The following is a 55,980-nucleotide window of genomic DNA, read 5'->3' as shown; positions in this document are numbered from 1 at the left end:
CGACCCCTGATGATCATTGGAGGGCGTCTCCGGGGAAGCCGTGGCACGGGTGCACCTCGCAGCGCATCATCCCGGCTCGAACGCAGGGGTCCCCGGCCATGATCTCCGCGGCCTCTTCGGCCGGCACGGTCATGATCGCGACGCCGGCCACGGTGTCGGAGCCGACCGGGCACAGGATCGCGATCACTCCCTCGGCGCGCAGCGATACCATGCGTCGCTGGTGTTCGAGTTCGATTGCGTCCGCGCCGTCCATGGTCCGCTCCGGCCCCCACTGAAGGAGCGCCAGGCTGTAGGGCTTCGCGGTCGCGGCCAGAGCCCGAATCTGTTCGTCGGTCACGGTCGTGCTCATGATGTCTCCTTACTTCTCGATGCGCTCGGCCAACGAGACGATGATTCCTTCGGGCCCGCGGACGTAGGCCATCCGCCACACGCCTTCGTATTCGCCGATGCCTCCCACCAGGCCGTAGCCGTCGGCTGCGGCGTGGTCGACTGCGGCGTGGAGGTCGTGCACCTCGAAGGCGACGTTGCGGAGGCCCAGCTCGTTGGCCGGCGCGGCAGGCGAACCCGGGAGGTGGTCCGGCCGCGTGAAGCTCGAGAGCTCCAGCGTCGTACCTCCGCCGGGCGCTCGCAGCATGACGATCTCGGTGCGGGCGCCGGTCATGCCGATCACCGTGTCCAGGAACTCGCCTTCGACGGCCATCTTCCGATCGGCCTCCATACCGAGGCTGACGAAGAACGCCGTCACGGCATCGAGGTCGGCGACGGTGATGCCGACGTGGTCGAAGCGCCTAATGAATGTCATCGGATCCCTTTCGAGGTTTCTTTAAGAGACTCTGAGAAAGGTAGCATCCGAGGTTCCGTAAGGGAACCCCATTTGCTGGATTGCTCCCATGCCGCGAACGCGGTTCGGGGAGATGGCGTGTTCCATCGCGCGTACCTCGGACGTGATCGGCGAGCTCTGGTCGCCGCTGATCCTGCGCGACGTGTGGGCCGGGGTGTGCCGCTTCGACCACATCCAGGCCGACCTGGGGATCTCCCGCAAGGTGCTCACCGAGCGGCTCGACCACCTGGTCGAACAGGGTGTGCTCGAGCGGCCGCCCTGCGACGCCCGCCCCTGCTACGAGTACCACCTCACCGCCAAGGGCGCCGATCTCGTCGAGATGCTCATGGTGATGGCCCGGACGCCGTCACCAGCCTCCCGCCGGGGCCCCGCCTGATCGGCTGGACCGACATCGCCGCCGCCACCGACCGCTACAGCCGCCATCCCGACGATGGACTCCGGCGACTCGGTCTCACGACAATCGCCAAGGGAATCACTAGCGGCGGCGGTTATTGAGGCCCTATATATACGCTCAACTAGAGCGATATCCTGGACGCTCGCCGAGCATTCGGCGGCGACGTCATGAAACGCCGACAGGACAGGCTCTGAATCCATGATTATGTCCGCCCGCAAGAAAACGACCTTCGCCCTCCTCGTGGGATTTACCGCTTTGGCTGCAACGGCCTGCGGTGGGCCTGGATGGCAGGACATACCGTCAGCGATGCTGTCTGAAGGCGGGCGGGCATTAACCGTGGATTTGACCTTCAAAAGGCCGGAGAGTGATAAGGAGCAATGCCAGCGAATCGTCGAAAGGGAAATAGAGGAGTCGGCGTCGCAGGTAATCATCGGCGTTCGGGTGCAAGATGACTGTCCGCGCCCATCCAAGTCAACCATCGCTATAGGTTACGTGCGGCGCGTCAAACTTCATTTGAAGCAGCCGCTTGATGGGCGGACTGTTCTGGAGAACGTGCGTCATCAGCGTGTTCGGCTTTACCGATCACCCGATGGGTCGTAACCGCTGCTTGTTGTAGATGCCCTCCGGTCGGTAAGCCGCAACTACGCCATCAAGGCACCTCAGGAAGGCCTGGTAGCTCGCACAGGATTACGGGCCTTCCGTCACATTCCGTGATCTTCCTGTCCTGCTGCCGTCCCCCAGATGGCGCTCGCTGCCAGTAAGGCTCGTCATGCCCTCGATCATGCGCAAGAAGCCCGGTATCGTGGCTCTGTCTGCTGCCTTGCTGTTATTCGCGGCGCTCGCCATGACGGCGAATGTCCGCAAAGCACACTGGCAGACGATCGCCTGGGTAACGCCGTCCCCCGATGGGCAGACGCTGACCGCGACGTTCATCGTCTACAAGTCCGAGGATGACGACGGCCGCTTCTGCTGGGAAGTGACGGACACGGAAGTGCGGGAGTCGCCCTCTCAAGTGACAATCGGCGTCCAGTTGAGAAATCCGTGCGCGCCCCTCGTGTCCTGGGGGACGATGAACCTGCCAGACAATGGACGCCGCTTCGATGTGCGGCTACATCTTCGTGCACCCTTGAACGGGCGGACCGTCATCGAGAGAGAAAGCGGGCAGAAGATCGAGGTCGCCCAGCGGTAGCTGCCGGTGCCGGCTGGGTTCGGGCTGATTTGATGGGGTCCTCGGCGTTCCACGGGGAGGCGGCATGGAGACGGCGGAGTGGTACCGGTACTTCGCGGAGCGGGAGGTCAGAGGGCACAGCCTCGCCTACGAGGCACTCGCTCTCGGGATCGCCGCCGACCCGGGGCTGCTCGAACTGATCGACGGCCTGCCGGAGCCGAAGCGGCAGCCGAACCTGCTGCTGGCCGCCGTGCGCTTCCTCGGCGGGCCGTACGACGAGTTCGGCCGCTTCCGGGAGTGGACCGTGAGCCACTGGGCCGAGGTGCGGGAGACGATGCTCGCCCGGCGGACCCAGACCAACGAGGCGGGCCGGTGCGCGAGCCTGCTGCCGGTGCTGGCGACGCTGCCGCAGCCGCTGGCCCTGGTGGAGGTGGGCGCCTCGGCGGGGCTGTGCCTCTACCCGGACCGCTACCGCTACCGCTACGACGACGGGCCCGAGATCGGGCCGGCCGAAAGCCCGGTCCTGCTCACCTGCCGGACGAACGGGAAGGTGCCGGTGCCGCAGCGCCTCCCCGAGGTCGTGTGGCGGGCCGGGCTGGACCCCGATCCCATCGACGTACGCGACGACGAGGCGGTGCGCTGGCTGGAGTGCCTCGTCTGGCCGGAACAGCGGGACCGGCTCGCGCGGCTGCGCGGGGCCGTGCGGATGGCGAGGCAGGACCCGCCGCGTCTGGTGCGCGGGGACGCCGCGGCGGCTCTGTCCGATCTCGTCGCGGCCGCGCCCGCCGGGGCGACGGTCGTCGTCTTCCACAGCGCGGTCATGCCCTACCTCGACGCCGAGGCGCGGGACCGCTTCGTGGCGCTCGTACGCAACCTGCCGGTGCGGTGGATCTCCAACGAGGGCTCGCCCCGGCTGCCCTCCCTGCTCCCGAAGCTGACGGCCGACCTGCCGGAAAGACGGCTGGCGTTCCTGCCCGCGCTCGACGGGGAGCCGCTCGCGATGGCCGGGCCGCACGGCGAGTGGCTGGACTGGCTCGCCTGAGGAGCATCACCAGGTGAGCCACAGCTCCTCCGGGCCCCTGTGGATGAGCGTGGGGGCCATGACGACCGGCCGGTCCTCGGCGAGCCGCAGCCCGGGCAACCGCCGGGTGAGGATCTCCAGCGTGATCCGCACCTGTTCGCGGGCGAGCTGCGCCCCCGGGCAGGAGTGCACGCCGTGCCCGAAGGCGAGATGGCGCCGGGCGCGCCGGGTGACGTCGAAGTCGCCGGGCCGGTCGTGCCTGGCCTCGTCCCTGTTGGCGGAGCCGTACGCGACCAGCACGGTGGCGCCTTCGGGCAGGTCGGTGCCGGCGAGCGTCACGGGCCGGGTGGTGACGCGGCGGAACGCCTGGACGGGGGCGTCGTGCCGGGCGGCCTCCTCGACCGCGTCGGGGATCAGTTCGGGCCGGGCGCACAGCAGCTCCCACTGCTCCGGTCGCCGCAGTAGATGCAGCACCGCGGTGCAGATCAGAGCCGTCGTGGTCAGGTGGCCGGCGATCAGCAGGTTCTGCAGGTTCGACACCAGCTCCGCCCGCTGCTCCCGCGTCAGCGGCCCGGCGCCCGGCGCGAGCGCCTGGACCATCTCGGTGCACAGGTCGTCGCGGGGGTCCTCCCGGCGGCTCCGTGCGTACTCGTCGAGCAGATGCTGCAGGGCGACGACCTCGCGGGCCGCGGCGATCCGCCCCTCCTCCCCGACCGGGAGGAAGAACAGCTCCTCGGCGCGGTAGCCGGCCTCCACCGCCTGAGGCACGTGCTCGGGGTCGAGGCCCAGCAGGCGCCCGATCACCTCCCCGGGCAGCCTTCTGGCGTACGCGCCGGCCAGCTCGATCCGGCCCACCGGGGCGAAGGCGTCCACGAGCGACTCGGCGCGTTCGCGGATGAACGGCACGACCGAGGCGATCCGGGCGGGTGACAGCCCCCGGACGAGCGGGGCCCGGTAGCGCTGGTGCGCCGCCCCGTCGGAGGTGACCACGACGGGCGCGCCGCCGACGCCCTTGCCGAGCTCGGCGAGCACGGACGGCTCGGGGACGAAGTCGCCGCGCAGCGCGTTGGCCGAGGAGAAGACCTCCGGACCGCGCAGCACCTCGCGCACGTCGGCGTCCCTGGAGACCAGCCAGGCGTTCATCTCGGGGAGGAAGGTCAGCCCGGGGGTCTCGCGGGCCTTCGCGTAGACGGGGTAGGGGTCGCGAAGCAGCGCGTCGGACATGCCGGGCCTCCCGTGATCGGAATCGGGTTACTCCCGCCATACTGATCGGCTCCGGCCGGTACGTGAACGGTTCGCGCGGACCGCTTCTCCAAGGTGCTCACACCAAGATCGCGCCCCCGTCGACCGTGATGACGGTGCCGGTGGCGAACGGCTGGGTCATGGCGAACAGGTAGGCATGGGCGACCTCGTCGGTCTCGCCGACGCGGCCGGTGGGGACGGCGGCGGCGGTCTCCCGGTACATCCGCTCGCGGTCGGCCTCGTCCATCCGGTCCCACAGCGGGGACCGCACCACGCCGGGCGAGATCGCGTTGACCCGGATCGGAGCGAGTTCGACCGCGAGCGCCCTGATGAGGGACTCCACCGCGCCGCAGACCGCGGCCGCGACCGCCCAGCCGGGGCCCGGCCGGTCCTTGGCGATCCCGGTGGTCAACGTCACCGAGCCGCCCGGGCGCAGGTGCGGGGCCGCCGCCTGCACGGCCGCGAGCGCGCCGAAGAAACGCACGGTGAAGAACGACTTCGCCTGCTCGGGGTCGAGCGTCGCGAGCGGGGTCAGATCCAGCGGTTCGCCCGCCGTGTAGACGAGGTGGTGGATCTCGCCGAGGTCCTCGAACAGGGAGCGGATGCGTCCGGTCCGGGAGAGGTCGGCGACCCGGCCCTGGGCGCCGGTCGGCAGTGCCGCCAGCGCGCGGTCGACGCCCGCCGAAGTGCTGGAGGCCACGAGGACCTCGGCCCCCTCCTCTGCCGCGGCGCGTGCCGTGGCCAGTCCGATGCCCGAGGTGCCGCCGAGGACGACGACGCGCTGCCCGTGAAGCTTCATGGTGGTGACCTTTCGCCAAATCGGAGGTGTCTCCACTTTGCGATCGCACGTGGGCGGGCGTCCAAGACCTGTCCGGGCGCCTGTAATACCCTCAGGGCATCAGCCCTGCGAGGAGGCGCCGGTGGACGTGGACCTGCGCAAGCTGCGTTACTTCGTGGCGGTCGCAGAGCGGCTGCACTTCGGGCGGGCGGCCGAGGCGCTGCACATCGCGCAGCCCGTGCTGTCCCGGCAGATCAGGGCGTTGGAGGGCGAGCTCAGGGCCCAGCTGTTCGTCCGCACCAGGCGGGGCACCGAGCTGACGCCCGCCGGCGAGCAACTCCTGGAGGACGCCCGGCCGCTGCTCGCCGCCGCCGAGGCGTTGCGGCGGCGGGTCGGCAGGGCCGCCCGCGGCCCCCGGACCTTCACCGTGGCCTTCATGCCCGGCCTGATCGTCACCCCGGCCGTGCGCGCCCTGTCCGCCCGGCACCCCGAACTCACCGTCGAGGTGCTCCGTACGAGCTGGGACGACCAGATCGACGTCATCCGGGACGGGCGGGCCGACGTCGGCTACGTCCGGCTGCCGGTGGACCGGCGCGGGCTGCGGCTGCGGCCGCTGTTCGCCGAGCCGCGCGTCGTGGTCCTGCCGGCCGGCCATCCGCTGGCGGGCAAGGACGCCGTCGACGTCGCCGACCTGGCGGGCGAGTGCCTGCTGCAGAACCCCGCCGCGGTGCCGGAGTGGCCCGGCGACGCTCCCCGGACGGAACCCGCGGTGCGCACGGTCGAGGAGAAGCTGGAACACGTGGCGGCGGAGCGTGGCGTCGTGATTCTCCCGCTGTCCGCCGCGACCTTCTACACCCGTTCCGACGTGGCGCATGTGCCCGTCCGGGACTTCCCGCCCAACGAGGTCTGCCTCGCGTGGGACGCCGACCGCCGCGGCCGGCTCATCCAGGAGTTCGTCGACCTCGCCGCCGATCTGCAAGGGGAAGGGCCGTGAGGGCGTGGGATCCGCACCGCGGGGGGTAAGGAGAGAGCGGAAGGAGAAGGCATGCCTGACCCTGCGGAGACGGAGCGGCTGCGCCAGGTCGTGGACGAGGTGTTCCACGACCGCCTCCGCGTGACGCGCCGCGACCTCTACTCCGCCGCCGCCGCGGACATCCACGTGTCGGCCGAGACCCTCGCCCTCCTGAACGAGATCCCCGAGGGCTCCTACAGCCGGCGGGAGATGCTGGAGGCCATCGAGGAGGCCGTACGGGCCCGGGACGAGGCGGAGCGGGAGGCGCGGCGACCGGAGCGGATCACCGCGCTGGAGGACACACCCGAGTTCGAGCACGCCATCGCCGACGACACCACGTTGAACGCGCTGATCCAGGAGTCCTCCGGCCCTCCGCCGGACGCGCCGCGGTTCCGGGAGCCGGGCGAGTGAGACAACCGGCGCACGAGAAGGAGGAGGGGTGACGCGATGCGATCTGGCCCGGTGACGATGCGGGTGCGACGCTACCTGCCCGACGGCAATCCCTTACGGCGCGGAACCGACCGCGTCGAGTCCGCGGCCGTTCTCGCCTTCCTGATCCTGGCCGTGCTGAGCCTGGTCGCGGCGTTCGCCGTGGGCGCCGCCGTGTATCGCGGCGGCGTGGCCGAGGAGCATTCCGGGCGCTGGGTGACGGCCACCGTCACGCGGGACGCGCCGGCGGCCACCTGGGTCGCGGTGGAGGGCACCGCCGCGCGGCTGCGCACGGGTGTCGCCTGGACGGCCGCCGACGGCCGTACGGTGACCGGGCAGGCGCCGGTTCCCTCGGCGGCCACGGCCGGCACGCCCGTGCGGATCTGGCTGGACCGCGACGGCAGGCCGGGCGACGGCCCGCGGAGCCGGATCGACACGGTCGCGGACGGCGTCGCGTCCGGAACGGCCACGGCGGCGCTGTCGCTGACGGCCCTGCTGGCGTGCCTCTCCCTCGTCCGCCGCCGTCTCGATCACCGCAGGTACGCCGCCTGGGACGCCGGATGGCTCGCGATGAACCGGCGGCGCAAGCCCGAGGACGCGTGAGCAGACACCTAGGAGGCGCGTCGTGCTGACAGTCACCGACCACGCCGTTCAGGCGATCCGCGATCTGATGGTGGGGGAGTACCTCCCCGAGGAGGCGGGCCTGCGCATCGCGGCCAAGCCGGGCGAGCCCGCCTCGCTGGAGCTCTCGCTGGTGAGCGCGCCCTTCTCGGGCGACGAGGTGATCAAGAGAGCGGACGTGCGCGTCTTCCTCGACGCACAGGTCGCCCAGGCCGTCGGCGGCAAGACGCTGGACGCCGAAACCGGTCCGGGCGGCCGCCCGACCTTCCGCCTGAGCTGAGATCTACTGGTCGCCCTCGTCCTCCTCGTCGTCGGGCGGCAGGCCGGTGCCCGCCACCGTGTCGGCGAGCTGGTCGTCGTCGAGCCGTCCGGTCGGCGGCTGCCCGAACGTTCCACCTCCGGAGGCCCCGCCGCCCGACACGCCGGTCCCGCCGACGATGCCGGCGGCGTCCTGGTCCGCCTTCTCCACCGACCCCTGCCGGGTGGCCCGGATGCCGGGCGTCCGGTTCTTGAACCGCGGGTCGTCCTGCGCGTTGGTCGCCAGCTCCTCTGCGAGCTGCTTCGGGTTCATCTTCTTCTCGTCCATACGGGCCGCCGTACCCGGCGGCCCGTAGGCCATTCATCCGTCAGAGCACCTCAGAGCTCGGCCGGGACCCGCTGCGCCGGAACGCTCGCCTCCTCCTGGCGGCTGCGCAGCGCCTCCAGACCGACCAGGTCGTCGGGCTCGGCGTCCGGGGTCTCCTGGTCGAACCGCGCCAGGGCCGGGTGACGCAGGGCCAGCGTGATCGTGAACGCGATGGCCAGGCCGCACACCACGTACAGCAGGCCGATGCCGCGGCCCTCGCCGACCCCGATCACCGTGCCGACCGTGTCGGCCAGCGGGCCGTCCGGCCGCATCAGCGGCTCGAAGACCAGCCCCACCAGCCAGGCCTGTACGGCCAGGCCGACCGGCTGGGTCGACAGCGCGAGCATCCGGTTGATCGCGATGACCCGGGCGTGGTAGCGCTGGGGCACCTTCGAGTGGATGATCGTCAGCCAGATGCCGTCGCTGATCGTCATCATCAGCGACATGCCGAAGGCGCCGACCGTGATGAGGACGAGCGACGAGCGCAGACCGGCGATCGCGCAGAAGATCCCGAGCACGCCGGCGGCCGACAGCATGCCGAACATCCGGCGGTCGCGCGGGCCGCCCCACAGCGTGATGATCACGCCGCCGCAGACCGCCCCGATCCCGGCGAGCAGCGCCACCCGCCCGGTGTCGGCCAGCTCGCCGACCGACAGCACCAGCGGCGAGATCATGATGAACCCGGTGAACAGGAAGAAGTTCACGATGAACATCGTGAAGGCCATGGCCCGCAGGCCCCGCCGTCGCAGCAGGTAGCGGAAGCCGTTGCGGATCTCGGCGGAGACCGTCTCCCTGCGCCGCCAGGCCATCGTGGCCGGGAAGCGCACGAGCAGGGTCACGGCGAACGCGATCGCGTAGCAGATCACGTTGGCGGTCAGGATGCCCTCGATGCCGATCAACGCCAGCACGGCGACGGAGAACAGCGGGACCATGAGCTGGGCCACGGCGTTGCCGAGCTGGACGACGCCGCCGACGTGATGCAGATAGTGCTTGGGCGCGAGCTGCGGACCCGCCGACTGCCAGGCCACCCGTTGGAGGGTCACCGATATCGACAGCACCACCAGCAGGGCGTACAGCACGGGCATGCTCAACCCGTCGCTCGCCATCAGCGCGAGCAGCGCGGCCTGCACGGCCAGCGACATGCCGTCGGCCGCCAGCATCGCCCGCTTGCGGTCGTACCGGTCGACGAGCGCGCCGATCAGCGGCGCGAGGACGAGCCCCGGCACCAGCCCGATGATGGCGAACAGCCCGAACTGCACCAGCGAGCCGCTCTTCAGGTACGCCCAGATCGGCACGGCGAACTCGGTCATCACGGCGCCGATCATGGAGACGATCTGACCGGTCGCCACCGTGAAGAACCGGCCAAGGCTGGGCTGCGGCCCGGCGACGTCGGCCCGCCGGTCGGCGGACAGCGCCTGTCGCCACCACGTCGCCGGGTCGTCGGGCGGGCGCGGCCGCCACTCGCCGGGACTCTCCACGGCGGTGTGGGTGGTCGTGACGATCGCGGCCAGTTCCTCGGTGCGGTATCGGAGGAAGTAGTGGCCGGCCTCGGCCATCACGACCAGCGCCGTGGTCTCGGAGACGCAGTGCCAGTCGCGGTAGCGCTCCTGGTAGAAGTCGGTCAGCGCGTCGCGGTCGCCGACGATCGAGATCACCGGGGCGCGCAGCTGCGGGCTCTGCTGCTCCACGAGTTCGCTGAAGTAGTCCTCGCCGGCCCGCGCGTCCACCCGCATCGTGCGGATGATGTGGTCGACCTGATCGGGGTCGAGGTCCTGCAGGTCGGCGCCCATCGCGCGCAGCCAGTTGGCGTGCGCGTTGGCGTTGTCCAGCGCCTTGCTGCGGAAGATCCGTCCGAGCAGGCCGTTCAGGCCCTTGGTGGGGGTGGCGAACGGGAAGCTGCCGCCCACGTAGACGGCCTCGACCCGGCGTCCCGCCGCCTCGAGCCTCCGCGCGATCTCGGTGGTGAGCGCGCTGCCGACGCAGTGGCCGTACAGCGCGACCGGGCCGCGCACCCGCTCCATCACCTCGTCGCACACCCGCTGCGCGGCCTCGTGGAACGGGATCGTGCTCTCCTCGACCCCGAGCTCGTGGCCCGGCAGGGCGACCGAGAACAGCGAGTGCCCGGCCGGCAGCACGTCGGCCAGCGGCTGGTAGATCATCGCGCTGGCCCCGCCGTACGGGATGCAGACCAGCGACAGCGTCGGCGTCTTCACCGGCCGGGTCAGCTCGACCAGCAGGCCGCGAGGGCCGTCCTCGGTCTCTTCCGGCGCCTGCCGGGCGGCGTCGATCAGCGCGGCCAGCTCCCGCACGGTGCGGTTGGCGATCGCGTCGAGCACGGTCACCTGGTAGCCGTCGGCGGGCAGCGCCTGGCGCAGCTTGGCGACCATGCGGATGAGCAGCAGCGAGTGGCCGCCGAGCGCGTTGAAGTCGTTGTCGATCGAGACGGCCTCGATGCCGAGGACCTCACGCCAGACCCCGGCCACCACGATCTCGGTCTCGGTCGTCGGCTCGGCCAGGTCCTCGCCCACCCGCACCACCGGATCGGGCAGCGCCTTGCGGTCCACCTTGCCGTTGGCGTTGAGCGGGATGGTCTCCAGCGGCACGAACACCGATGGGATCATGTATTCCGGCAGCCGCGCCGCGCAGTGCTCTGCCAGCTCGGATAACTCCGGACCTGTGGGGACGTAGTAGGCGACGAGCCGTTTGTCCTCGGGCGTGAACGCGTGCACGGTGACGACCGCGTCGCGCACGCCGGGGTGATCGAGGACGGCCGCCCGCACCTCGTCCAGCTCGATGCGGTAGCCGCGGATCTTCACCTGGTCGTCGAACCGGCCGAGGAAGGCCACGTTCCCGTCGCGCGTCCAGGTCACCCGGTCGCCGGTGCGGTACATCCGCCCGCCCTCGTTCCCGGAGACAGGGTGGAAGGGGTCGGGGAGGAACCGCTCCTCGGTGAGGTCCAGCCGGTTCATGTAGCCGCGGGTCACGCCCACGCCGCCGACGTACAGCTCGCCCGGCACGCCGACCGGCTGCAGCCGCCGGTTGGCGTCCAGGACGTACATCCGCATGTTGGGCAGCGGACGCCCGATCGGGACGACCTCCACGAGCTGGGCGTCCCGCACGGGATAGATACACGTCCCGACAGAGGCCTCGGTGGGGCCGTACTCGTTGATCAGTCGGCCCGGGCCGAGCATCTCCAGCCACCGGTTGGCCATCGAGCCGGGCAGCGCCTCGCCCGCCACGACGATCTTCCCGGCGAGCGCCGCGGCCTGCCGGGCGTCGATCTGGTGACCGAGCACCTCCAGGTGGCCGGGGGTGCACTTGATGAAGCCGTACGGCCCGCCCGCCACCAGCAGCGCGCCCAGCTCGCCCATGTCGAAGTCCTGGGCCAGCACGGTGACCCGCTGTCCCACGACGAGCGGCGCCCACAGGTTGGGCACCACGAGGTCGAACGCCACCGAACCGAACAGCGGCGCGCCGCCGTCGCCCTGGGACGCCAGGTCCTCGACGGCCCACCACACGTGGTTCACCAGACCGCGGTGGGTGACCTGCACGCCCTTCGGCTTGCCGGTGGACCCCGACGTGAAGATCACATAGGCCAGCCGGTCGATGTCGTACGGCACGCCGGCCGGGTCGCGCGGCTGCTCGTCGAGCAGGCCGCCGTCCACGTCCACGACGTCGACGCGGACGCCGTCGAAGAGATGAGCGTAGCCCGCCGAGGTCAGGACCAGCGGGGTCGCGGCGATCGACAGCATGTCGCGGACGCGCTGCGCGGGGAACTTGGGATCCATCGGCAGGTAGGCCGCGCCCGCCTTCCACACGCCCAGCAGGCAGGCGATGAGGTCCGGGCTCCGGTCGAGCAGCACGCCCACCGTGTCCTCCGGGCCGATGCCCCGCTCGCGCAGCAGGTGGGCGACCTGGTTGGCGCGGGCGTGCAGCTCGGCGTACGTGGTCGTGCGGCCCTCGAAGGAGGCCGCGACCGCGTCGGAGCCCGCGTGGCGCTCCAGCAGCTCGGGCAGGGCCACGTCCGGGTACGGCCGGGCCGAGTCGTTCCAGGCGCCCAGCACCACGTCGCGCTCGGCGTCGGTGAGCATCTCCAGGTCGGCCAGCGGGGTGTCCGGGGCGGCGGCGATCCGCTCGGCCAGCGCCCGGTAGTGCCCGGCCATCCGGACGACGGAGTCCGCGTCGAACCGGTCCTTCTGGTAGGTCAGATAGAGCTCGGGGTCGCCGGTGCCGTTCAGGTGCACGAGCAGCGCGAGGTCGTAGGTGAAGTCGTCGACCTCGTGCTCCCAGACCGACGCCTCCAGTCCGGGCCAGCGCCCGCGCTGGTCGCGGAAGACGCGCAGCGAGAAGCCGACGGTCGACAGCGAGAAGTTGCGGGCGTCCCGGTCGCTCAGCGCCCCGGCCAGTTCCGAGAACGGCAGGTGGTTGGCGAGCGCCTCGCCGAGCCTGCGCCGCACCCCGGCCGCCGCCTCCCTGAACGAGGGGTTGTCCGACAGGTCGGCGCGCAGCGGCAGGGCGTTGACGAAGCAGCCCAGCACGGGCTCCAGCTCCACCCGGCGCCGGCCGCCGTCCACCGTGGCGATCGTCAGGTCGCCCTGCCCGGTGTAGCGCGCGAGCAGCATCGAGAAGACCGTGAGCAGGGCCACGAACGGGGTGGTTCCCGGGCCGCCGACCTCCCGCAGCGCCCGCAGGACCTCGTCCGGCAGCGTGAACAGGTGGCAGTCGCTCCGGTTGCCCTCGGTGGCGGCATGACCGTCCCGCGCGATGGGAAGCTCCACCGCGCTCGCGCCGTCGAGCCGGTCGCGCCAGTAGGCGAGCCGCCGCTCGCGCCGCTCGCCGGTCAGCTCACGCCGCGACCAGGCCGCGTAGTCGGCGTACTGAAGCGGGGGCGTGGCCACCTCGGCGGGACGGCCCTCGTGGGCGGCCGCGTACACGCCGGTGAGCTCGTCCACGATGATGCCGACCGACCACCCGTCGCATGCGATGTGGTGGCAGACGAACATCAGCACGTGGTCCTCGTCGGCCAGCCGGACCAGCGTCGTGCGGTGGACCGGCCCGGTCTCCAGGTCGAAGCGTTCGACGGCGGCCCTGCACGTGATCTCCCGGGCCCGGGCCTCCCGCTCGGGCTCCGGCAGGTCCCGCAGGTCGACGACGTCGAGCGGCGCCGGCCCGGGGTCGAGGACGATCTGGCGGGGCTCGTGCCCGTCGCCCTCGTAGACCGTACGCAGGATCTCGTGGCGTTCGACCAGGCTGTCCAGGGCGACGGTCAGCGCCCGGGTGTCGAGCGGGCCGGTGAGCCGCAGGCCGATCGTGGCGTTCGGCGCCGGAGCGCCCTCGGCGAAGCGGGCGCCGAGCCACATCTGGGTCTGCTCGTAGGAGCAGGGGGCGGGTCCCTCGCCGCGTGGGGTGATCGCGTCCGCGGCGGCGGCCCTGGCGGCTCTGGCGGCGAGGAGCCGGCGCAGGGCCTCCTGCCTGCGTGGGGAAAGCGACGCTATTAGATGCTCGTTGTCAGTCGTCGGCGATATCGTCACCGAGCGTTCTCCTCTCTGCGCAAATTATGCGCAGGACCAGCTGACCACGCAGAAAAGTGGTTGAACCAGAAAACGCTTGATCGTCGATTTCGCAGGATCTCGCCGCGTATCTCGCCGCGTTTCGAGTCGAGATGCGTGGGAGCGCTCCCACGAAAGTGGTTATTTTACGATACGGGATGCACGTTGGGTAACGCAAGCCTCACTTCTACCTGCGATCAGGTGCGAAGAGTATTGGGAAATCGACCTTCCGTCATCGCCTGCCGACCGCAGAACATGAGTGGTCGTCGGCATTGCCGATGGACACAGGCGAATGTCGGATAATTTGACTGACGTCGTCGAGTTGAACCGGATGAAACATGTTTCTTGCGCGTGACCCGATCCGGGTTCTATGTTGGCCGCCGGAATCTCTTTCCGCAGGGGCGCCGCCTATTCGAGGGCCCGCCTGCCTCCTTAATTCAACTTTTCCCCGTGCTCGGCCGCGGCCCGATCCCGTGCAGAAGGAGGACGCATGGACGACTTCTGGAAGCCCCTGGAAATAACCCCGGACGGCTCCGCCGCCACGCCCGAGGGGCTGATGGAACGGCTGCGCGGATTGAACCTGGGCGACTTGCTGGTCCGCGAGAAGGCGCTCGTCTTCCGGGGGTTCGGCGTCACGCCCGAGACCCTCGATCCCGTCATGGACATGCTGCTGCCCAACCGGCTGGCGTACGTCCACGGCAACTCGCCCCGCACCAAGGTGGGCGGCAACGTCTACACCTCGACCGAGTACCCGCCCGAGTACACGATCTCCATGCACAACGAGCTGTCGTACTCCGCCACCTGGCCCTCGCGGCTGCTGTTCTACTGCGAGAAGGCGGCCGAGACCGGCGGGGCCACCCCCGTCGTGGACGGCGTGCGCTGGCTGGAGTCGCTCGAGGACGAGGTCAGGGAGGCCTTCGCCAAGGGCGTGCGCTACACCCAGAACCTGCACGCCGGTCGGGGGCTCGGCAAGAGCTGGCAGGAGACGTTCGAGACCGAGGACCGCGACGAGGTGGCCGGCTTCCTCGACCGCATCGAGGCGGACTGGCAGTGGCGGCCCGACGGCGGCGTGCGGATCTCCCAGATCAGGCCCGCCACCACTCGGCACCCCGTGACCGGGGCCGAGGTGTGGTTCAACCAGGCCGACCAGTGGCACCCCGCCTCGCTCGGCGACGAGGCCGCCGCCATGCTCGCCGAACTCATGCCGCCGGAGGAGCTGCCGCAGTCGGTGACGTTCCCCGACGGCGCCCCGATCCCCGGCGAGTACGTGATCCAGGTGCGCGACCGGGGGCTGGACAACGCGGTGGACGTCGACTGGCGGAAGGGCGACCTGCTGCTGATCGACAACGTGCTGGTCGGGCACGGCCGCAGGCCCTTCACCGGCTCCCGCCGCATCCTCGTCGCCATGTCCGACTGATCGCGCTCTCGAAAGGGAAAACGCAGTGAACAAGATCGGACTTGGGGTCGCCGCGACCTTCACCGCCGAGCCGCTCGGGGACGCCCTGCGGTTCTGGCTCGCCGAACTCGGCGTCGAGGGGGAGGTGGCCTTCGCTCCGTACGACCAGGTCTTCCCCTCGCTCCTCGACTCGGGCAGCGTGCTCGGCCGGGCCGGCGCCGCCGTCGTGCTGGTCCGGGCGGAAGATCTGGTCGCCGGGGATTTGGCCGCCGAGCAGGACGGGCTCGACGAGGTGGAGGCCGTGGCCACCGACCTCGCCGCCGCGCTGCGAACCTCGGCACGCGCGTCCGGCACGCCCCACGTGCTCGTCGTCTGCCCTCCCTCGCCCGAGCACGGCTCACCCGAGGCCCACGCGCGCCTCGCCTCCAGTCTGGCCCGGGCGTTCGAGGGCGACCGGGCCGTCTCCGTGCTCACCTCCGCCGAGCCGTACGAGCCCGCGCCGGAGGCCGTCCACGACGCCTTCGCCGACCGGACCGGCAACGTCCCCTACACCGACCGCTACTTCGCCGCGCTGGCCGCCGCGGCCGCCCGCCGCCTGCACGCCATGACCACCCCGCGTCCCAAGGTCGTCGCCGTGGACTGCGACGGCACGCTCTGGGACGGCGTGGTCGGCGAGGACGGTCCCGACGGCGTGGTCATCGGCCCGGAGCGGATGGAGATCTGGCGGGAGCTGGCGCGCCAGGTCGCCGCAGGCAGGCTGCTGTGCCTGTGCAGCAAGAACGAGGAGAAGGACGTCCGCGAGGTGTTCGCCCGGCATCCGGAGCTGCCGGTCGGCCTGGACGACGTCGCCGCGATGCGTGTCGGGTGGGAGGCCAAGTCTCAGTCGCTGCGCTCGCTCGCCGCCGAGCTCGACCTCGGGCTCGACTCGTTCGTCTTCCTCGACGACAGCCCGGTCGAGTGCGCCGAGGTCCGGGCCGGCTGCCCCGAGGTGCTGACCCTCCGGCTCCCGGCAGGTGCCGCGGAGGCGGCGGCCTTCCTCCGGCACTGCTGGCCCCTCGACCTGACCGCGGTCACCGAGGCCGACCGCGAGCGCACCCGCCGCTACCAGGAGGAACGGCAGCGAGAGCAGGCCAGGGACGAGATGTCCCTCGCCGACTTCTTCGCCACGCTCGACCTGCGGGTGACCATCACCCCCGCCGGTCCCGAGCACGAGGCCCGGGCCGCTCAGCTCGCCGAGCGGACCAACCAGTTCAACCTCTCGGGGGTGCGTCGCCTGGACGGCGACGAGAAGTTCGTCGTGGACGTGCGCGACCGCTTCGGGGACTACGGCGTCGTCGGCCTCACCGACGTGCGGACGGAGGGGGACACGCTGCGCGCCGGTGCGTTCCTGCTCAGCTGCCGGGCGCTCGGGCGCGGGGTGGAGCACCGCATGCTCGCGCACCTGGGGGTGCTCGCGCGGGAGCGCGGGCTGGCCCGGGTGGCCCTGGCCTTCCGGGCGACCGAGCGCAACCAACCGGCCAGGGACTTCCTGGCCGCCCTGCCGGCGACGGTGGAGCCGTACGGCGAGGAGGCGGCCTGGTACGTCCTCGACGCGGGCGCCGCGGCGGCCGTCGTCCACGCGCCGGGCCCTGCTGAGGAGAGGGCAGCGGGGCCCGACCAGGCCGTACAGGCCATCCGGATCGCGGAACCCGCCGCTCCCGCCGGCTGGGCGGCCGTCGAACGGATCGCGACCCGGCTGACCGGCGCCGACGCGATCCTCGACGCCATGCGAGCCGCCCGTCCGGTGGCGGAGGTGGCCGGAGCGAGTCCCGTCGAGGTGACCGTGATGCGGATGTGGGCCGAACTGCTCGACGTGGCGCCGGCCTCGGTGAGCGACGGCTTCTTCCAACTGGGCGGCCACTCGCTGCGGCTGGTGCAGTTCATGGCGCGGGTGCGTGCCGAGTTCGGCGTCGAGCTGCCCTTCGACACGCTCTACACCACCTCGTTCACCGTCGCCGAGGTCGCCAAGGCGATCGAGGAGCGGCAGCTCGCCGACACCGACGACGAGGAGCTGGCCGGGCTGCTCGACGAGCTCGCGGGCCTGTCGGACGAGGAGATCGACGCCCTGCTCGACTCGGGGAACGGCTGATCCGCATGGCCACGATGCTGCTGAGCACCCACGGCACCAACGGCGACGTGCTCCCGTTCGTACGGATCGGGCGCGAGCTGGCGGAGCGCGGCCACGACGTCGTCGTGATGACGCACTCCTGGTTCGCCGACCGGATCGCGGCCGCGGGTCTCCGGCACCTGCCGATCGACACGGCGGAGGGCTACGACCGGCACCTGGACGACGCCCGGCGCTACATGCTCGATCCCCTGAAAGACCCCGACGGCGTGCTCGCGCTCTACCGGCGCAACGGCCTGTTCGAGCTGCTCGCCGACGAGGTCCGCATGATCGAGGAGCATTATCGGCCGGGGGAGACCGTGGTGGTCGCCCGGCACACCTCGGGCATCGCCGCGCTGATGGCCGCCGAGCGTCGCGGGGTGCCGGTGGCGCTGGTGTCCGTCACGCCCCATCAGTACGTCTCGTTGCCGGTGCTCGGGAACCTCTTCAGGCGCGTGCTCGGGCAGGGGTACGACGACGTCTTCCAGGCGTTCGGCCTGCGGCCGGTCCGCGACTGGGTCGCCTACCTGACGAGCGCCAAGACCCAGCTCGCGCTGTGGCCGGAATGGTTCGACGCCGCGGGCCAGCCGGCGCCGGAGGGCGTCGTCCGCTGCGGGTTCGTGCTCGGCGACACGGCGGAGGGCCCGATCCCTGACTGGGCCGAGCCGCCCGTGCTGATCACCGGCGGCACCGGGCAGGTGCTGCACGACCGGTTCTACGACGTGGCGGCGCGGGCGTGCCGGCGGATCGGGAGGAAGGCCCTGCTGGTGAACCGGCACCCGTCGTTCCAGCCCGAGTCGCTGCCCGACGGGGTGGAGTGGGTGCCCTCGGCGCCGTTCGCCACGGTCATGCCCCATGTCGCCGCGGTCGTCCACCACGGCGGGATCGGCACACTCGCCCGGGCGCTGTCGTCGGCGACCCCGCAGGTGCTCCTCGCGCACGGCGTCGACCGCCCGGACAACGCCGAGCGGCTGGAACGCGCCGGGGTGGCGACCTGGCTGCCCGTGTCGCACTGGACCGAGGACCGGACGGCCGACCTGCTGGCCCGGGCCCTGGACTCCGCGGCCGACGGCGGATACCGGGAGCGGATCGCGCCGCTCGCGGCCGACGCCGCGTCGGAGGACTCCGTGCGTGTCGCGGCCGAGCACGCCGAGGCGCTCATCGGGACCGACGCGGTCATGACGCGGCCGGATCCGCGCGAGCGGCTGGCGCGTCTCACCCCGGAGCAGCGCACGCGCCTGGCCGCCATGGCGCGCGCCCGCCGGGGCGTGTGAAGGAGGGTCTCCCGGGTACGCCGAGGTGCCGTAAACCGACGGAGGGGGATCCATGGGCGGCACGGTGGCGCCGATCTCGCGCTTCGACTACGACAAGGTGGCGATCGTCACCGGCGCCGACTCGGGGATCGGGCGGGCGACCGCGGTGATGCTCGCCGCGCACGGCTTCGACGTCGGCGTCACCTATCACCAGGACGAGAAGGGCGCGCGGGAGACCGCGGAGCAGGTCGAGGTGCGGGGGCGCCGGGCCGCGGTGCGGCAGCACGACCTGACCGACCCGGTGGCCGCGGCGGCCGTGATCGACGAGCTCGCCGACGAGCTGGGCGGCCTCGGCGTGCTGGTGAACAACGCGGGCACCGGCACGGCCGAGCCGCTTCTGGAGATCGGCTACGACCGGTGGCGGTCGGTCCTCGCGGTCGACCTCGACGGGCCGTTCCTGTGCTCGCAGCGGGCCGCCCGCCGGATGATCGCGCGCGGCGCGGGCGGCCGGATCGTCAACGTGACCAGCGTCCACGAGGAGTACCCCCGCCTCGGGGCCGGGCCCTACTGCGCGGCCAAGGGCGGTCTGCGGATGCTCAGCCGCACACTCGCGATGGAGCTGGCCAGGCACGGCATCACGGTCAACACCGTGGCACCCGGGGAGATCGCGACTCCCATGACCGGGCAGGAGGACCAGCCGCCCCGGCCGGACACCCGGCCCGGCTATCCGCTCGGCCGTCCCGGCGACGCCCGCGAGGTCGCCGCGGTGATCGCCTTCCTGGCCGGGCCGACCGCGTCGTACGTCACCGGCGCGTCGCTGTTCGTGGACGGAGGGCTCGGCCTGATGGGCCCGCAGGCCGCCGGCGACATCGACAAGGACATCTGGGCGTCCGCCTGACCCGTCATCCGCCGGGGAGCGCGGCGGGCGTGAGGGCTGAACGGGCCCTTGTCGCACGACCCGGCCGTGGGTGACGATGGCGCCTGAAGACGCGGAGAGTGAGGGCGCCGTGACCAATCCATGGCTCGCGCTTGAATCCGGGGCCGACGCGGCGGAGCGTACCGGTGAGCTGCGCCGCGCCCATGAGCGCTTCCTGTCGGCCGGGGCGATCGACGGGCCGGTGCGTTCCCTGGTCGCCGACTCGTGGCGGCGATCGGCCCGGGCGGTCGATCCGGACGCGCTCGCGCCGCTGGAGCTCACCGACGCCGAGCTCGAGGAGTATCGCAGCGCGCACCCGCTGGCCAGGGTGCTGCCGCTGTTCCGCGATCTGCTGGGCGGCATCGCCGACGACGGGCGGCACCTGCTCGCGGTGTGCGACGCCGCCGGCCGGCTGCTGTGGGTCGAGGGACATCGCGGGGCGCGGGCGCGGGCCGAGCGGATGAACTTCGTCGCCGGGGCCCGGTGGGACGAGTCCCACGCGGGCACCAACGCCCCCGGCGTCGCGATCACGGTCGGCCATCCGGTGCAGATCTTCGCGGCCGAGCACTTCGCCGTACCGGTGCAGCCGTGGACCTGCGCCGCCGCGCCGATCCACGACCCGCACACCGGCCGCCTGCTCGGCGCGGTCGACGTCACCGGCGGCGACAACCTGGCCAGCCCGTACAGCCTGGCCCTCGTGCAGGCGGCGGCCCGCGCGGCGGAGGCGCACCTTGCTTCCAACCACGGGGCCACGCTTCCCGCTCCGGCTCTTGCGCCCGCCGTGACGCTCACGGCCCTGGGCCGGGACGACGCCGTGCTCACCGAGGGCCCGCGCCGGATCAGGCTGGGTCCCCGGCACAGCGAGATCGTCGTGCTGCTGGCCTGCCATCCCGAGGGGCTGAGCAGCGACCAGCTCAGCGCGGAGCTGTACGGCGACCGCATGCTGAACCCCGTCACGCTCCGCGCGGAGCTGTCCCGGCTGCGCCACCGGCTCGGCCCGCTGCTCGACTCCCGTCCGTACCGGCTGCGGGTGCCGGTGCGGGCCGACTTCCAGGCGCTCGCCGAGCACCTGGCCGCCGCGGACGCCGACGCCGCGCTGCGGGCCTACCGAGGGCAGCTCCTGCCCGGCTCGGACGCGCCCGGCGTCGTATGGCAGCGCCGCCTGCTGGACGACGGCGTACGCGACCTGCTGGTGGCCCGGCGCGACCCCGCGCTGCTCGAACGATGGACGCGCGCGCCGTGGGGAAGGGACGACATCGTCGCCTGGCAGGCGCTGCTGGCCGCGCTGCCCGCCGGATCCCCGGCCCGGGCGCGGGCCGCCCGGCGGGTGCGCGACCTCGACGCGGAGTACGGCCTGCCGTTCAGGTGAGATTCTTGAGCCAGCGGAGGGCGACGGCCGCCGCCAGGCGGGGCGGCACGGTGCCCGCCCCGAGCCCGACGTCTACGAGTAGGTCGAACACCTCGGTGCGGTGGGCGGCGACGGTGATCGCCGCGTCGATGAAGCCGGGGGAGCGGGCGGCCAGGGCGAGCACGTCGGTGGTGCGCAGGTGCCGCCCGAGCGCCCCGCGCAGCCCGCGCCGGTAGGCCCGCAGCGGGTCGTCCGGCGAACCGATCGCCGCCTCGGCGGCCAGCCGCCCCGACAGCAGCGCGTAGTAGATGCCCTCGCCGGTCAGCGGGTTGACGAGGCTCGCCGCGTCGCCGGCCAGCAGCACGCGGCCCGCGCCCGGCACCGGCCGCCCGCTCGACAGCGGCAGGTGATGCGCCCGCAGGTCGCGGACGGGGGACCTGATCTCACCCAGCAGGGGCAGGAGCCGGGCCAGCCGCCCGTGCAGGATCTCGCGCCCGGGCCGGCCGGTCTGTCTCAGCGTCGGCAGCAGCAGGCCGTAGCCGACGTTGGCCGTGCCGTCGCCCACCGGGAACGACCAGGCGTAGGCCGGCCAGCCCTCGCTCTGCATGACGATGACCTGCTCGTCGTCGTCCGGCGGCACGTCGGCGTACCCGCGCACCGCGATGGCGGTGTGCCGGTCCGGGCTCGGCGGGACGCCGATCAGCCGCCGTACGGCCGAGTTGGCGCCGTCGGCGGCGACGACCGCCCGGGCGACCAGGTGGCCGTCGATCACGACGTGCCCGCCGAGGGTGGTCAGCGTACGCACCCGGTGGCGGCGCACCTCCACGCCGCGCGCCCGCGCCGCCTCGACCAGCCGGTTGTCGAAGACCCGGCGGGGGACCACGTGGTTGGGCCGTGCGACGACGGCCGAGACGTGGGCCCCGCCGGGCGACGTCACCGACAGGCGCGGCGTCGGCCGGTGGTCGTCGAGCAGGCCGGGCAGCCCGAGCAGCGCGAGCTCCTGCCGTGCGTGCGCCGCGATGCCGTCGCCGCAGGCCTTGTCACGCGGGAAGGCCGCCCGGTCGAGCAGCAGCACCCGGCAGCCGGGATCGAGCTGCCTGGCCCGCAGCGCGGCGGCCGAGCCCGCCGGCCCGGCGCCGACCACCACCAGGTCCCAGACGTCCTCCACATCTACAGACCGTACGTGGAGAAGAGGTTGGTGGTGGGCCAGGACTTCACCGAGTTCGCGGCGGTGTGGAGAAGGGAGTCGATGGCCCCGTAGTTCAGCCCCGAGGCGTCGTCGCGCTGGTCGAACAGCACCACCCAGCTCAGCCCGTCGTAGCGCCGGACCATGAGCGTGGAGGTGCCGGCCAGCGACCCCGTGTGCCAGGTGTTGCGTCCCCCGGTGACCGGGCGGACCTGCCAGCCGAGGCCGTAGTACCAGCCGTCGGAGTTGACTCCGATCGACGGCTTGGCGAACGCCTTGGAGATCGACGCCGAGGTCAGCACGCCGGCCGCGTCGAAGAGGGTGGTGAACTTGGCCAGGTCGACGGCCGTGGCGAGCCAGCCGCCGTGGGCGGCCATGTTCTCGAGGTTGAACCCGCCGTACGGGAAGGGCACCACGGAGTCGGAGGTGTCGATCACGCTCTTGCCGGTGTACTGCGAGAAGTACGGCACCTCGCCCGATTTGCGGAGACTCTTGGCGGTCCTGCCGAGCACCATCCGCTTGATCTTGAGGGGCGTCAGCACCTTGCTCTGGACGTAGCTCGCGTACGAGACTCCGCTCGCCTTCTCGATGATCTTCTGCAGGAGAAGGTATCCGTAGTTCGAGTACGCGTATGTCGTGCCCGGCGCGTGGTCGAGCTTGAGGCCGGACGTGTGTTTGACGATCTGCGCCTGCGTGATCGGCAGCGGGACGCCGAGTGCCGCGGCGATGACCCGGTCCTTGAACATCGGGTCGCCCGAGACCTCGGAATCCCACCCGCCGAGGTGCTGGAGCAGGTGGGTCACGGTGACCGAGGCGAGGCGCGGGTCGGCGGTCGTGCTCAGCCCCAGCAGCGGCGCGACCTTGGCCGAGAGGCTGAGTTTGCCGTCCTGCGCCAGCTTCAGCACGGCGGCGGCGGTGACCGGCTTGCTCAGGCTCGCGATGCGGAACAGCGAGGTGGGCCCGGCTGCGAACGAGGTGTCCGCCGTCCAGTTGTAGCCCCGGGCGAGCACGAGCTTGCCCTTGCGGACCACGGCCAGGGACGCGTGGGGGATCGCCCGGTCCATCATGAAGCGCTTCAGCGTGTCGTCGAACGGCTTGAGCGACGTCGCGCTGCGGCCGGTGACGCTCCACACGCGGGCCGCCGCGTTCGCCGGTGACGCGGGCAGCCCGGCGGCCAGCCCCGCCGCGGCACCGCCCGCCAGCAGGCGCAAAGCGTCCCTGCGAGAGGCGGTAAACGATTCCGAAATCATGACGGCTGATCTTAGGGGAGATTTGACCGGGCATGACCACGGCCCTGACCGCGCCGCGCGGAGGCTGAGTGCGGAAGGACGCCTCCGAACGGCCCGGAACACGGACGCAACGTGTCGGCAACGTGCCCGCGACTAACGTCCGGGGCGTCAGACCCCACACCCTGTCCGGGAGGTCCATCTCATGACCCGTTACGCCGCGCCGGGACAGCCGGACGCCCTCATGGCGTACGAGCAGCGTTACGACCACTGGATCGGCGGCGAGTACGTCCCGCCGCAGCGGGGGCAGTACTTCGAGAACCCCTCGCCGGTGACCGGTCAGACCTTCACCGAGGTCGCGCGCGGCACGGCCGAGGACGTCGAGCGCGCGCTGGACGCCGCGCACGGCGCCGCCCCCGCCTGGGGGCGTACGTCCGCGGCCGAGCGGGCGAACATCCTCAACCGGATCGCCGACCGCATGGAGCAGAACCTGGAGCGGCTCGCCGTCGCGGAGACCTGGGAGAACGGCAAGCCGATCCGGGAGACGCTGGCCGCCGACATCCCGCTGGCCATCGACCACTTCCGCTACTTCGCGGGGGCGATCAGGGCCCAGGAGGGCAGCCTGTCGGAGATCGACGCGGACACCGTCGCCTACCACTTCCACGAGCCGCTCGGCGTCGTCGCGCAGATCATCCCGTGGAACTTCCCGATCCTGATGGCCACCTGGAAGCTCGCGCCGGCGCTGGCCGCGGGCAACGCCGTGGTCCTGAAGCCGGCCGAGCAGACCCCGGCGTCGATCCACTACTGGATGAGCCTGGTCGCCGACCTCCTCCCGCCGGGCGTCCTCAACATCGTCAACGGGTTCGGCGTCGAGGCGGGCAAGCCGCTGGCCTCCAGCGCGCGGGTCGCGAAGGTGGCGTTCACCGGGGAGACCACCACCGGGCGGCTGATCATGCAGTACGCCAGTGAGAACATCAAGCCGGTCACGCTGGAGCTGGGCGGCAAGAGCCCCAACATCTTCTTCGACGACGTGTCCTCCGCCGACGACGAGTTCTTCGACAAGGCGCTGGAAGGCTTCACGATGTTCGCGCTCAACCAGGGAGAGGTGTGCACCTGTCCTTCTCGGGCGCTCATCCAGCAGGGCCACTACCAGCGCTTCCTGGAGGCCGCGGTCGAGCGTACGGAGAAGATCGTCCGCGGGCACCCGCTGGACCAGGCCACCATGGTCGGCGCCCAGGCGTCCAACGACCAGTTGGAGAAGATCCTGTCCTACCTCGACATCGGCCGGCAGGAGGGCGCCAAGGTGCTCACGGGCGGGCACCGCGCCGACCTCGGCGGCGAGCTGTCGGGCGGCTACTACGTCGAGCCGACGATCTTCGAGGGCGCCAACAACATGCGGGTGTTCCAGGAGGAGATCTTCGGGCCGGTCGTCTCGGTGACCTCGTTCACCGACTTCGACGACGCCATCAAGATCGCCAACGACACGTTGTACGGCCTCGGGGCGGGCGTGTGGACCAGGGACGTCAACAAGGCGTACCGGGCCGGCCGGGCCATCCAGGCCGGGCGGGTCTGGACGAACTGTTACCACGCCTATCCCGCCCACGCCGCCTTCGGCGGCTACAAGCAGTCGGGCATCGGCAGGGAGACGCACAAGATGATGCTCGACCACTACCAGCAGACCAAGAACCTGCTGGTCAGCTACTCGCCCTCGAAGCTCGGCTTCTTCTGATGCCCGAGGTGTCCCGCGTGGACCTCACCCCCGCGGCCGCCGGCCTCATCCGGCGGCTGCGGGCGGCCCACGGCCCGCTGATGTTCCACCAGTCCGGCGGCTGCTGCGACGGCAGCGCCCCGATGTGCTACCCGGAGGGCGAGTTCCGCACCGGCTCCTCGGACGTGCTGCTCGCCTCGCTGACCGTGGAGGGCGTCGACGAGCCGGTCACGTTCTGGATGTCGGCGAGCCAGTTCGAGCGCTGGCGGCACACCCACCTGACCGTGGACGTCGTCCCCGGCCGGGGCAGCGGCTTCTCTCTGGAGGCGCCCGAGGGCGTGCGCTTCCTGATCCGTTCCCGCCTGCTCACCGACGCCGAACGCGCCGCCCTCGACGGCTGACCGGCCTCGCGAGAGGAGCCCCTCCCGGTATCGGCCACCTCCGTCACTCATTGACGTGTCAATGTGACGTTAAGTAATGTCTCCGCTGTTGCTGTGCAAGGTGGCGGACGGAGCGGGAGGGGTACGGTGAGCATGCGGCTGAGCCGGGGAGGAGCGGTGATCAGCATGCCCGTCGACTCGCCGAATCCTCTGGCAGGGGCCGTGCTGTCCATACTCGTGGCGGCGCGGGAACTGAATCTGCCGGTGACTGAGGCTCACCTGGTGGGGCTCCTTTATCTCACCGACGTCGCTGCCGTCGAGGCGGGGCATCCGCCTATCACCGGTGCCACCTGGCGCCTCGGGCGCTGCGGCCCCTATGACCCCGCGCTTACGCGGGCCCAGGACTATGTGGTGGAAAGCGAGCTCGCGGAGCGTGGCGCCGACGAATCCGCTGACGCGGAGGCGGGCGTGTTGTCCTTGACCATGGATGTGGACGATCCTCTGGGCCCTGACGCCATGAGATTCGTCCGCACGGTCGTGGCCCTGCATGGGGGGAGGGACACCGCCGTTCTCCGGACCGTTGTGGACGCCACCGTGCCCGTCGTCGAGGCGCAGGCGGGCGGAGAGTCCGGCGTCCTGCTCGACCTGAACCGGGCACGGCGGCGCAGGCAGGCCACGGCGCTGCTCGCGCGAGCGAAGGCGAGGCGCGCGTCGATGCCTCCCGAGCACGACGACCCCGGTGTCGGTGCGATTGTCAAGGAAGAGTTCCTGCAGACGCGAGACGCTCTCCGCCGCGCTAACGCGAAGGCCCTGGACGATCGGTGAAGTCGTTCATTCGCAAGGGTGGTGTCTACTACGTCTCCGACAGATCGCTCACGATGCCGCCCAACGACCAGCGCAATCTTCACCCCCGGCGACCGGTCGTCGTCCTGAGCGGTGACGCGAAGAACCAACAGTCGGACTGGGATCTGATCTACGTCGCGCCGTTGTCGACGGCCACGACGCTCAAAGCGGAGTATTGCGTCAAGCTCGCGCAGGGGACCGCCAACCTGCCAAGCAAGTGCTGGGTGCGCACCGTCTGCGCACAGCCCTTTCTCAAGGAGGAGCTCGGCGACTACCTGGGGCAACTTCCACCGCAGTTGGTGGCCCTGATCGAGGACAACCTGTTCGCGTACCTCGGCCTCGTCGACTGACGGGCGCGGGGAGGCCGCGGCGGGTGGCCGCGGCCTCCGGGACTTCACAGGGACGTGCCGGTACCTGTGCGTCTGGAACTAGATCTTGCCGGTGCCCGCGTTGGCGAGGACGTTCGCCTTCACGCCGCTGGGGTTGTCCACCGTGTACGAGTACGGGATGGAGGCGACGCTGCCGGAGGTCTGCGGCGTGCCCGAGTTCACGAAGTAGTTGTTGCGGGCGACGATCGACCCGCCCGGCGACGAGCCTTCGGCGGTGTGGGTGGGCTCGGCGATGTTCTCGAAGTAGTTGCCCTCGACGAGCACTCCGGCGCCGCAGGTGGAGGCGATGCCGTAGCTGTAGTCGGTGTAGGACGGGTCCTTGTAGTAGTAGTTGTTGAACACGTGGACCGGGTTGCCGAAGCGCACCCGGGGGTTGCGCTGGGCGCAGGTCTGGAACGCGTTGTGGTGGTACGTCACGCGCAGGTGCCCGGAGTCCTCGGAGCCGTTGCCGTCGCTGTGGCCGACGAGCGAGCACTTGACGTGGTCGTGCAGCTTGCTCCAGGAGACGGTGACGTAGTCGGAGCCGTGCGTGATGTCCAGCAGGCCGTCGTAGTAGTCCGTGCCGTGGCTGGTGTCGCTCGACAGGTCGTTGTGGTCGAGCCACACGCGCTTGGCGTTGTCGAGGTGGATCGCGTCGCCGTTGCCGTTGCCGGCCGGCACCTTCGAGATCTTCATGTTGCGCACGATGACGTTGCTGACGTCACGGATGTTCACGCCGCAGCCGGTCAGTCCGGAGCCGGAGCCGACGCCGAGGATCGTGGTGTTGGCGCCCACCCGCACGTCGGACGAGCAGGTGAAGTTGCCGCTCACTTGGACGATCTTGGGGCTGTCGCCGCTGACGGCGCTCGTGAGCGCGGTCAGGGAGGTGACCGTCGTCGTGCTGCCGCCCGCGCCGCCGGTCGTGCCGCCGCCCTGGGTCGCCCAGCCGACCAGGCCGGTCGTGGGCGGGGTCGTCGGGCCGCCCGTGGGCGTGGTGGTGGGCGTGGGCGACGGGCTCCTCGTCGGGCTGGCCGTGGGCGTGCCGCTCGGGGTCGAGCCGGTCGGCTGGAGGGTCCACTGCTTGGTGGCCACCGAGTCGCAGGAGTTCTGCTGCACCAGGGCGCCCGAGGACGTGGAGTTGTCCTTGGTGTTCAGGCATTTGTCGCTGTTGGCGTTGACGACGCGGTAGTTCGATCCCGAGGCGGTGAGTTCCCAGGTCTGTGACGAGGCGCCGGTGCAGGACTCCTGCTGGACGGCCTTGCCGGCCGAGGTCGAGGCGTCGATGACGCCGGCGCACTTGCCGCTGTTGCCGGAGGTCAGGCGGAAGCCGCTGCCCTGGGCCGACAGGTTCCAGGTCTGGTTGCTCGCGCCGTTGCAATCGGTGACCGTGAGTTGCACGCCGTCGGAGGTGCTGCCGCCCGGAACGGTGAGGCACAGGCCGCTGGCGCCGTTCACGATCCGGTAGGCGCCCGCGCTCGGCGCCGCGTTGGAGACGCCGGCGAAGACGCCGCCGACCAGGGCGGCGACCCCGACGACGGTGCCGATCACTCCGACTCCGGTTCTGGTTCTGGTTCTCAAAGCCGAGCTCCTTGCATGTCGTGCAGGACCCCTGACCGAGGGGATGTACTCCTGGTCCCACATAGGGGGGCGTTCATGAATGCGAACAACATTCATGAGGAGGAACAACGCGCATCAAATTACGGACCTGTTAAGCGCCGGTCAACGGATTCGTCCGCGCGGGTCTCCGCCCGCCCCGTCGCTCGCCCCGGCTGGGCAGGTGGAGACGGACAGCGGGTCTTTGAGATCATTGTGAAACGTTCACGCCGGATCGTCGGGGAGGGATGGCGGATGAGCGAGCGAAGCGAGCGAATCGATGAGCACAACGAGGAACCGGAGTCGAGAGCGCCGTTCAGCGCGTGGCTGCGGTCGCAGAGCGAGCCCGACTGGACGGCGGTGGTCACGCACCCCTTCGCCGCGGCGATCCACAGCGGCACCGCCGACATGCGCCGCTATCTGGAGCAGGACTTCCAGTTCGTGGACGCCTTCACGGCGCTGCTCGGCGCCGCGGTCGCCGCGGCCGACACCTTCGAGGCGCGGGTGGCCGTGGGCCGCTTCCTCGGGCAGACCGTCGCCGACACCGAGCGCGGCTACTTCCACCGCGCGCTCGCCGAGCTCGGCGGTGAGTTGACCCCGCCCACGCTGGAGCCGGTGACGATCGAGTTCCGCGCCCTGATGGACGACGTGCGCCGCAGCCAGGACTATCCGCTGATCCTGGCGGTGCTGTGCGTGGCCGAGTGGACCTACCTCGGCTGGGCCTCGCGGACCGTCGGGTCCGCCGAGGGTTTCGTCCACCGGGAGTGGATCGACCTGCACAGCGGGCCGGAGTTCGAGGCGTGGGTGGGCTTCCTGCGCGGTGAGCTCGACCGGCTCGGCCCCGGCCTCGACGAGAACGGCCGGGCCCGGGTGCTCGACGTCTTCCGCCGGGCGACCACCCTGGAGCGCCGCTTCTTCGACATGGCCCTCGGCTAGCCGCGCAGGGCGAGGGCGGCGAGGCGGCGCAGGGACAGGCGCAGGAAGACCGCGCTCACCGGCCCGGCGACCCGCCAGCCGATCCGCCCGGCAAGGCCGAAGGGCACGTGGAGCTGCTCCTCCCAGACGATCCTGCTTCCGCCGTCGGGACGGGGCAGCACGTGGAACCGCCCCGTGCCGCGTACGACACGGCCGGTGTGGCGGACCTCCACCTCGTGCGGCGGGCGCCAGCCGGTGACGTCCATCGTGTCCACGAACGACAGCGGGCCGACTCCGGTGGCCGCCGCGAGCCTGCTGCCCCTGCTGCGGCCGTCGCCGGCGACCACCCAGGCCCGGGTCAGCAGCATCCACTCGTGGTGCCGGGGCCAGTCGGTCAGCACGGCGAAGACCCGATCCGGGCTCGCCTGCGCGTCCACCGTGACAGAGAGGGTCTCCACCTCGTAGGTCCTACCCAGGAAAGCGTCCTTACCAGGAAGGTGTCCTACCCCAGGAAGCGGATGTCGCGTGCGGGGGCGTCGCCGGCGGCGAACTCCAGCAGGCGCTCGCCCTCGGCCGCCAGCGCGTCGCGGGTGGCGGGGCCGAGCGGCTCGAACGGCTCGATCGTCAGGACCGCGGTCTCCCCGGCCCGCCTGATCCGCCCCCGCTCGATCCGCCACAGCCCCGCGACGAAACCGTCGACCAGGATCGTCGCGCGGATGATCCCGTTGACTGTGAAGACCCGCGGGCGGTGCTCCTCGGCCATCACCCGCGTCCGGTCGGCGTGTGAGAGCAGCAGGTTGTCGAACTCGGGCAGGAACCGCACCGGCGCCTCGGCGTCCGGCTCGGGCAGCGGCGCTCCGGGCAGGTCGAACAGCTCCACCCCGCTCTCGTCCCGGTAGGTGACCAGGTCGAGGCCCTTGACGACAGAGCGCAGCCCGGTCAGGCCCGACCAGGTCTGCATGTCCTTCACCGACGCCGGTCCGAAGGCACGCAGGTAACGCAGCACCATCTCACCGGCGGCCGAGCCGTCGCCGAGCGGGCGGCCCAGCCACGACTCGGCGGGGACGTGCCGCGCCTGGCCAGAGGCGCCCCACACGCCGCGCGGCGGGACCTGGACCAGCGGCACGACCGCGCGTACGGCCTGGGCCAGCGCGTCGCGGCCCGGCCACCGCTCGCCGAGCAGTTCCTCCAGCTCCGCGAAGGTCAGCGGCCGCTCCTCCATCAGGGCACGGGCGGCGCTCGCCACCTCGCCGAGATCCACCCCGTCCAGCCGCCTGCCGTAAGACGTGCGCAGCCACCGCTCGAGGAGCGGCTGCATGACCGGGCGCAGGGCGAGGCAGTCGTCGGCGCTGACGAGGTGGATGGTGCCGCGCATCAGCGCGATCCGTACGGCCGTGCGGTCGGTCAGCAGCCCGGCCAGGTCTTCGTGCCGGAAGTCCAGCAGGCGGGTCCACAGGCCGACGTAGGCTGGGAGAGGAGCCTGCGACTGCATGCCCACCAGGTGCTCGATCGCGGCCAGAGCCTTGGCGTCGTGGCGGCGCAGCAGCATCTGGCGGTCGAGCAGCGTGCGGTTGAGCATACGTCGGGTCAGCACGCCGCAAACATAACGCCCGGCACCGACAGAACCGGGGGTGCCACTGATGATCACTATTGACGTCCCGCTGTGGGCCGCCCGCCTGCGGGCGCTGCGCCGCGGCCGGCTGTGGAGCCGCCGGGACCTGGAAGAACGGCTGACCGAAGCCGCAGGGGAGACCGAGCCCGGCCTGCCCGCGGACGCGGTGCGCGCATGGGAGGCGGGGGAGCGGCGGCCGGACCCCGGCCACGCGGAGCTGCTGTGCCACGCGTTCGGCGTGGACGAGGCGGACCTGTTCGTCGGGCCCGGGTCGGGCACCACCCTGTGGCACCACGTGACCGGCATTCCGCTGATGCCGGGCCTGTTCCCCGAAGAGGAGGAGGAGCGGGTCGGCCGGGCCATCGAGCGTCCCTGGCGTGCCGACGCCGGCACGGCCGGCTACTTCGAGCGGATGCTCGACGCCTGCGCCGTGCCGCACGCGCGGCCCGCCGATCTCGCGGCGGCGCTGCGGCCCGTCTTCGCGGGCATCGAGGGGTTCCGCCGTGACGCCAGGCCGCCCGCGCGGGGGCCGCTGCTCGCGCTCGCCACCCGGGACGCGGAGCTGATCAGCGGGATGGAGCACGAGGCGGGTGACGCCCGGGGGGCGCGGGCCTGGTCCGACCGGGCGATCCGCGAGGCGCGCGAGACCGGCGACACCCTCACCGAGGTCTTCGCACTGGTCCAGCGGGCCGAGCTGGTCGACGCCGCCGAGCCGGGCGAGATCGTCGAGGCGGCCGTGGCCGCCCGCGAGCGTACGGGCGTGCCGGCGGAGGTCGGGACGCTGTCACGGCGGCACGAGGCCCGGGCACACGCGCTGGCGGGTGAGGTGGAGCTGTGCCACCGCTGCCTTGAGGAGTGCCTGGAGGAGTCGGGCGAGACGGGGGCGGAGCTGTGCGCGGGCTGCCTGGTCGACCTCGGCCGGCCGGGCGGCGCCATCGAGATGCTGGAGAGCGAGCCGGCCCCGTCCGCGCCCGCGTACCTCGCGGCGTATGTGCTGGCCCGCAAGGCGCACGCGTACGCCGAGGCGCACGAGCGGGACCAGGCGGCCGACCTCGCCCGGCAGGCGCTTTCACTGGCCCGCCGTGCCGGGGCCGCCCGGGCCCTGCGGGAGCTGGGCCGCGTCCACCTGTGACGGCCGGCCGAGGAAGCCTCTGGTGCGAATCGCCGGGACAGGGGAGGTCTTGTTAGGTTGTGGGCGTTTCGCCTGATTTCCTCCCGAAGGGGCGCCCATGCCGGCCGGATCCTCCTTGCCGCCCTCCCTGCTCCGGGCGCTGGCCCGGCCGGTCCCGCAGGGAAGCCTGGCCGACGTCGAGCACGTCGTCTTCGTCATGCTGGAGAACCGCTCGTTCGACCATTACTTCGGCCGGATGCGCGGGGTGCGGGGGTTCGGTGACCGCAACGCGGTGTCCACCCGGGCGTGGCGGCCGATCTTCGAACAGGACGGCGTGCTGCCCTTCTCCGTACGGGAGGCGGCCGAGCGGGCGGGGGCGGACCCGATGCTGCTCGACACGCACGACCACACTTGGCTCGGCACCCAGAACGCCTGGGCCATGGGCTGGAACGACGCCTGGGTGCCCAGCAAGGGGCCCGGCTCGATGGCCTACTACGACCGGCGCGACCTGCCCTTCCACTACGAGCTGGCCGACACGTTCACGATCTGCGACGCCTATCACTGCTCGTTGCTGACCTCGACGACCCCCAACCGCAACTACCACGTGTCGGGTTACACGGGCTACGAGCCGGGCACCCGGCAGCGCGCGCTGGACAACGTCGCGTCCGAGGGGGCGGAGGGGCATCCGGGCTACGACTGGGTCACCGTGCCCGAGCTGCTGACGCGGGCCGGGCACACCTGGCAGGTGTACCAGGAGTGGGACAACTACGAGTGCAACAACCTGGAGTTCTTCCGGCCGTTCGCGGCCGTGATGGACCGGATCGGGCTGGGCAGCATGCGCTCGTTCTACGAGAAGGTGCGGGCGGCGGAGGACCCGGCGCCGTTGCTCGCTGAGCTGGCGGAGCGGGTGGCCGCCCTGGAACCGGCCGACCGCGACCTCTACGACCGGGCGCTGCGCCGCGCCCCCGCGGGTGGCCTGGGGGAGTGGTTCGCCGCCGACGTGGCCGCCGGGCGCCTGCCCGCGGTGTCGTACGTCGTGCCCTCGCTGGCCGACTCCGAGCACCCCGAGGGGTCGTCGGCCGTGGAGGGCGGGCGGGTCGTCCACAAGCTGCTCGACGCGCTGGGGTCCCACTCCGAGGTCTGGGCGCGTACCGCTCTGTTCGTCACCTACGACGAGAACGACGGATTCTTCGACCACGTGCCGCCGCCGGTCCCGCCCGACGGCACCCCGGAGGAGTTCGTCGGCGGGCGTCCGATGGGCCTCGGCGTCCGCGTACCCATGATCGTCGTGTCGCCGTGGAGTGTGGGCGGCAACGTCTGCTCCGAGACGTTCGACCACACCTCGACCGTACGGTTCCTGGAGCGCAGGTTCGGGATCACGGCGCCCATCGGCGAGTGGCGGCGCCGGGTGGCGGGCGACCTCACCTCCGCCTTCGACTTCGCCACGCCCACGACGCCCACGACCCCGCCTCCCGTGGAGACCGTCGCCGGCCCGCGGCCGTCTCCGGCCGGAAACCGGTGGTATCCGCAGGTGCCGGCCGAGCAGCGGATGCCGGCGCAGGAGCCGGGGGCCAAGCCCGCCCGCGCCCTGCCCTACCAGCCGGACGCAGAGGCGGTGGTGCGCGGACGGTCCGTGGAGATCGCGATGCGCAACTCCGGCGCGGCCTCCGCCCACTTCATCCTGTACGGCCACCTCGGCGAAGTCGCCAAGCCGATGCACTTCGACGTGCTCGGCGCGGCGGAGGAGGTGGTCTACTTCCCCTGCCCGTCGTACGACCTGGTGCTCGTCGGGCCGAACGGGTTCCGCCGGGAGTTCCGCGGCGGGACGGCCGACCCGGTGGAGGTGACCGGCGCGATCGACGCCGCCGCCCGCACCGTCGTGATCGCCGTGGCGAACCGGGGCGCCTTCCCCGCCGAGGTGTCGGTCACCCCGCTGGCGTACGGAGGCGCGGCGCGTACGGTCCGGATCGCGCCGGGAGACACCGCCCGCCTGGAGTGGCACGCGCCCACGGGGTGGTACGACCTGATGATCGGGGTGGCGGGCCACGACGGGTTCGCCCGGCGGCTGATGGGACACATCGAGAACGGCCGCCCGAGCGTCACGGGGTGACGCCCGGGCTGGGAACGCGGGTCAGGCGCGGACGAGCGGCGTGTCCACGAGGTGCTCGGCGAGGAACCACGCCTGCAGCTCGCCCGTGCGGATGACCTCGGAGACGAGCAGGTCGTTGGTGCCGTCGTCGCCCATCTCGGCCGCCCGGGAGGCGGCGTCGTGCGCGGCGACCAGGATCGTCTCGTGCGCCTCCAGGAGCCTGGAGAGCATGGCGGGCACCTCCTCCACGCCGTCCGGCGGCCGCGGGATCACGGTCATCTCCGCCACCTGGCGCGGATCGCCGACCGCGACGCCGCCGAGGGTCTGGATGCGTTCGGCGACGGCGTCGATGATCGGCAACTGCTCGCTCGCATGCTTGTCGAGCAGCAGGTGAAGCTGGTAAAAGGTCGGCCCCCGCATGAGCCAGTGGTGCTTCTTGTAGAGGTTGTAGAGGATCTGCGTGTCGGCGAGGATCTGGTTGAGCCGCTGACAGGAGTATTCCCGCGTCTCCCTCGGCAGCCCGACCGGGAAGTCCCGCACGGTCCCGAACGCCTGTATCTCGGTGCCCCTCTGGTGGAGCCAGGGCTGGCTGCTCTCACGCATTCTGGAGGAAGGGTTGACGCTCAAGATGTCTCTCCTCACTCAGTCGGTTCATGTCCGATAGGGAGTCTTTCGCCAGGCATGACCTCTAAACGCCTTCTTAGGGCATATATCCCAAGGTGAACCATTTCACACCGCCGACCTGCGTGGCGCTCGCGTTGGTGCTGCTCGTGGCGACCGGCTGCGGGGGCGGTGGAAGGCAGACGCTCACCGTGTTCGCCGACGCCTCGCTCACCGGGACGTTCGGCTCGCTCGGCAAGACGTTCGAGGCCGCCCACCCCGGCGTCGCCGTCCGGTTCGACTTCGGCGGTAGCGGCGCGCTGGCGCAGCGGATCGCGCGGGGTGCGCCGGCCGACCTGTTCGCCGCGGCTGGCACGGCGGCCATGCGAGGGTCGGGGGCGCCCAGCCCGCGGGTCTTCGCGCGCGACAGCCTCCAGGTCGCGGTGCCGAAGGGAAACCCGGCCCACGTCGCGGGCCTGAAGGACCTGACCGCTCCCGGCGTCAGGGTGGCCCTGTGCGCCGAGTCGGCGCCGTGCGGGGCGGGCGCCCGCACGGCGCTCGCCGCAGCCGGAGTCACCGTCACGCCCATCGGCCCGGATCGAAACGGCAAGGCGCCGGACGCCGCCAAGGTGCTGGCCAAGGTGCGGCTCGGCGAGGCGGACGCGGCGCTGGTCTACCGTACGGACGTCAGAGCGGCGGCGGGAGCGGTGGAGGGCGTGGACCTCCCCGAGGCGGCCAGGGCGGTCGAGGACTACCTCATCGCGACCGTTCCCGGGACCGAGCGCCTCGCCCTGACCCGGGAGTTCGTCGACCTCGTCCTGTCCGACGAGGGCCGCAAGGTCCTCGGCGGTGCCGGCTTCACCCCCGTGACAGGGTGACCTGCGGGCTTTCCGTGAGCCGCGCCGCCGTGCGCTCGGCCGTGGCCCTGGCCCAGCGGCCGGTCGTCAGGAGGGCGACCGCCAGCACGATCAGCCCGTACAGGGCGTTGACGCGGTAGGCCGCGTGCGCCGCCGGGACGAACGCCGCGTTGGCGCCGGCGCTCGAGACCACGGACCCCGCGATGGCCACGCCGAGCGACTGGCCGACCTGCCTGCTGGTCGAGGCGACCGCGGCGGCCACGCCCGCCTGCGCGAGCGGCATCCCGGAGACCGCGGTGTTGGTGATCGGGGGGTTGAGCATGCCGAACCCGACACCGAAGACCACGTAGATCCCGAGCAGCAGGGGGAGCGGCGTGGTGAGCGTCACCTGGGACAGCAGCGCCCCGGCGGCGGCCAGGCACACGCCCGCGACGACGGACGGCACGCGCGGGCCGCGGGTGCCGACGAGCCGGCCCGACAGCGGCCCCACGATCGTCGTCGTCACCGCGACCGGCAGCGTGCACAGCCCCGCGGCGAGGGCGGAAAGCCCGCGATGGCTCTGCAGGTAGAGCGTGTTGAGGAACAGGAAGGCCCCCAGTCCGCCGAAGCCCGACACCGCCATGACGGCCGCGCCCGAGAACGGCGCGCTGCGGAAGAACCGCATGTCGATGAGGGGTTCGGGCCTGCGCAGTTCCCAGACGACCAGCGCGGCCAGGGCCGCCGCCGCGACGACGAAGCAGACGGCGCTCACGGCGGGGCCCGCGGCCCGGCCCTCGATGATCCCGTACGTGAGCGTGCCGAGCAGGACGATGACCAGCACCTGCCCGACCGGGTCGATCCTCCGTGCCGAGGGCGCCTTGGACTCCGGGACGAAGCGCCAGGTCAGGAACAGTGCGAGCAGGCCGATGGGCACGTTGATCCAGAAGATGGCCCGCCAGTCGACCGTGTCGGTGAGCAGGCCGCCGACGACCGGTCCGAGCGCCATGCTGACGCCGACCACGCCGCCCCACACGCCGATCGCCTGGGCCCGCTCCCTGCGGTCGGTGAACGTGTTCGTGATGATCGACATGGCCACCGGGTTGAGCATCGACCCGCCTACGGCTTGGACGATCCGGGCGGCCACCAGCCAGCCCAGGCTCGGGGCGAGGCTGCACAGCAGCGACCCGGCCGTGAAGATCACCAGACCGGTCTGGAACGTGCGGCGGCGGCCCACCCGGTCGGCCGTCGAGCCGGCCAGCATCAGCAGGCTCGCGAGCGTCAGCGTGTAGGCGTCCACCGTCCACTGGAGGCCGGAGACCGGCGCGTGCAAATCGTGCCCGAGCGACGGCAGGGCGACGTTGACGATCGTGTTGTCGAGAGACACGATCAGCAGGCTCATGCAGCAGATGAGAAGAACAAGTATCCGCCGTCGGCGGGTCATTTGCGACACCACACCACACAACCGTACAGATCTGGTCATGTGCCGCTTGCGGCAGGGCAAACCGAATGAAATTCTCCTCGCATGCGTGCGACGGCGAACGGCATCGAGATCTGCTACGAGGTGTTCGGCGAGCCCGGGGGACGTCCGGTCCTCCTCATCATGGGGCTCGGAGCACAGATGATCGGCTGGCCGGAGGGGCTGATCGAGCTGCTGGTGGAGTCCGGCCACCGGGTCGTCCGGTTCGACAACCGGGACGCGGGCCTGTCCACCCACTTCACCCCGGCGGACGGCCTCGCGCCCGCCCCGTCGTACACGTTGGACGACATGGCCGACGACACGGCCGGCCTGATGGACGTGCTGGGCTGGGAGAACGCCCACGTGGTGGGCGCGTCGATGGGCGGCATGATCGCGCAGGCCCTCGCCATCCGCCACCCCGCCCGGGTCCGTACGCTCACCTCGATCATGTCCACGCCCGGGCCCCGCGTGGGGCGGGCGACCGAGGCGGCCATGACCGTGCTGATGGCGCCCCCCACGCAGGACCGCGACGAGGCGATCGCCCGCGCCGTCGCGACCGCGCGGGTCGTCGGCTCTCCCGGCTACGAGATGGACGTCGAGCGCGTCACCCGGGTGGCCGCGGAGGCCTACGACCGGGCGTTCGATCCCGCGGGCACCGCCCGGCAGTTCACCGCCATCCGGATATCCGGCGACCGTACGGAGGGACTGCGCGGGCTCTCGGTGCCCGCGCTGGTGATCCACGGCGAGGACGACCCGCTGATCACCCTCGAAGGCGGGACCGCGACCGCGGACGCCATCCCCGGCGCGAAGCTGCTGACCTTCCCGGGGATGGGCCACGACCTGCCCCGCCCGCTCTGGCCGGTCATCGCGGAGGCGGTCACAGAGTTGACCGAGCGGGGTTGACCGGGCGGGGCTGACCGGACGGGATTCAGATCTCGAGCTTGTCCTCGATCGCGCGGAGCTGGTGCCGGGCCATCGCGAGGTTGGCCCGGCTGCGGTCGAGGGCGAGGTAGAGGAACAAGCCCTTGCCGCCGCGGCCGGTCAGCGGCCGGATGATGTGATACTGCGTGCCCAGCGTGATGAGGATGTCCTCGATCCCGTCGTTGAGCTTGAGGGCGTCGATCGCGCGGAGCTTGGCCTTGACCACCTCGGTGTTGGCCGCGGCGGCCACCTGGAGGTCGAGGTCCTTGGAGCCGCCGAGCGTGCCCAGCGCCATCCCGCTCCCGTAGTCGGCCACCGCCGCGCCGACCGCGCCGTCGATGGTCAGCATCTCCTTCAGCGAGACGTCCATGTTCGCCATGTCTCTTCTCCTGTTCTGGTTTGTCATCCGCGTTCGACGATGGCGGCGATCTTGTTCGCCGCCCTGCGTCCCTCGATCCGGAGCAGGCCGAGATTGGCTCCCTGACCCGCGAGAACGGTGAGGACGATCGTGGGGCCCGCGGCGTAGCACGCGGTGTGCCCCTGGGTGCCGGAGATCAGCGTCTCCTCCAGCCGCCCGATCCTGGCGAGATCGGTCATCTTCCGGCTCAGCGACAGCAGCGCCGACGTGAGCGCCGCGGTCTGCTCGGTGTCGGCGGCCAGGTCCGTCGTCACGAGCATGCCGTCGATCGTGCAGGTGAGCGCTCCGGTGATCTCGGGCGCCCGTTGCCGCAGGACGACCAGTTCCTCATGTATGTCGTGGCGCAGATCCACCGAGACACCCTTTCCGGCCCGCTTGAGCCATCCGATCACTACAGCGCCTCCAGCGCGTCACGCAGTCTGAGCAGCAGGTTCACGTCGGTCGCGTCGCCGTTGACCTGGGGGAGTCCCGAGCCGGCAGGCCCGGGCTCCCTCGGCGGTGCGGGCGACTTGGGCGTGCGCTTGGGCAGCGCCGCCGTCTCGCCCGTCATCACCAGGCCGGCCGCCGCGAGCTCCCGTACGGCCAGCAGCGTGGAGTAGGCCGGACGCCCGAGGCGGCGGGCCAGCTCGACCGGCGTGGCGGTGGAGTCCGCGGCGAGCAGCAGCTCCCACTGCAGCCGGGTGAGCAGCGCGTGCGTGCCCGGGATCTGCCGCAGGGGCGTCACCGGCCGCGCGTCCAGCTCCTCCGAGGGCCAGGCCCGCTCCAGCCGGGCCCGGCGCCTGGCGCACTCGCGCAGCAGCCCAGGGACGTCGAAGAACCAGTGGACCCCGAGCCAGTGGGCGTCGCTCTCCCTGAACCTGGTCCGCACCGTTCTCGACGTGAGCAGGAAGAACGCCGCGTCGAGCGTGGCGGACAGCATGCAGAACTCCAGCTCACCCCGGCTGAGCACCCCTCTGTCCACGAGCAGGGCGCCGCCGTCGCCGCCGGAACCGGACTCCTGCCGCGCGTGCCGCATCCCGTTCGCGCTGATCCGGCCCGACGCGCCGAGCAACTCCTCCACACCGGGCGTGGCCGCGCACTCCACGTACGACACCCGGCCGCGGACGTAGTAGACCGTGCCCTCCTTGCCCACCCGCAGTGAGCCGGTGGCCTCGTCCTGGGCGAGGCCGGTGAGCACGGCGTCGAGAGTCGGGGCGGCCACCGGTCAGGCTCCCATCAGGAGGCGACCAGCTCGTCCGTGATGGTGCGCAGCCGCCGCCGTGCCAGGGCGAGGTTCGACCGCTCCACGTCCAGGCGTACGCACAGCAGCAGCGGGCCGTCGAACATCATCTCCATGGGCCGCACCAGGTGGTAGGCCGAACCCGTGGTGACGATCACGTCCTCGATCCGGAAACCCGTCTCCTGGGAGGCCATCGCGATCCCGTCGAGCGTGGCGCGGTACGCCTCGCTGAGCCCCGCGGCCGCCCTTCCGGGATCGGGGATCCCCTTTCCCGCGACGGCCATGCCGCTGGTGTGGTCCACGAGAATGGCGCCGAGCGCGCCCGGGATCGACATGGCCTCGGAGAGGCAGTCCTCTATCCCGATCAACTCGTAACTCCTCGCCTCGCCGGTACAGCGCGGCCAACACTAGAGGAGCAGGTGGACGGGTCACCCGAGCCGGAAACGGCGGGGATAAACGGATTAGTCCCGAGGAATAAGAATTCTTCTTCCCGGAATGGAAATCCCGGTTTTCATGAAATTTCCTCGTATCGGGGGACGGCGCGTGCACCGCCGTACGGCGGCCAGAATGGGAGGCGTGGAGCGGATTCTCGTCAGCGCCTGCCTGCTCGGCAGCCGGGTTCGGTACGACGGCGGGGCCAAGACCAGCGACGACGACCTGCTCGCCCGCTGGCGCGCGGAGGGGCGGCTGGTGCGGTTCTGCCCCGAGGTCGAGGGCGGGCTGCCCGTCCCCCGGCCGCCCGCCGAGATCGAGGGCGGCGCGGGCGGCGCGGCCGTCCTGGCGGGCGCGGCCCGGATCCTGACGCCGGAGGGCGACGACGTGACCGCCGCGTTCCTGTCCGGAGCGCAGCAGACCCTAGCCGTCGCCCGGTCCTTCGGCGTACGGGTCGCGATCCTCAAGGAGGGCAGCCCGTCGTGCGGGTCGCTGCGGATCTACGACGGCAGCCACCGGGGGAGGACCACCCCCGGGCAGGGTGTGACGACGGCGCTGCTGGAGCTGAACGGCATACGCGTCTTCGGCGAGGACCGGATTCCGCAGGCCGCTCAGTATCTGGCGAACCTCGTCACGGAGACAGCGTTTACGGAGACAGAGGATCGGACGTGACGATGACGGCCTTCTCGTCGGGCTTGTGCACCAGGACGTTGTCCACGTAGGACCGCACCGCCGCCTCCAGCCCGACGTCCTTGCCCGCGGCCTCCGACATGTACCAGCGGTGGTCGAGCACCTCGTGGAAGAGCTGGGCCGGCTCCAGCTTGCGCCGCAGGTCGGCCGGGATCCCGTTCACCACCGGCTGGAACACCTCGGCCAGCCAGCGGTGGGCCACGATCGCCTCGTCCTCGTGCCGCAGGCCCGTGGACACCCGGAACGAGTCGAGGTCGTTGAGCAGCCGCCTGGCCTGGTTCTCCTCCACGTCGAGGCCCGTCAGGCGCAGCAGGCGGCGCTGGTGGTGCCCGGCGTCCACGACCTTCGGCCGGACGATCAGGCGGGAGGTGCCGGCCTTGCGCCGCACCATCATCTCCGCGACGTCGAAGCCGAGCGAGTTGAGGCGGCGCACCCGCTGGTCCACACGATGCCAGTCGACCTCCTCGATGATCTCGTCCTCGGTCAGCTCGTCCCACAGCCGGTGGTAGCGCTCGACGAGCTGCTCGGCGAAGGCCAGCGGATCGATGGTCGGGTGGAGCAGCCCGCCCGCCTCCAGGTCGAGCATCTCGCCGTAGATGTTGACGTGCGCCACGTCGATGTCGTGGGCCCGCTGGCCCTCGCTGATCGCCGGGTGGAGCTCACCGGTCTCGGCGTCCACCAGGTAGGCCGCGAACGCCCCGGCGTCCCGCCGGAACAGCGTGTTCGACAGCGAGCAGTCGCCCCAGTAGAAGCCGGTCAGATGGAGCCGTACGAGCAGGACCGCGAGCGCGTCGAGCAGGCGGGTCAGGGTGTCGGGCCGCACCGAGCCCGACAGCACGGCACGGTAGGGCAGCGAGAACTGCAGATGCCGTGTGATCAGGGCGGAGTCCAGTTCGGAGCCGTCCGGGGCGGTCCTGCCGGTGACGATGGCGACCGGCTCGACGGCGGGGGCGTCGTGCCGCGCCAGATCCCACAGGAGCTGATACTCCCGCTTGGCATACCTGGTGCTGATCTCCTTGATCGCGTACACCCGGCCGCTGAGCCGGGCGAAGCGCACCACGTGCCGGGAGATACCGCGGGGCAGCGTCACCAGGTGGTGGACGGGCCACTCTTCGAGGGGGACGTCCCATGGCAGGCGGATCAGGTCGGGGTCGCTGGGGGCGCCGGTGATCTGCAGGGGCACCAATCGCTCCTTATCTGGGGGCTTCCACCCAAGTGTCGCGGATAGAGTCGGGCGCTATGACGCTGGTGGACGAGTTCATCGACTGGTACCTGGCCGAGAACCCGGTCAGGGCGGCCCTCCTGGGGGCCGACGGATACGACCGCACGCTGGGCGATCTCAGCGCGAGCGCCTTCACGGCGCGGGAGCGGGCGGCCGAGGAATGGCTGCGCAAGCTGTCGGAGTCGACGCCCGAGAGTCCCGAGGACGAGATCGACAGGGACCTGGTCGCCGCTCATCTGCGCGGGCAGATCGCGCTGGCCCGCTGGCCGGAGTGGCGGCGCGAACCGGCCGCCTACCTCAGCTGGGTCTTCGCGTCGATGTTCACGCCGTTCCAGCAGCGCCTCAAGCCGGAGGCCGAGCTGGTCGACGCCGCCGTCGCGCGGCTGGCCGAGGTGCCCGCCGCGCTCGCCGCCTGCCAGGCCAACCTGGACCCCGATCTCGCCGCCGACCTGCTCGTCAAGCGCGGCCTCGACCAGGCCCGTACGGGACGCCGCTTCCTGACCGAGACGCTGCCCGCGCTGGTCGGCGATGCGGACCTGCGGGCGCGGCTGGCGCGGGCCGCCGAGCCCGCCGCCGACGCGTTCGACGGACTGGTCGGCTTCCTGGAGGGCTTCGAGGCCCGCGGCACCTGGCGGATGGGCGAGGAGCTCTACTCCGCGCTGCTGCGCGAGCAGGAGATGCTCGGGTATGGCGCCCCCGAGCTGCACGAGAAGGGCCGCCAGGCCTGGGCCGAGCTGGACACGCGGATGACGGAGGTCGCCGCGCGCCTCGGCTCCGGCAGCTGGCGGGAGGCGATGGAGTCGCTCATGGACGACCACCCGCCGACGCTTGAGGCCATGCGCGCCGAGTATGAGGCCGAGACGCTGCGGGCGCGCGAGTTCGTCCGCGAGCGCGGGCTGGTGACCTTCCCCGAGGGGGAGGTGTGCCGGGTCGAGCCCTCGCCGGAGTTCCAGCGGCCCATCATCGCCGTGGCCAGCTACCTCGCCCCGCCGCCGCTGTCGTCCTCGCGGGATGGCGTCTTCTTCGTGCCGTACACGCCGGACGGCTTCACCGAGGAGCAGGTGCGGCAGCGGCTGCGGACCAACTCACGCCCGCAGATGCCCTCGATCAGCGTGCACGAGGGGTACCCCGGCCACCACTGGCACCTGTCCTGGATGGCCGGCAACCCGCACCGCGCCCGCAAGATCTTCCGTACGCCCTACTTCGTGGAGGGCTGGGGACTCTACGTCGAGAAGCTCATGCACGAGCAGGGCTACTTCGACACGCCCCAGACCGAGCTCGCCCACCTCGACTGCCGCATCTGGCGGGCCGCCCGGATCGTGGTGGACACCGCGCTGCACTGCGACGACATGTCGATCGAGCAGGCGGAGGAGTTCCTGACCACGAAGGCGTCGCTGTCGCCGGGCACCGCAGCGGGAGAGGTCAGCCGCTACTGCGCCTGGCCCACGCAGGCGCCCTCCTACCTCACGGGCGCGTTGGAGATCGAGCGCATCAGGGCGGACTACGACGGCGATCTGCGGACCTTCCACGACACGATCGCGGGCTCCGGCGGGCTTCCGCTCGGCCTCGCCCGGAAGGTCGTGCTCGGCTGAGAGTTCAGCCGCTGAGTGCGCGTTCGATGACGGCGGTGAGCTGGTCCTCGGTGAGCACCGTGGGCCGGCCCACGCCGAGAGCGCGGACGTAGACCTCGCACAACCACTCCAGCAGGCGGGTCGCCTCGAACGCCTGCTCCATGCCGCCGCCGATCGTCACCGCGCCGTGGCTGGCCATCAGGGCGGCCTGCCTGCCCTCGATCGCGGCGATGACGTTGCGCGCCAGCTCCGGCGTGCCGTACGTCGCGTACGGGGCCACGCGGACGGCGCCGCCGAGCAGCAGGGCGTTGTAGTGGATCGGCGGCAGCTCGGTCATGGTCGAGGCGACCACGGTCGCGAAGACCGAGTGGGTGTGCACCACCGCCCGGGCTCCGGTCGCCTCGTACAGCGCGAGATGCATCGGCGTCTCCGAGGAGGGCTTGCGCTCCCCCTCCACGACCCGCCCTTCGAGGTCGACCACGGGGCAGTCCTCCGGGCGCAGCCGGTCGAGCGCCACGCCCGAGGGCGTGACGACGACCAGGTCGCCCTTCCGGGCGCTCAGGTTGCCCGAGGTCCCGATCACCAGGCCGAGGGCCGCCGCCCGCCGGCCGTACTCGCACAGCTCACGCCGCAGCTCGTCCAGCTGCTCGTCCACCTGCTCGTTCACCTGCTCGTTCACGCCGGCGAATCTACACAATCGGCGGTGTTTCGTGATGTCCTGATGCCATGTACGAGGCTTCCGAGTGGCGCCGCGACGGAGACACGATCCGCAGGACCGTGGTCGCCCGAGATTTCCGTACGGCCATCGCGATCGTGAACGACATCGCCGAGCAGGCCGAGGCCCTGAACCACCATCCCGACATCGACATCCGATGGCGCACCCTCCACTTGGCGCTGACCACCCACGAGGCCGGTGGCCTGACCGACCTCGACTACAAGCTCGCCGCCCGCATCGACGCCATCGTGGCCGACCACGAGGCCGGATCGCCGCAGTCCTAGGGCGGTCGTCCTAGAGCGCGTTCAGTGCGGCGAGGAGCTGTTCCTCCTCGCGGGCGAAGTGGGCCTCCAGCTCGGCCGACAGGCGCGTGAGCCTGGCTTTGACCGTGGCCGGGTCGACGGAGCCCGCCTCGCCGACCGCCGCGCCCAGGTCCTCCCTGATCCGGGCCAGCCGCACGTGCTCTTCGCGCAGGCGGTCGAGGGTCGGGGCCAGCCTGGGGAAGGCCCGTTCCAGCAGGGGGAAGCCCCGCTCGTTCTCGTTGACGTGGTGCTCGTGGAAGGCCGTGCAGAAGGACAGGCAGCGCTCCCGCAGCGCTCCTTCCAGGCCGCGACCCGGCAGGTTCACCGTCGTGCCCGTGGCGAGCCCGTCCTCGACCGCGGCCAGCAGCGCGGCCATCTCCGCCCGAAGTCCGTCGTGGATCCGCACCAGTTCGTCGCCCATCGCCCGGGCGCGTTCGCGGAGCCGAGGGAGCGGAGCGGAAGGGAGCGAGGACCGGAGCGAAGGCCCAGCGGAGCGGGCCTCGCGAGGACCGGAGGTTCCTTCCGGCGCAGTGACCGACCCGGACCTAGCTTCGTGGACACTTCACTAATCGAACAGGCCTGGCGGAGGGACGGGGGCGAGAATGGCGTCGCCGTCGTGAATGGGCGCGGCCCCCGCGACCAGGCGGGTCAGCTCCTCGTCCGCCAAGCATCGCGCCTGGGTGAGGCCGCCCGCCGCCTTCCTGGTGAGTGCCTCGATCGGCAGGTCGCCGAGCGAGGCCGCCAGGACGACGTTGCCGAACCTGCGCCCGCGCAGGATGCCGGGCTCGGCCAGCAGCGCGGCGTGCGGGAAGACACGGCTCACCGTGGAGGCGACCCGCTTCACGAAGGGCAGGCCCTTGCCGTCCGCCACGTTGATCAGCGCCATGCCGGAGGGGCGCAGGACGCGGGCGATCTCCGTCATGTACTGGACGGTCGCCAGCTCGACCGGCATCGTCGCGCCCGAGAACGCGTCGAGCACGAACAGGTCGGCCGAGTCGTCCCTGAGGTCCGTCGTCGCCGCGCGGCCGTCCATCACCCGGACCTTCAGCCGGGGCACCGACTTGAGGTTGAGTTGGTCGCGTACGAGCTGGACCAGTTCGGCGTCCGGTTCCACGACGATGTGCCGGGAGCCGGCCCGCCGCGCGGAGATGTAGCGCGGGATCGTGCATGCCCCGCCGCCGATGTGGACGGCGTCGAGCGGGCCTTCGGGCAGGCAGTCGATCACGCTCGCCATGAGCTGCGTGTACGAGAAGTCCAGATAGGTGGGATCGGCCAGGTCCACGTACGACTGGGGAACGCCGTCCCTGATCAGCATCCACCCGTCGGGCCGGTCGAGGTCGCGCAGGAGCTCCACCTCGCCGAAGGTCACCGGATAGCGGCCTGGCAACGGTTCTCTGCTCCTTGCCACCTATGGCTCCTTTCGCGTGATATGAGAACCGTATGCGGAACAGGGCCCTGCTCGCCCTCGTCATGGTCGCCGCGGCCATCTTCGTCTTCGGCGTTGCCGGACTCATTGTGTCCGGCAGGCAGGGGCCGGGCGCGGACTTCGTCGCCGCGCCGCGGGGGACGCCCGCACCCGGCGGCCCGCAGACGCTGCAGCTCCGCCCCGACTCATCTCCTGAGCCGTCCCCCGCAAGCTCCCCGGAGGGCTCCCCGGACGAGACGGCCGCCGCCTACTTCCAGGCCTGGGTCAAGAGCGACTACGACGCCATGCGCGAGCGGGTCGACGATCCACCGGACGACTTCGCGGACCAGCACCGCGAGTTCGAGGACGCCGCCCTCTCCAAGTCACTGCGGATCGCGGTCGGCAACCTCGTGCGCACGGGAGACGAGACGGCCGAGATCCCCTTCACCCAGGAGCGGGACGAGCAGGACGCCGGCACCTGGCGCTTCGACTCCAGTCTGCACCTGGCCGTACGCGACCTCACCTGGAAGGTCGTCTGGACGCCGTCCGTCCTGCATCCGGAGATCCAGCCCGGCGGCAGTCTCGTCAGGACCGAGCCGGATGCGGGGCCGCTGCGGCCGGTGACGAGGGAAGGGCGGGAGTTCCCGCAGAACTCGGGCGCCGAGGCGTACCTCGACAACCTGGTGAACCAGGGGGTGGCGCCCACGACGGGCGTCGCCGTGGGATGGGCGCTGGAGGTCGACAACCCGGGTATGCCGGCGAAGACCGTCCTGTCTTACAAGCCCGAGAAGCGGCCGGTGGGCGTACGCACCACGATCGACTACGGGATACAGGCCGCCGCGGCCCGGGCGCTCGACGGCGTGCAGCGGGCCGCCGTCGTGGCCGTACGGCCGTCCACGGGGGAGATCCTCGCGGTCGCCGACCGGCTGGGCGGCCGGGCGGCGTTCGAGCGCAAGTACGCCCCCGGCTCGACGTTCAAGACGGTCACGGCGGCCGCGCTGCTCGCCAACGGGCTGTCCCCCGACAGCACGGTGGAGTGCCCGGCGTCCTACCAGATCCCCTTCAACCGGTCGATCTCGAACTACCACAACGAGGACCACGGGACGGTCACACTGCGCCAGGCGTTCGCCCTGTCGTGCAACACCACGTTCGCCCGGCTGACGGTCGAGCGGCTGAACGGCGACACGCTGGTCGACCAGGCCAGGGCGTTCGGCTTCGTGCAGGGGGAGAGCGCCGGCACGAGCACGTGCGGCAGCCTGCAGCGGCCGGAGAAGCCGGACGCGCTCGCCGAGGACTCCTTCGGACAGGGCACGGTGGAGGCGACCCCGCTGTGCATGGCGCTGGTCGCCGCGGCGGTGGAGAGCGGCGAGTGGCGGCCGGCCCGCCCGCTGGCGGACGAGGCGCCGCAGGGGGAGCTGCCGCAGAGCATGCCCTTGCCGTCCAACGTGGCGGAGGGACTGCGCTCCCTGATGAGCGCGGTCACGATCGACGGGACCGCCGCCGGCGCTGACCTGCCCCAGGGCACCGCGGGCAAGACCGGCACCGCCGAGGACTGGCGGGGCGGGCAGGACCACGCCTGGTTCATCGGCTACCGGGGCGACCTCGCCTTCGCCGTGTTCGTCGAGCACGGCGGCACCGGCCGTGGCGCCGCCGTCCCCATCGCCGCCCGCTTCCTGAAGGCTCTCTGAAGCCCTCAGACGCCGGGCCAGGCGAACCGGTGGGTGTGAATGCCGAAATAGGTGAACGCCTCGGCCCTGGTGACGCCCGGCACCCGCTTGACGTGGTCGTTGAGCACGCTGAGCAGCTCGGCCGGTTCCCGGCACACCACCTCGGCGAACAGGTCGAACGAGCCCGCCGTGAGCACCACGTAGATCACCCCGGACAGCTCGCTGATCCGGTCGGCGACCTCGTGCACGTCGCTGTCGACGCGGACGCCGATCAGCGCCATGACCGGCAGGCCCAGCGCCATCGGGTCGGTGACCCCGACGATCTGTACGACGCCCTCGTCGCGCAGCCGCTGCACCCGTTGCCGTACGGCGGGAGCCGACAGGCCGGTGACCTCGGCGAGTGCGGTGTAGGAGGCCCGGCCGTCCCGCTGCAGCTCGCGCAGCAGGACCCGGTCGACCTCGTCGAGGGTCATGAGACCAGGTCCGCCACGGCCGCGGCGAACACCTCGTGGTGCAGGTCCACGTCGGCCTCGGTGGTGGCGGGGGACATCAGCGCCATGTTGTGGAACGGCGTGAGCAGCACACCCCGGTTGGCCAGGTAGACGTGCAGGTAGTCGTCGAGGTCGGGGTCGCCTGCCGCGTTCGACTCGCCGCCGTTGCGGGGGGCCGGGCTGGTGAAGCGATACTCGGCGCGCGCTCCGAGCTGCGTGACCGACCACGGCAGGCGGTGCGCGTCGATCACCTCCTGGACGCCCTTGGTGAAGCGGGTCGCCAGCTCGGTCATGGCGGCGAACGCGTCGTCGGTGAGCACGTGCTCCAGCGTGGCACGCATCGCGGCGACCGACAGGGCGTTGCCGGCCAGCGTGCCGCCGACACCGCCCATGTCGACCAGGTCGAGTCCGTCCATCGCCTCGACGCGCGCGGCGACCTCGGCGGACAGGCCGTAGCCGCCGCTCGGGATGCCGCCGCCGATCGCCTTGCCGATCGTCACGATGTCGGGGTGCAGGTCCCACGCCTTCGTGCAGCCACCCGGGCCCGCCGAGAAGGTGTGCGTCTCGTCGTTGATCAGCAGGCTGCCGTACCGCCGGGTCAGGTCCCTGACGCCCTCCAGGTAGCCCGGCTCGGGCAGGACGATGCCGATGTTGGTGAGGGCGGGCTCCATGAGGACCGCCGCGACGTCGCCGTGCGCCAGCTCTCGCTCAAGCGAGGGCAGGTCGTTGAACTCCACGACGCGCGAGGTGACGGTGGGATCGACCGGAGCGCCGACGTTGCCCTCGCGGGACACCTGCTCGCCGTCCGGGCCGACCACGAGGAGCACCTCGTCCACGCTGCCGTGGTAGCAGTAGCTGTTCACGAGGATCTTGGGCTTGCCGGTGATCGCCCTGGCCAGCCGGATCGCCCACCGGTTGGCGTCCGTGGCCGTCAGCGAGAAGCTCCAGTAGGGCACGCCGAACCGGCGGCCCAGCTCGGCGCCGACCCAGGCGGCGTCCTCGGTCGGCATCATCACCGTGGCGCCGCCCCGCCGGCCGAACCGGTCGGCGACGGCGTCCACGGTCGCCTGGGGGGAGTGCCCCGCCATCGCACCGGTGTCGCCGAGGCAGAGGTCGACGTACTCGTGGCCGTCCAGGTCGGTGACGCGGGCGCCGCGGGCCTCGGCCAGGTAGAGCGGGAAGCCCGCGGCCGTCTTGTTCATCCAGGTCATCGGCACGCCGCCGAACAGGTGGCCTCTCGCCTGCTCGTACGCGGCGGCCGAGCGCGGGTTGCGCCCCCGGAACGCGTCGCGCTCGCGGTCGAGCAGCCGGGCCAGGCGAGTACGGTCGATCATCATCCCTGCCTCAGAAAAGATCGCTGAACTCCGTGAAAAACCACGGAATCTGAAGCAAAGGTACACAAAGGCTTCTGAATCGTCATCCCATAGCCGCGAGCGTCCGCCGCAGCCCCTCCACGATCGCGGCCAGCCCGACCTCGAAGGACAGGTCCGCCGGCGGACGTCCGCTGGAGGTCGCGGCGTCGTCGCGGGCGCGCACCGTGGCGGCGAAGACCGGGACCTGTGCGGCCAGCGGCCCGGCGTCGAACATGTCGGGCGGCGCCACCAGGTCGAGCGCCGAGCCGAGGATGAACGACTCCACGGCCACCATCACCGGGATGACCATCGCCTCGGGCCAGCCGCCGCGCCGCAGGCCGGCGACCACCTCCTCGTACATCCGCAGCGTCCGCAGGGCTCCGGTGATCGGCAGGGTGGCCAGCAGCGAGATCGCGGGCGGGTGCGCGGCGAACGCGTCGCGGTAGCCGTGGGCCCACCGCACCAGCGCCTCGTCCCAGGGCAGCTCGGCGAACATCGAGGCGTCGATGGCGTCGGAGACGATCTCGCGGACCGCCGCCAGGATGTCGTCCTTGCCGCTCACATGGTTGTAGAGCGAGGACGGCCGCACGCCCAGCCGTTCGGCGAGGGCGGCCATGGAGAAACCCTCGGCTCCGGCGTCGTCGATCAGGGTCAGCGCGGCCCGCGCGATGGCCTCCCTGCTCAACACCGGCTTGACCGGCCGTCCCACCCGCCGCCGCATTCGGCCCGCAGCCCCCTTCCGCTTTGCCCTTCGACAACCTATCCTCATCCCACTAAACGAACGTCATTCGATTTATCGGGACGCCCATGTCGCGCACCCTCTTCCGTCGCACCCTCTTTCACAGCGGCACCGTCTGGACGGGCACCGGCACGACCACCGACGCCCTGTCCGTACGGGACGGCCGGATAGAGGCACTTGGAGCCGCCGCCCTCGCGGGAACCCACGACGACCGCGTGGACCTGCGGGGCGGAATGCTGTTGCCCGCCTTCGGCGACGGCCACTGTCATCCCGACCACGCCGGGTTCGAGGCGACGGGCCCGCACATCAGAGGGCTCGGCACGGTCGAGGAGATCGTCGAGGAGGTTCGCCGCCACGCCGCCGCGCATCCCGGCGACGAATGGATCATCGGCGGCGGCTACGACGCGACGATCGTCCCGGACGGCCTGTTCGACGCCCGATGGCTGGACGAGGCGGTGCCCGACCGTCCGGTGGCGCTGCGGGCCTGGGACTACCACACGTTGTGGTGCAACTCCGAGGCCATGCGGCGAGCCGGCCTGGACGCCTCGACGCCCGACACGCCCCGCGGCCGGTTCGCCCGCCGTCCGGACGGCGCGCTGCTCGGGACCATGATCGAGTGGGACGCGGTGGACGCGGTCCTCACCGCCGCCCCCGCCCGCACGACCGAGGACCTCGTCACCGCGCTCGCCGCCGCCACCGAGGCGTACGCCGCGGCCGGGGTGACCTGGATCCAGGACGCGTGGGTGGAGCACGGCACGGTCGAGGCCTACCTGGAGGCGGCCCGCCGTGGGCTGCTGGCGACCCGGGTCAATCTGGCCTTCCGCGCCGATCCGGCGCGATGGCGCGAGCAGCTCGCCGAGTTCGCCGCCGACCGCGCGCGGGTGCGGGCGCTCGGGCACGACCGGCTCACCACCGCCACCGTCACGGCCGACACGGTCAAGTTCTTCGTTGACGGCATCCTGGAGAACCGCACGGCGTCGCTGCTCGCGCCGTACAGCGACGATCCCTGCACACGGGGCATGCCCGTCTGGCCGTACGGCGACCTGCTGGAGGCCCTGACGGCCGTGGACGCGATGGGCCTGCAGGCGCACCTGCACGCGATCGGCGACGCGGGCATCCGCACCGCGCTGGACGCGATCGAGCACGTGACGCGGGTGAACGGCCCGCGCGACCGCAGGCCGGTGATCGCTCATGTGCAGGTGCTCGCGGAGGAGGACCTGCCGCGGTTCGCCCGGCTCGGCGTGATCGCCAACCTCCAGCCCCTGTGGGCGCGCACCGATCCCCCGATGACGAAGCTGACCTTCCCCAGGATCGGACCGGAGCGGGCCCGGCGGCAGTACCTCATCGGCTCGCTGCTGCGCGCCGGGGTGCAGGTGTCCTTCGGCAGCGACTGGCCGGTGAGCGACCACCGCCCGCTGGCCGGGCTGCCGGTCGCGGTGACGCGGGAGAACGCCGAGCGTGAGCCGTCCGGCGGCTGGCTGCCCGAGGAGCGCATCGGCGTCGAGGAGGCGCTGTCGGCGTACAGCGCGGGGGTCGCCCACCAGGCGTTCGCCGAGGACGAGCGCGGCACCCTGGCCCCCGGCAAGGTGGCCGACCTGGTCTGGCTGAACGGCGACGTGCGGCGGCTGGACCCCCATGACATCGCGGAGACGACGACCGTCCTCGGCACGTGGGCGGCCGGCGTGAGAACCTTCCCCCCAGTCAACAGGAGTGGCGTATGACCGAATCCGCCGGACTGAAGCGCGTCCTCGGCGTCCCCGGACTGACCTTGTTCGGGCTGACCTACCTCGCCCCGGTCGCCGTCTTCACCACCTACGGCGCCGTCACCCAGGTCACCGAGGGTCACCTGCCGGCGGCCTACGTGGTCGCCCTCGTGGTCATGCTGTTCACGGCGTTCAGCTACGGCAGGATGGCCAGGGCGTACCCCACCGCCGGGTCCGCCTACACCTACACCCAGCAGACCTTCGGCGGCCACATCGGCTTCATGACCGGGTGGACGCTGATGCTGGACTACCTGTTCCTCCCGATGATCAACTTCCTGCTCATCGGGATCTACCTGAACAGCCGGTTCCCCGAGGTGCCCCAGTGGATCTTCACCCTGGCGGCGCTGCTGCTGGTGCTCGTGCTCAACGTCGTCGGCATCACGGTGATGAACCGGGTCAACGTCCTGGTCGTCGGGTTGTCGGTGGTGCTGATCGTGGTGTTCGCCGCGCTGTCGCTGAAGCACCTGGCCGGTCACCCCGCGCCGTCGCCCTTCGCCCCCTTCACTCCGGGCTCGGGCGTGTTCGCGGGCGCGGCGATCCTGGCGCTGAGCTTCCTCGGGTTCGACGCCGTCTCGACCCTGTCGGAGGAGGCGAAGGAGCCCCGCCGGGCGATCCCGCGCGCCATCGTGCTCACCACGCTCATCGGCGGCCTGCTGTTCGTCCTGGTCGCGTGGATGGGGAGCCTCGTCCACCCCGGCTACGACGACTTCGCCAACGCGGACACGGCGGGTGTGGACATCATGTCCGCGCTGGGCGGCGCCGCTTTCGAGACCGTCTTCGTCGGGATCTACGTGGTCGGCGCCTTCGGGTCGGCCATGACCACCCAGGCGAGCGTCTCGCGCATCCTCTACTCGATGGGCCGCGACGGCGTGCTGCCCCGCGCGGCCTTCGCCCGGCTGCACCCGCGCTTCCGCACCCCGGTCGTCGCGACGGCCGTGGTGTCGGCGGTCTCGCTCGTCGCGCTGTTCATCAGCCTGGACAACGCCGTGGTCATGGTCAACTTCGGCGCGCTCATCGCGTTCTCCATGGTCAATCTCACGGTCGTCAAGCACTACCTGTTCGACGAGGGACGCCGCTCGGCCGCCGACCTGGTCCGGTATGGCCTGGTCCCGCTGGTGGGCTTCGCGCTGACGATCTGGCTGTGGACCAGCCTCTCGGGTGTCACGTTCACGGTCGGCCTGATCTGGATGGCGGTGGGCTTCGTCTATCTCCTCGCGCTGACGAGGATGTTCACCCGCAGGCCGCCAGTGATGAGCTTCTCGGATGCGGAACCTACCCCTGTGGCCTGAAAAATGTCCTCTTAAGGTGCTATCTGTGCGAAAACCCTTCACATAGATGGCCCGATGTGAGGGAATCATCTCGTTTCCCAGCATGACGCGGAGGCGAAATGGACCCCACCACTGTGCACGACGCCCTCGCACGGCACCTGCTCGTCGACGGCTACCGTCTCGTGCTCGACCTGGACAGGAGCGCGGGCTCCTGGCTGGTCGACGCCCGGGACGGCCGGAGGTACCTCGACTTCTACACGTTCTTCGCGTCGTCGCCGCTCGGGGTGAACCCGTTCGCCGACGACCCGGAGTTCGTCGCTCTGCTCGGCCGGGTGGCCGCCAACAAGCCGGCCAACTCCGACATGTACACCGTCCACCTCGCCGAGTTCGTGGAGACGTTCCGGCGGGTGCTCGGCGACCCGGAACTGCCTCACCTGTTCTTCGTCGAGGGCGGGTCGGCAGCCGTGGAGAACGCGCTCAAGTGCGCCTTCGACTGGAAGAGCCGCTGGAATGAGGCCCACGGCCGCCACCCCGGCCTCGGCACCCGCGTCCTCCACCTCACCCGGGCCTTCCACGGCCGCGGCGGCTACACGCTCTCGCTCACCAACACCGACCCCGTCAAGACCGACAGGTTCCCCCGGTTCTGCTGGCCGCGCGTCGACGTCCCCGCCATCCACTTCGGGGACGTCGAGCGGGCGGAGGAACGGGCGCTGGCGCAGGCCAGGGAGGCGTTCGAGCGGTTCCGCCACGACATCGCCTGCTTCATCGCCGAGCCGATCCAGGGCGAGGGCGGCGACAACCACATGCGTCCCGAGTTCCTGCAGGCGATGCAGGCGCTCTGCCACGAGCACGAGGCCCTGTTCGTCATGGACGAGGTGCAGACCGGCGTCGGCCTGACCGGCACCCCCTGGGCGTACCAGCAGCTCGGCCTGGCTCCCGACATCGTGGCCTTCGCGAAGAAGGTCCAGGTCGGCGGCGTCATGGCGGGCCGCAGGGTGGACCTCGTGCCCGACAACGTGTTCCGCGTCAGCGGCAGGATCAACTCCACCTGGGGCGGTGGCCTGGTCGACATGGTGCGCTCCCGCCGGATGCTGGAGATCATCGAGCGGGACGCCCTGATCCCGAGGGCGGCCATCCTGGGCGAGAAGCTGCTGGGCGCCCTCCAGGGTCTGGAGGCCGAGGGCCTGGTCGCCAACGCGCGCGGACGCGGGCTGATGTGCGCCTTCGACGTCCCCGACCCCGGCGGGCTGGTCGCCCGGCTCCGGGAGGAACGCGCGATCCTCGTCCTGCGCTGCGGCGAGCGGTCCGTACGGCTACGCCCTGCCCTGTCCGTCCAGCCGGACGAGCTTGAGTACGGCCTGGCCGGCCTGCGTGCCGTCCTCGCCGGGGATCTGGCCGGGAGCTGACGGTGCCGGTGGCGCGGGTTCGCCGCGCCAACGGCAGATGGCCGTCATCCTCGAGTCCACGCCCAGCTTGGCGTAGATGCGGTTGACGTGGTTTTTCACGGTCTTTTCGCTCAGGAACAGCAGCCGCGCGATCTCACCGTTGGAGTGACCGGTCGCGATCAGCTCCATGACCTCGGCTTCTCGCTTGCTCAGCCCCATTGCGGTGCGGTCGTCGATTCTCATCCGGCCTCCGTAGAAGACGATCAGAGATCGCCGAGGCCCCCGCACGGCGGTTGTGAGGCAGCATAACCCGCAACGTCCACCTTTGGGGAAAAATGCGCTGACTTGCCCGGGTCAATGCCCCCCGTGGACGGTGACGGTTTCGAGGTGCGGATCGGCGGCGATCTCGGCCGCGGTGAAGCGCTCGGTGACCCACCCGCTGCGCGAGAACAGGGCCGTCTGGTCGGTGTGATGGGGCGATGCGGGGTTGGCGGACAGGGAGTAGGTGAGGACGGTACGCGTGCGGGGGCCGTCCTTGGTGAGCTCGACGGCCATCATGAAGCTGGATCCGGTGTTCACCTCCGGGTAGCGCCCGTCCGCGCCGAGCGGTCCGCCCGTGCGTACCCGGTCGAAGCAGCCCTCCCCTTCCGTGCAGCCGGGGATCGGGATCGAGGAGTAGCTCTGCGCCTGCCCGGGGGTGAGCGTCAGAGGGATGCGGTTGGACTGGAAGTAGCGCACGGCGTCGGCGAGGGCCTGCCGCACGGCCGGGTCGTCGCTCTTCAGCCCGCTCGGGGTGGTGAGCGGGCGCGCGGGGTCGAACGGCACCCGCCACGGACTGAAGACCGGCTCTCCCGGTTTGGTGGGACGGCCCAGCCGGGTGAAGAACTCGCGCCACAGAACGGCGCCCTCGCCGTCCAGGGTGGCTCGCCCGTTCCACTTCCTCAGTGTCCGGCAGGCCTCGCGCACGTCCGCCCCGGGGCCCGAGGAAGAGCGGTGGGTGCGGCACAGCTTCAGCAGGTCGTCGCGCATCAGCTCGAAGGTGAGGTTGCGCTTGCCGTGCACCGTGTCCTGCAGCGTCTCCAGGGTGAAGCCGGGCGCGCCGAGCCCGTCGGCCCCGGACAGCCGCTGGGCGATCATGTCGAGGCTGACCCGGGGGCGCGGCTCCAGGTCGGTGCCCGTCTCGCCGTACGCCTGGGGATAGCCGGTGAGCGGCTTCGCCGGGTTCGTCATCCAGTAGGTGTTGTTGGAGTTGGCCACGTAGTCGGCGCGGATCAATCTCGGCTGGTTGCCCGGCCCGAAGATGCCCGGCACGACGGCGTCGTCGTCCCTGCCCCACAGGCACGAGGAGGTCGAGCCGTCCAGGACGTACGCATCGAGGCCAGGAACGGGCGAGGGCTTGGCACAGCGCTTCGCTTCTTCGTCGGTGACGTGGGGGACGACCGAGGTGTCGGCGAAGTAGGCGGTCCCGCTCACGTCGGTGGCGAGGGTGTGGACGAACGGCATCCCCTGGTAGGTCCCCTGAGCCGTGCGCAGCTCATCGAGGCTGCCCGCCCTGGCCATCGCCAGCCACTCGTCGGCCGCCCGCAGGTTGGCGGCGTTCGCGTCGGCCAGCGCGTACGCCGCCTCGTCGGTCTGGCCGACGGCGAGCACCGGGCCGTAGCGGGAGGTGAGGAGCGTGTGGCCGGAGACGGTGCCGTCCGGCAGGGCGACCTCCACCTCCTGCTCGCCCATCGGCTCCGCCCGGCCGTCCACCAGGTAGCT

54 protein-coding genes (1 of these 54 only partly in view) are annotated in these 55,980 nt (G+C 71.4%); 28 read left to right on the top strand and 26 right to left on the bottom strand.

What is annotated here, in order from left to right:
• Positions 1-13: 13 nt before the first annotated feature.
• Together FH610_RS24130 and FH610_RS24125 are read right to left on the bottom strand one after the other, a co-directional pair.
• Entirely contained in the window at positions 14-349 is a 336-nt protein-coding gene (locus tag FH610_RS24130; protein WP_139577048.1) for a YciI family protein, read from the bottom strand.
• A 9-nt stretch (positions 350-358) separates the two neighbouring features.
• A complete protein-coding gene (locus FH610_RS24125) occupies positions 359-802 on the bottom strand; it encodes a VOC family protein (protein WP_139577043.1) in 444 nt (147 codons plus the stop codon).
• A gap of 88 nt (positions 803-890) precedes the next feature.
• Here FH610_RS24125 and FH610_RS24120 point away from each other — a divergent pair, with 88 nt between their 5' ends.
• The 3 genes from FH610_RS24120 to FH610_RS24110 all read left to right on the top strand — a co-directional run bounded on the left by FH610_RS24120 (position 891) and on the right by FH610_RS24110 (position 3,445).
• Entirely contained in the window at positions 891-1,217 is a 327-nt protein-coding gene (locus tag FH610_RS24120) for a winged helix-turn-helix transcriptional regulator (RefSeq protein WP_139577037.1), read from the top strand.
• 799 nt (positions 1,218-2,016) lie between these two features.
• Entirely contained in the window at positions 2,017-2,424 is a 408-nt protein-coding gene (locus FH610_RS24115; protein WP_139577031.1) for a hypothetical protein, read from the top strand.
• Between the two features lie 64 nt (positions 2,425-2,488).
• The gene (locus FH610_RS24110; protein WP_139577026.1) at positions 2,489-3,445 is read left to right on the top strand and encodes a DUF2332 domain-containing protein; all 957 of its coding nucleotides are present in this window, start codon (positions 2,489-2,491) and stop codon (positions 3,443-3,445) included.
• A gap of 6 nt (positions 3,446-3,451) precedes the next feature.
• On the opposite strand, the gene FH610_RS24105 is transcribed toward FH610_RS24110, so the two are convergent.
• Both FH610_RS24105 and FH610_RS24100 read right to left on the bottom strand, forming a co-directional pair.
• The gene (locus FH610_RS24105) at positions 3,452-4,648 is read right to left on the bottom strand and encodes a cytochrome P450 (protein WP_139577021.1); all 1,197 of its coding nucleotides are present in this window, start codon (positions 4,646-4,648) and stop codon (positions 3,452-3,454) included.
• A 97-nt stretch (positions 4,649-4,745) separates the two neighbouring features.
• On the bottom strand, positions 4,746-5,465 hold the full coding sequence (locus FH610_RS24100; RefSeq protein WP_139577016.1) for an SDR family oxidoreductase: 720 nt from the start codon (positions 5,463-5,465) through the stop codon (positions 4,746-4,748).
• 121 nt (positions 5,466-5,586) lie between these two features.
• Here FH610_RS24100 and FH610_RS24095 point away from each other — a divergent pair, with 121 nt between their 5' ends.
• Genes FH610_RS24095 through FH610_RS24080 form a run of 4 tightly spaced genes read left to right on the top strand, consistent with a single transcriptional unit; the run spans position 5,587 to position 7,786 of the window.
• A complete protein-coding gene (locus tag FH610_RS24095; protein ID WP_139577011.1) occupies positions 5,587-6,438 on the top strand; it encodes a LysR family transcriptional regulator in 852 nt (283 codons plus the stop codon).
• A 51-nt stretch (positions 6,439-6,489) separates the two neighbouring features.
• Positions 6,490-6,867 carry a hypothetical protein gene (locus FH610_RS24090; RefSeq protein WP_139577005.1) on the top strand — a complete coding sequence of 126 codons (378 nt, stop codon included), beginning with the start codon at positions 6,490-6,492 and terminating at the stop codon, positions 6,865-6,867.
• Positions 6,868-6,903: 36 nt separating this feature from the next.
• The gene (locus FH610_RS24085) at positions 6,904-7,488 is read left to right on the top strand and encodes an Rv1733c family protein (RefSeq protein WP_139577001.1); all 585 of its coding nucleotides are present in this window, start codon (positions 6,904-6,906) and stop codon (positions 7,486-7,488) included.
• Positions 7,489-7,510: 22 nt separating this feature from the next.
• Positions 7,511-7,786 carry an iron-sulfur cluster assembly accessory protein gene (locus FH610_RS24080; protein WP_139576997.1) on the top strand — a complete coding sequence of 92 codons (276 nt, stop codon included), beginning with the start codon at positions 7,511-7,513 and terminating at the stop codon, positions 7,784-7,786.
• A gap of 3 nt (positions 7,787-7,789) precedes the next feature.
• Here FH610_RS24080 and FH610_RS24075 read toward each other — a convergent pair whose 3' ends face one another.
• Together FH610_RS24075 and FH610_RS24070 are read right to left on the bottom strand one after the other, a co-directional pair.
• Positions 7,790-8,092, bottom strand: a complete 303-nt coding sequence (locus FH610_RS24075) for a hypothetical protein (protein WP_139576993.1) — start codon at positions 8,090-8,092, stop codon at positions 7,790-7,792.
• A 50-nt stretch (positions 8,093-8,142) separates the two neighbouring features.
• Complete coding sequence (locus FH610_RS24070) at positions 8,143-13,662, bottom strand: non-ribosomal peptide synthetase/MFS transporter (RefSeq protein WP_139576989.1); 5,520 nt, start codon at positions 13,660-13,662, stop codon at positions 8,143-8,145.
• A 508-nt stretch (positions 13,663-14,170) separates the two neighbouring features.
• Here FH610_RS24070 and FH610_RS24065 point away from each other — a divergent pair.
• The 5 genes from FH610_RS24065 (at position 14,171) to FH610_RS24045 (ending at position 20,757) form a co-directional block, all read left to right on the top strand.
• Positions 14,171-15,097 carry a TauD/TfdA family dioxygenase gene (locus FH610_RS24065; RefSeq protein ID WP_139576984.1) on the top strand — a complete coding sequence of 309 codons (927 nt, stop codon included), beginning with the start codon at positions 14,171-14,173 and terminating at the stop codon, positions 15,095-15,097.
• Positions 15,098-15,122: 25 nt separating this feature from the next.
• On the top strand, positions 15,123-17,204 hold the full coding sequence (locus FH610_RS24060; RefSeq protein ID WP_139576980.1) for an HAD-IIIC family phosphatase: 2,082 nt from the start codon (positions 15,123-15,125) through the stop codon (positions 17,202-17,204).
• 5 nt (positions 17,205-17,209) lie between these two features.
• Positions 17,210-18,493 (top strand): glycosyltransferase, encoded by a 1,284-nt coding sequence (locus tag FH610_RS24055; protein WP_139576975.1) that lies wholly within the window; start codon positions 17,210-17,212, stop codon positions 18,491-18,493.
• Between the two features lie 52 nt (positions 18,494-18,545).
• Positions 18,546-19,370, top strand: a complete 825-nt coding sequence (locus FH610_RS24050) for an SDR family oxidoreductase (RefSeq protein ID WP_139576971.1) — start codon at positions 18,546-18,548, stop codon at positions 19,368-19,370.
• 109 nt (positions 19,371-19,479) lie between these two features.
• Positions 19,480-20,757 carry a helix-turn-helix domain-containing protein gene (locus FH610_RS24045; RefSeq protein WP_139576966.1) on the top strand — a complete coding sequence of 426 codons (1,278 nt, stop codon included), beginning with the start codon at positions 19,480-19,482 and terminating at the stop codon, positions 20,755-20,757.
• On the opposite strand, the gene FH610_RS24040 is transcribed toward FH610_RS24045, so the two are convergent.
• Positions 20,750-21,904, bottom strand: coding sequence for an NAD(P)/FAD-dependent oxidoreductase (locus tag FH610_RS24040; protein ID WP_240809159.1), 1,155 nt, complete (start codon positions 21,902-21,904; stop codon positions 20,750-20,752). The genes FH610_RS24045 and FH610_RS24040 overlap by 8 nt on opposite strands.
• Before the next feature lie 2 nt (positions 21,905-21,906).
• The gene (locus FH610_RS24035; protein ID WP_139576961.1) at positions 21,907-23,172 is read right to left on the bottom strand and encodes a serine hydrolase domain-containing protein; all 1,266 of its coding nucleotides are present in this window, start codon (positions 23,170-23,172) and stop codon (positions 21,907-21,909) included.
• 181 nt (positions 23,173-23,353) lie between these two features.
• Here FH610_RS24035 and adh point away from each other — a divergent pair, with 181 nt between their 5' ends.
• The 4 genes from adh to FH610_RS24015 all read left to right on the top strand — a co-directional run bounded on the left by adh (position 23,354) and on the right by FH610_RS24015 (position 26,429).
• The gene (gene adh, locus FH610_RS24030) at positions 23,354-24,877 is read left to right on the top strand and encodes an aldehyde dehydrogenase (RefSeq protein WP_139576957.1); all 1,524 of its coding nucleotides are present in this window, start codon (positions 23,354-23,356) and stop codon (positions 24,875-24,877) included.
• Positions 24,877-25,257 carry a DUF779 domain-containing protein gene (locus FH610_RS24025; protein WP_139576952.1) on the top strand — a complete coding sequence of 127 codons (381 nt, stop codon included), beginning with the start codon at positions 24,877-24,879 and terminating at the stop codon, positions 25,255-25,257. Before adh ends, FH610_RS24025 begins: the two co-directional genes overlap by 1 nt.
• Positions 25,258-25,413: 156 nt before the next feature.
• Positions 25,414-26,061, top strand: a complete 648-nt coding sequence (locus FH610_RS24020) for a hypothetical protein (RefSeq protein WP_139576947.1) — start codon at positions 25,414-25,416, stop codon at positions 26,059-26,061.
• Positions 26,058-26,429, top strand: a complete 372-nt coding sequence (locus FH610_RS24015) for a type II toxin-antitoxin system PemK/MazF family toxin (protein WP_139576940.1) — start codon at positions 26,058-26,060, stop codon at positions 26,427-26,429. Before FH610_RS24020 ends, FH610_RS24015 begins: the two co-directional genes overlap by 4 nt.
• A gap of 78 nt (positions 26,430-26,507) precedes the next feature.
• Here FH610_RS24015 and FH610_RS24010 read toward each other — a convergent pair whose 3' ends face one another.
• Complete coding sequence (locus FH610_RS24010; RefSeq protein ID WP_240809158.1) at positions 26,508-28,025, bottom strand: pectate lyase family protein; 1,518 nt, start codon at positions 28,023-28,025, stop codon at positions 26,508-26,510.
• A 270-nt stretch (positions 28,026-28,295) separates the two neighbouring features.
• Between FH610_RS24010 and FH610_RS24005 the strand changes: the two genes are divergently transcribed.
• The gene (locus FH610_RS24005) at positions 28,296-28,976 is read left to right on the top strand and encodes a TenA family protein (RefSeq protein WP_139576929.1); all 681 of its coding nucleotides are present in this window, start codon (positions 28,296-28,298) and stop codon (positions 28,974-28,976) included.
• Here FH610_RS24005 and FH610_RS24000 read toward each other — a convergent pair.
• Together FH610_RS24000 and FH610_RS23995 are read right to left on the bottom strand one after the other, a co-directional pair.
• Complete coding sequence (locus tag FH610_RS24000; RefSeq protein ID WP_139576923.1) at positions 28,973-29,413, bottom strand: SRPBCC family protein; 441 nt, start codon at positions 29,411-29,413, stop codon at positions 28,973-28,975. The genes FH610_RS24005 and FH610_RS24000 overlap by 4 nt on opposite strands.
• A 44-nt stretch (positions 29,414-29,457) precedes the next feature.
• Positions 29,458-30,549 (bottom strand): winged helix DNA-binding domain-containing protein, encoded by a 1,092-nt coding sequence (locus FH610_RS23995; RefSeq protein WP_240809157.1) that lies wholly within the window; start codon positions 30,547-30,549, stop codon positions 29,458-29,460.
• A gap of 46 nt (positions 30,550-30,595) precedes the next feature.
• Here FH610_RS23995 and FH610_RS23990 point away from each other — a divergent pair, with 46 nt between their 5' ends.
• Positions 30,596-31,699 carry a helix-turn-helix domain-containing protein gene (locus FH610_RS23990; RefSeq protein WP_139576916.1) on the top strand — a complete coding sequence of 368 codons (1,104 nt, stop codon included), beginning with the start codon at positions 30,596-30,598 and terminating at the stop codon, positions 31,697-31,699.
• Positions 31,700-31,796: 97 nt separating this feature from the next.
• Entirely contained in the window at positions 31,797-33,788 is a 1,992-nt protein-coding gene (locus tag FH610_RS23985) for a phosphocholine-specific phospholipase C (protein WP_139576910.1), read from the top strand.
• Positions 33,789-33,809: 21 nt separating this feature from the next.
• Here the strand turns inward: FH610_RS23985 and FH610_RS23980 are convergent, their stop codons facing one another.
• Positions 33,810-34,370: a Dps family protein gene (locus FH610_RS23980; RefSeq protein WP_139577154.1), complete on the bottom strand. Its 561-nt coding sequence runs from the start codon at positions 34,368-34,370 to the stop codon at positions 33,810-33,812.
• Between the two features lie 116 nt (positions 34,371-34,486).
• On the opposite strand from FH610_RS23980, the gene modA reads away from it, so the two are divergent.
• Positions 34,487-35,245 carry a molybdate ABC transporter substrate-binding protein gene (gene modA / locus FH610_RS23975; RefSeq protein WP_240809156.1) on the top strand — a complete coding sequence of 253 codons (759 nt, stop codon included), beginning with the start codon at positions 34,487-34,489 and terminating at the stop codon, positions 35,243-35,245.
• On the opposite strand, the gene FH610_RS23970 is transcribed toward modA, so the two are convergent.
• Positions 35,226-36,644 carry an MFS transporter gene (locus tag FH610_RS23970; protein ID WP_205826004.1) on the bottom strand — a complete coding sequence of 473 codons (1,419 nt, stop codon included), beginning with the start codon at positions 36,642-36,644 and terminating at the stop codon, positions 35,226-35,228. The two genes, modA and FH610_RS23970, sit on opposite strands and share 20 nt — an antisense overlap.
• Positions 36,645-36,725: 81 nt before the next feature.
• Here FH610_RS23970 and FH610_RS23965 point away from each other — a divergent pair, with 81 nt between their 5' ends.
• Entirely contained in the window at positions 36,726-37,562 is an 837-nt protein-coding gene (locus FH610_RS23965; RefSeq protein WP_139576897.1) for an alpha/beta fold hydrolase, read from the top strand.
• 25 nt (positions 37,563-37,587) lie between these two features.
• Here the strand turns inward: FH610_RS23965 and FH610_RS23960 are convergent, their stop codons facing one another.
• From FH610_RS23960 to FH610_RS23945, 4 genes are read right to left on the bottom strand one after another with little or no spacing between them, the layout of a single operon-like run.
• Positions 37,588-37,959, bottom strand: coding sequence for a hypothetical protein (locus tag FH610_RS23960; protein ID WP_139576892.1), 372 nt, complete (start codon positions 37,957-37,959; stop codon positions 37,588-37,590).
• Between the two features lie 23 nt (positions 37,960-37,982).
• Entirely contained in the window at positions 37,983-38,390 is a 408-nt protein-coding gene (locus FH610_RS23955; RefSeq protein WP_240809154.1) for a roadblock/LC7 domain-containing protein, read from the bottom strand.
• Positions 38,390-39,199 carry a MarR family transcriptional regulator gene (locus FH610_RS23950; protein WP_139576887.1) on the bottom strand — a complete coding sequence of 270 codons (810 nt, stop codon included), beginning with the start codon at positions 39,197-39,199 and terminating at the stop codon, positions 38,390-38,392. Before FH610_RS23950 ends, FH610_RS23955 begins: the two co-directional genes overlap by 1 nt.
• Before the next feature lie 14 nt (positions 39,200-39,213).
• Entirely contained in the window at positions 39,214-39,585 is a 372-nt protein-coding gene (locus FH610_RS23945) for a roadblock/LC7 domain-containing protein (protein ID WP_139576883.1), read from the bottom strand.
• Between the two features lie 208 nt (positions 39,586-39,793).
• Here FH610_RS23945 and FH610_RS23940 point away from each other — a divergent pair, with 208 nt between their 5' ends.
• A complete protein-coding gene (locus FH610_RS23940; protein ID WP_139576877.1) occupies positions 39,794-40,321 on the top strand; it encodes a 2-thiouracil desulfurase family protein in 528 nt (175 codons plus the stop codon).
• On the opposite strand, the gene FH610_RS23935 is transcribed toward FH610_RS23940, so the two are convergent.
• A complete protein-coding gene (locus tag FH610_RS23935) occupies positions 40,296-41,522 on the bottom strand; it encodes a DUF4032 domain-containing protein (protein WP_205826003.1) in 1,227 nt (408 codons plus the stop codon). The two genes, FH610_RS23940 and FH610_RS23935, sit on opposite strands and share 26 nt — an antisense overlap.
• A 56-nt stretch (positions 41,523-41,578) precedes the next feature.
• On the opposite strand from FH610_RS23935, the gene FH610_RS23930 reads away from it, so the two are divergent.
• Positions 41,579-43,153, top strand: a complete 1,575-nt coding sequence (locus tag FH610_RS23930) for a DUF885 domain-containing protein (protein ID WP_139576872.1) — start codon at positions 41,579-41,581, stop codon at positions 43,151-43,153.
• A gap of 4 nt (positions 43,154-43,157) precedes the next feature.
• Here FH610_RS23930 and FH610_RS23925 read toward each other — a convergent pair whose 3' ends face one another.
• On the bottom strand, positions 43,158-43,811 hold the full coding sequence (locus FH610_RS23925) for a class II aldolase/adducin family protein (RefSeq protein WP_240809153.1): 654 nt from the start codon (positions 43,809-43,811) through the stop codon (positions 43,158-43,160).
• A gap of 47 nt (positions 43,812-43,858) precedes the next feature.
• Between FH610_RS23925 and FH610_RS23920 the strand changes: the two genes are divergently transcribed.
• Positions 43,859-44,131, top strand: coding sequence for a 4a-hydroxytetrahydrobiopterin dehydratase (locus FH610_RS23920; RefSeq protein WP_139576869.1), 273 nt, complete (start codon positions 43,859-43,861; stop codon positions 44,129-44,131).
• A gap of 10 nt (positions 44,132-44,141) precedes the next feature.
• Here the strand turns inward: FH610_RS23920 and FH610_RS23915 are convergent, their stop codons facing one another.
• Both FH610_RS23915 and FH610_RS23910 read right to left on the bottom strand, forming a co-directional pair.
• Positions 44,142-44,570 carry a hemerythrin domain-containing protein gene (locus tag FH610_RS23915; RefSeq protein ID WP_139576868.1) on the bottom strand — a complete coding sequence of 143 codons (429 nt, stop codon included), beginning with the start codon at positions 44,568-44,570 and terminating at the stop codon, positions 44,142-44,144.
• A gap of 144 nt (positions 44,571-44,714) precedes the next feature.
• A complete protein-coding gene (locus FH610_RS23910; protein ID WP_240809152.1) occupies positions 44,715-45,557 on the bottom strand; it encodes a spermidine synthase in 843 nt (280 codons plus the stop codon).
• A gap of 32 nt (positions 45,558-45,589) precedes the next feature.
• Between FH610_RS23910 and FH610_RS23905 the strand changes: the two genes are divergently transcribed.
• The gene (locus FH610_RS23905; RefSeq protein ID WP_139576867.1) at positions 45,590-47,242 is read left to right on the top strand and encodes a penicillin-binding transpeptidase domain-containing protein; all 1,653 of its coding nucleotides are present in this window, start codon (positions 45,590-45,592) and stop codon (positions 47,240-47,242) included.
• A 5-nt stretch (positions 47,243-47,247) separates the two neighbouring features.
• On the opposite strand, the gene FH610_RS23900 is transcribed toward FH610_RS23905, so the two are convergent.
• The 3 genes from FH610_RS23900 to FH610_RS23890 form a co-directional block, all read right to left on the bottom strand.
• The gene (locus FH610_RS23900; protein ID WP_139576866.1) at positions 47,248-47,694 is read right to left on the bottom strand and encodes an Lrp/AsnC family transcriptional regulator; all 447 of its coding nucleotides are present in this window, start codon (positions 47,692-47,694) and stop codon (positions 47,248-47,250) included.
• The gene (locus tag FH610_RS23895) at positions 47,691-49,046 is read right to left on the bottom strand and encodes a transaminase (protein WP_139577148.1); all 1,356 of its coding nucleotides are present in this window, start codon (positions 49,044-49,046) and stop codon (positions 47,691-47,693) included. Before FH610_RS23895 ends, FH610_RS23900 begins: the two co-directional genes overlap by 4 nt.
• An 82-nt stretch (positions 49,047-49,128) precedes the next feature.
• On the bottom strand, positions 49,129-49,785 hold the full coding sequence (locus FH610_RS23890; protein ID WP_139576865.1) for a TetR/AcrR family transcriptional regulator: 657 nt from the start codon (positions 49,783-49,785) through the stop codon (positions 49,129-49,131).
• 86 nt (positions 49,786-49,871) lie between these two features.
• Between FH610_RS23890 and FH610_RS23885 the strand changes: the two genes are divergently transcribed.
• From FH610_RS23885 to lat, 3 genes are all read left to right on the top strand, one after another.
• A complete protein-coding gene (locus FH610_RS23885) occupies positions 49,872-51,524 on the top strand; it encodes an amidohydrolase (RefSeq protein ID WP_139576864.1) in 1,653 nt (550 codons plus the stop codon).
• Entirely contained in the window at positions 51,521-52,855 is a 1,335-nt protein-coding gene (locus FH610_RS23880; protein ID WP_139576863.1) for an APC family permease, read from the top strand. Before FH610_RS23885 ends, FH610_RS23880 begins: the two co-directional genes overlap by 4 nt.
• 98 nt (positions 52,856-52,953) lie before the next feature.
• Positions 52,954-54,240 carry an L-lysine 6-transaminase gene (gene lat / locus FH610_RS23875; RefSeq protein WP_139576862.1) on the top strand — a complete coding sequence of 429 codons (1,287 nt, stop codon included), beginning with the start codon at positions 52,954-52,956 and terminating at the stop codon, positions 54,238-54,240.
• On the opposite strand, the gene FH610_RS45285 is transcribed toward lat, so the two are convergent.
• Together FH610_RS45285 and FH610_RS23865 are read right to left on the bottom strand one after the other, a co-directional pair.
• Complete coding sequence (locus FH610_RS45285) at positions 54,148-54,462, bottom strand: helix-turn-helix domain-containing protein (RefSeq protein ID WP_139576861.1); 315 nt, start codon at positions 54,460-54,462, stop codon at positions 54,148-54,150. The two genes, lat and FH610_RS45285, sit on opposite strands and share 93 nt — an antisense overlap.
• 111 nt (positions 54,463-54,573) lie before the next feature.
• On the bottom strand, positions 54,574-55,980 hold the 3' portion of the coding sequence (locus tag FH610_RS23865) for a penicillin acylase family protein (protein WP_139576860.1). 900 nt of this gene lie beyond the right edge of the window; the window shows 1,407 of its 2,307 coding nt (coding positions 901-2,307); its start codon lies beyond the right edge, outside the window; it ends in the stop codon at positions 54,574-54,576.

It is taken from the genome of Microbispora catharanthi (assembly GCF_006334915.2).
Taxonomy (GTDB): domain Bacteria; phylum Actinomycetota; class Actinomycetes; order Streptosporangiales; family Streptosporangiaceae; genus Microbispora; species Microbispora catharanthi.
Note: the sequence above shows the minus strand (reverse complement) of the source record. Positions and strands in the feature narration are given on the sequence as shown.

What these genes read in the sequence shown, in the direction of transcription:
- lat (WP_139576862.1), top strand. Translation starts at nt 52,954, where the DNA reads ATGGACCCCACCACTGTGCACGACGCCCTCGCACGGCACCTGCTCGTC.
- FH610_RS23920 (WP_139576869.1), top strand. Translation starts at nt 43,859, where the DNA reads ATGTACGAGGCTTCCGAGTGGCGCCGCGACGGAGACACGATCCGCAGG.
- FH610_RS24105 (WP_139577021.1), bottom strand. Translation starts at nt 4,648, where the DNA reads ATGTCCGACGCGCTGCTTCGCGACCCCTACCCCGTCTACGCGAAGGCC.
- FH610_RS23900 (WP_139576866.1), bottom strand. Translation starts at nt 47,694, where the DNA reads ATGACCCTCGACGAGGTCGACCGGGTCCTGCTGCGCGAGCTGCAGCGG.
- FH610_RS24035 (WP_139576961.1), bottom strand. Translation starts at nt 23,172, where the DNA reads ATGATTTCGGAATCGTTTACCGCCTCTCGCAGGGACGCTTTGCGCCTG.
- FH610_RS24050 (WP_139576971.1), top strand. Translation starts at nt 18,546, where the DNA reads ATGGGCGGCACGGTGGCGCCGATCTCGCGCTTCGACTACGACAAGGTG.
- FH610_RS24110 (WP_139577026.1), top strand. Translation starts at nt 2,489, where the DNA reads ATGGAGACGGCGGAGTGGTACCGGTACTTCGCGGAGCGGGAGGTCAGA.
- FH610_RS24005 (WP_139576929.1), top strand. Translation starts at nt 28,296, where the DNA reads ATGAGCGAGCGAAGCGAGCGAATCGATGAGCACAACGAGGAACCGGAG.
- FH610_RS23965 (WP_139576897.1), top strand. Translation starts at nt 36,726, where the DNA reads ATGCGTGCGACGGCGAACGGCATCGAGATCTGCTACGAGGTGTTCGGC.
- FH610_RS23990 (WP_139576916.1), top strand. Translation starts at nt 30,596, where the DNA reads ATGATCACTATTGACGTCCCGCTGTGGGCCGCCCGCCTGCGGGCGCTG.
- FH610_RS24075 (WP_139576993.1), bottom strand. Translation starts at nt 8,092, where the DNA reads ATGGACGAGAAGAAGATGAACCCGAAGCAGCTCGCAGAGGAGCTGGCG.
- FH610_RS23985 (WP_139576910.1), top strand. Translation starts at nt 31,797, where the DNA reads ATGCCGGCCGGATCCTCCTTGCCGCCCTCCCTGCTCCGGGCGCTGGCC.
- FH610_RS23905 (WP_139576867.1), top strand. Translation starts at nt 45,590, where the DNA reads ATGCGGAACAGGGCCCTGCTCGCCCTCGTCATGGTCGCCGCGGCCATC.
- FH610_RS45285 (WP_139576861.1), bottom strand. Translation starts at nt 54,462, where the DNA reads ATGAGAATCGACGACCGCACCGCAATGGGGCTGAGCAAGCGAGAAGCC.
- FH610_RS23980 (WP_139577154.1), bottom strand. Translation starts at nt 34,370, where the DNA reads ATGCGTGAGAGCAGCCAGCCCTGGCTCCACCAGAGGGGCACCGAGATA.
- FH610_RS24115 (WP_139577031.1), top strand. Translation starts at nt 2,017, where the DNA reads ATGCGCAAGAAGCCCGGTATCGTGGCTCTGTCTGCTGCCTTGCTGTTA.
- FH610_RS23960 (WP_139576892.1), bottom strand. Translation starts at nt 37,959, where the DNA reads ATGGCGAACATGGACGTCTCGCTGAAGGAGATGCTGACCATCGACGGC.
- FH610_RS24025 (WP_139576952.1), top strand. Translation starts at nt 24,877, where the DNA reads ATGCCCGAGGTGTCCCGCGTGGACCTCACCCCCGCGGCCGCCGGCCTC.
- FH610_RS23890 (WP_139576865.1), bottom strand. Translation starts at nt 49,785, where the DNA reads ATGCGGCGGCGGGTGGGACGGCCGGTCAAGCCGGTGTTGAGCAGGGAG.
- FH610_RS24085 (WP_139577001.1), top strand. Translation starts at nt 6,904, where the DNA reads ATGCGATCTGGCCCGGTGACGATGCGGGTGCGACGCTACCTGCCCGAC.
- FH610_RS23930 (WP_139576872.1), top strand. Translation starts at nt 41,579, where the DNA reads ATGACGCTGGTGGACGAGTTCATCGACTGGTACCTGGCCGAGAACCCG.
- FH610_RS24100 (WP_139577016.1), bottom strand. Translation starts at nt 5,465, where the DNA reads ATGAAGCTTCACGGGCAGCGCGTCGTCGTCCTCGGCGGCACCTCGGGC.
- FH610_RS23895 (WP_139577148.1), bottom strand. Translation starts at nt 49,046, where the DNA reads ATGATCGACCGTACTCGCCTGGCCCGGCTGCTCGACCGCGAGCGCGAC.
- FH610_RS23915 (WP_139576868.1), bottom strand. Translation starts at nt 44,570, where the DNA reads ATGGGCGACGAACTGGTGCGGATCCACGACGGACTTCGGGCGGAGATG.
- FH610_RS24090 (WP_139577005.1), top strand. Translation starts at nt 6,490, where the DNA reads ATGCCTGACCCTGCGGAGACGGAGCGGCTGCGCCAGGTCGTGGACGAG.
- FH610_RS23880 (WP_139576863.1), top strand. Translation starts at nt 51,521, where the DNA reads ATGACCGAATCCGCCGGACTGAAGCGCGTCCTCGGCGTCCCCGGACTG.
- FH610_RS24125 (WP_139577043.1), bottom strand. Translation starts at nt 802, where the DNA reads ATGACATTCATTAGGCGCTTCGACCACGTCGGCATCACCGTCGCCGAC.
- adh (WP_139576957.1), top strand. Translation starts at nt 23,354, where the DNA reads ATGACCCGTTACGCCGCGCCGGGACAGCCGGACGCCCTCATGGCGTAC.
- FH610_RS23885 (WP_139576864.1), top strand. Translation starts at nt 49,872, where the DNA reads ATGTCGCGCACCCTCTTCCGTCGCACCCTCTTTCACAGCGGCACCGTC.
- FH610_RS24120 (WP_139577037.1), top strand. Translation starts at nt 891, where the DNA reads ATGCCGCGAACGCGGTTCGGGGAGATGGCGTGTTCCATCGCGCGTACC.
- FH610_RS23970 (WP_205826004.1), bottom strand. Translation starts at nt 36,644, where the DNA reads ATGACCCGCCGACGGCGGATACTTGTTCTTCTCATCTGCTGCATGAGC.
- FH610_RS24130 (WP_139577048.1), bottom strand. Translation starts at nt 349, where the DNA reads ATGAGCACGACCGTGACCGACGAACAGATTCGGGCTCTGGCCGCGACC.
- FH610_RS24065 (WP_139576984.1), top strand. Translation starts at nt 14,171, where the DNA reads ATGGACGACTTCTGGAAGCCCCTGGAAATAACCCCGGACGGCTCCGCC.
- FH610_RS24055 (WP_139576975.1), top strand. Translation starts at nt 17,210, where the DNA reads ATGGCCACGATGCTGCTGAGCACCCACGGCACCAACGGCGACGTGCTC.